The 57671-nt window shown below is 40.5% G+C and carries 34 protein-coding genes (1 of these 34 running past the window's edge); 22 read left to right on the forward strand and 12 right to left on the reverse strand.

Annotated features, from left to right (window positions below):
* Window positions 1-222 precede the first annotated feature (222 nt).
* From HDC90_RS20350 to HDC90_RS20360, 4 genes are all read right to left on the reverse strand, one after another.
* Window positions 223-756 carry a dihydrofolate reductase family protein gene (locus HDC90_RS20350; protein ID WP_184469655.1) on the reverse strand — a complete coding sequence of 178 codons (534 nt, stop codon included), beginning with the start codon at window positions 754-756 and terminating at the stop codon, window positions 223-225.
* Between the two features lie 72 nt (window positions 757-828).
* Window positions 829-1191: a helix-turn-helix domain-containing protein gene (locus tag HDC90_RS25785; protein ID WP_370576657.1), complete on the reverse strand. Its 363-nt coding sequence runs from the start codon at window positions 1189-1191 to the stop codon at window positions 829-831.
* Window positions 1109-1564 (reverse strand): DUF6597 domain-containing transcriptional factor, encoded by a 456-nt coding sequence (locus tag HDC90_RS25370; protein ID WP_221451906.1) that lies wholly within the window; start codon window positions 1562-1564, stop codon window positions 1109-1111. The genes HDC90_RS25785 and HDC90_RS25370 overlap by 83 nt, the downstream gene beginning before the upstream one ends.
* Window positions 1565-1753: 189 nt before the next feature.
* Entirely contained in the window at window positions 1754-3706 is a 1953-nt protein-coding gene (locus HDC90_RS20360) for a glycoside hydrolase family 97 protein (protein WP_221451907.1), read from the reverse strand.
* Between the two features lie 414 nt (window positions 3707-4120).
* Between HDC90_RS20360 and HDC90_RS20365 the strand changes: the two genes are divergently transcribed.
* The 5 genes from HDC90_RS20365 to HDC90_RS20385 all read left to right on the forward strand — a co-directional run bounded on the left by HDC90_RS20365 (window position 4121) and on the right by HDC90_RS20385 (window position 7918).
* Complete coding sequence (locus HDC90_RS20365) at window positions 4121-5032, forward strand: AraC family transcriptional regulator (RefSeq protein ID WP_184469657.1); 912 nt, start codon at window positions 4121-4123, stop codon at window positions 5030-5032.
* A gap of 72 nt (window positions 5033-5104) precedes the next feature.
* Window positions 5105-5512, forward strand: coding sequence for a VOC family protein (locus HDC90_RS20370; RefSeq protein ID WP_184469659.1), 408 nt, complete (start codon window positions 5105-5107; stop codon window positions 5510-5512).
* 10 nt (window positions 5513-5522) lie between these two features.
* Window positions 5523-6146: a YdeI family protein gene (locus HDC90_RS20375; RefSeq protein ID WP_184469661.1), complete on the forward strand. Its 624-nt coding sequence runs from the start codon at window positions 5523-5525 to the stop codon at window positions 6144-6146.
* A 314-nt stretch (window positions 6147-6460) separates the two neighbouring features.
* The gene (locus HDC90_RS20380) at window positions 6461-6925 is read left to right on the forward strand and encodes a Crp/Fnr family transcriptional regulator (RefSeq protein WP_255497782.1); all 465 of its coding nucleotides are present in this window, start codon (window positions 6461-6463) and stop codon (window positions 6923-6925) included.
* A gap of 72 nt (window positions 6926-6997) precedes the next feature.
* Window positions 6998-7918 carry a DUF4267 domain-containing protein gene (locus HDC90_RS20385; protein WP_184469663.1) on the forward strand — a complete coding sequence of 307 codons (921 nt, stop codon included), beginning with the start codon at window positions 6998-7000 and terminating at the stop codon, window positions 7916-7918.
* Window positions 7919-7941: 23 nt separating this feature from the next.
* On the opposite strand, the gene HDC90_RS20390 is transcribed toward HDC90_RS20385, so the two are convergent.
* From HDC90_RS20390 to HDC90_RS20400, 3 genes are all read right to left on the reverse strand, one after another.
* Window positions 7942-9894, reverse strand: coding sequence for a glycoside hydrolase family 97 protein (locus tag HDC90_RS20390; RefSeq protein WP_221451908.1), 1953 nt, complete (start codon window positions 9892-9894; stop codon window positions 7942-7944).
* A gap of 268 nt (window positions 9895-10162) precedes the next feature.
* Window positions 10163-11536 carry a glycoside hydrolase family 43 protein gene (locus tag HDC90_RS20395; protein ID WP_184469665.1) on the reverse strand — a complete coding sequence of 458 codons (1374 nt, stop codon included), beginning with the start codon at window positions 11534-11536 and terminating at the stop codon, window positions 10163-10165.
* 9 nt (window positions 11537-11545) lie between these two features.
* On the reverse strand, window positions 11546-12475 hold the full coding sequence (locus HDC90_RS20400; RefSeq protein WP_255497776.1) for a sialate O-acetylesterase: 930 nt from the start codon (window positions 12473-12475) through the stop codon (window positions 11546-11548).
* Window positions 12476-12908: 433 nt separating this feature from the next.
* Here HDC90_RS20400 and HDC90_RS20405 point away from each other — a divergent pair, with 433 nt between their 5' ends.
* Entirely contained in the window at window positions 12909-13997 is a 1089-nt protein-coding gene (locus tag HDC90_RS20405) for a glycoside hydrolase family 43 protein (RefSeq protein WP_184469667.1), read from the forward strand.
* A gap of 446 nt (window positions 13998-14443) precedes the next feature.
* Here the strand turns inward: HDC90_RS20405 and HDC90_RS20410 are convergent, their stop codons facing one another.
* Window positions 14444-16108 (reverse strand): glycoside hydrolase family 43 protein, encoded by a 1665-nt coding sequence (locus HDC90_RS20410; RefSeq protein WP_184469669.1) that lies wholly within the window; start codon window positions 16106-16108, stop codon window positions 14444-14446.
* 82 nt (window positions 16109-16190) lie between these two features.
* Complete coding sequence (uxuA, locus tag HDC90_RS20415; RefSeq protein WP_184469671.1) at window positions 16191-17375, reverse strand: mannonate dehydratase; 1185 nt, start codon at window positions 17373-17375, stop codon at window positions 16191-16193.
* A gap of 476 nt (window positions 17376-17851) precedes the next feature.
* Here uxuA and HDC90_RS20420 point away from each other — a divergent pair, with 476 nt between their 5' ends.
* Genes HDC90_RS20420 through HDC90_RS20430 form a run of 3 tightly spaced genes read left to right on the forward strand, consistent with a single transcriptional unit; the run spans window position 17852 to window position 23183 of the window.
* A complete protein-coding gene (locus HDC90_RS20420; RefSeq protein ID WP_184469673.1) occupies window positions 17852-18727 on the forward strand; it encodes an esterase family protein in 876 nt (291 codons plus the stop codon).
* A gap of 19 nt (window positions 18728-18746) precedes the next feature.
* Window positions 18747-21209 (forward strand): glycoside hydrolase N-terminal domain-containing protein, encoded by a 2463-nt coding sequence (locus tag HDC90_RS20425; protein ID WP_184469674.1) that lies wholly within the window; start codon window positions 18747-18749, stop codon window positions 21207-21209.
* A gap of 42 nt (window positions 21210-21251) precedes the next feature.
* Complete coding sequence (locus tag HDC90_RS20430; protein ID WP_184469676.1) at window positions 21252-23183, forward strand: glycoside hydrolase family 97 protein; 1932 nt, start codon at window positions 21252-21254, stop codon at window positions 23181-23183.
* Between the two features lie 364 nt (window positions 23184-23547).
* Here the strand turns inward: HDC90_RS20430 and HDC90_RS20435 are convergent, their stop codons facing one another.
* From HDC90_RS20435 to HDC90_RS20445, 3 genes are all read right to left on the reverse strand, one after another.
* Window positions 23548-25602, reverse strand: a complete 2055-nt coding sequence (locus tag HDC90_RS20435) for an alpha-glucuronidase (RefSeq protein WP_184469678.1) — start codon at window positions 25600-25602, stop codon at window positions 23548-23550.
* A 99-nt stretch (window positions 25603-25701) separates the two neighbouring features.
* The gene (locus HDC90_RS20440) at window positions 25702-27081 is read right to left on the reverse strand and encodes a glycoside hydrolase family 43 protein (RefSeq protein WP_184469680.1); all 1380 of its coding nucleotides are present in this window, start codon (window positions 27079-27081) and stop codon (window positions 25702-25704) included.
* A gap of 131 nt (window positions 27082-27212) precedes the next feature.
* A complete protein-coding gene (locus tag HDC90_RS20445; protein WP_184469682.1) occupies window positions 27213-28301 on the reverse strand; it encodes an endo-1,4-beta-xylanase in 1089 nt (362 codons plus the stop codon).
* A 296-nt stretch (window positions 28302-28597) separates the two neighbouring features.
* Between HDC90_RS20445 and HDC90_RS20450 the strand changes: the two genes are divergently transcribed.
* The 13 genes from HDC90_RS20450 to HDC90_RS20510 form a co-directional block, all read left to right on the forward strand.
* Window positions 28598-29698: an endo-1,4-beta-xylanase gene (locus HDC90_RS20450; RefSeq protein WP_184469684.1), complete on the forward strand. Its 1101-nt coding sequence runs from the start codon at window positions 28598-28600 to the stop codon at window positions 29696-29698.
* Between the two features lie 207 nt (window positions 29699-29905).
* Complete coding sequence (locus tag HDC90_RS20455) at window positions 29906-34081, forward strand: two-component regulator propeller domain-containing protein (protein WP_184469686.1); 4176 nt, start codon at window positions 29906-29908, stop codon at window positions 34079-34081.
* A 1052-nt stretch (window positions 34082-35133) separates the two neighbouring features.
* The gene (locus HDC90_RS20460) at window positions 35134-38208 is read left to right on the forward strand and encodes a TonB-dependent receptor (RefSeq protein WP_255497779.1); all 3075 of its coding nucleotides are present in this window, start codon (window positions 35134-35136) and stop codon (window positions 38206-38208) included.
* 10 nt (window positions 38209-38218) lie between these two features.
* Window positions 38219-40102, forward strand: coding sequence for a RagB/SusD family nutrient uptake outer membrane protein (locus HDC90_RS20465; RefSeq protein ID WP_184469688.1), 1884 nt, complete (start codon window positions 38219-38221; stop codon window positions 40100-40102).
* Window positions 40103-40129: 27 nt separating this feature from the next.
* Window positions 40130-43006 (forward strand): SusC/RagA family TonB-linked outer membrane protein, encoded by a 2877-nt coding sequence (locus tag HDC90_RS20470; RefSeq protein WP_184469690.1) that lies wholly within the window; start codon window positions 40130-40132, stop codon window positions 43004-43006.
* 22 nt (window positions 43007-43028) lie between these two features.
* Window positions 43029-44789 (forward strand): RagB/SusD family nutrient uptake outer membrane protein, encoded by a 1761-nt coding sequence (locus tag HDC90_RS20475; protein WP_184469692.1) that lies wholly within the window; start codon window positions 43029-43031, stop codon window positions 44787-44789.
* A 41-nt stretch (window positions 44790-44830) separates the two neighbouring features.
* Window positions 44831-45799: a DUF5627 domain-containing protein gene (locus HDC90_RS20480; protein ID WP_184469694.1), complete on the forward strand. Its 969-nt coding sequence runs from the start codon at window positions 44831-44833 to the stop codon at window positions 45797-45799.
* Window positions 45800-45812: 13 nt separating this feature from the next.
* A complete protein-coding gene (locus HDC90_RS20485) occupies window positions 45813-47495 on the forward strand; it encodes an endo-1,4-beta-xylanase (protein WP_184469696.1) in 1683 nt (560 codons plus the stop codon).
* Window positions 47496-47760: 265 nt separating this feature from the next.
* Window positions 47761-49317: a glycoside hydrolase 43 family protein gene (locus HDC90_RS20490; RefSeq protein WP_184469698.1), complete on the forward strand. Its 1557-nt coding sequence runs from the start codon at window positions 47761-47763 to the stop codon at window positions 49315-49317.
* A gap of 159 nt (window positions 49318-49476) precedes the next feature.
* Window positions 49477-51441, forward strand: coding sequence for a sialate O-acetylesterase (locus tag HDC90_RS20495; protein ID WP_184469700.1), 1965 nt, complete (start codon window positions 49477-49479; stop codon window positions 51439-51441).
* A gap of 672 nt (window positions 51442-52113) precedes the next feature.
* Complete coding sequence (locus HDC90_RS20500) at window positions 52114-55218, forward strand: TonB-dependent receptor (protein WP_184469702.1); 3105 nt, start codon at window positions 52114-52116, stop codon at window positions 55216-55218.
* Window positions 55219-55230: 12 nt separating this feature from the next.
* The gene (locus HDC90_RS20505; protein WP_184469704.1) at window positions 55231-57165 is read left to right on the forward strand and encodes a RagB/SusD family nutrient uptake outer membrane protein; all 1935 of its coding nucleotides are present in this window, start codon (window positions 55231-55233) and stop codon (window positions 57163-57165) included.
* A 279-nt stretch (window positions 57166-57444) separates the two neighbouring features.
* Window positions 57445-57671, forward strand: partial view of a glycosyl hydrolase 115 family protein gene (locus HDC90_RS20510; RefSeq protein ID WP_184469706.1) — the beginning only. Its footprint extends 2692 nt past the window's final position; the window shows 227 of its 2919 coding nt (coding positions 1-227); it begins with the start codon at window positions 57445-57447; the stop codon falls past the right edge of the window.

The raw sequence follows: 57671 nt of genomic DNA on the forward strand, positions 1-57671 counted from the left end.
TCATGATCTTAGTTCTCTTCTTTGTTTAAATTTAACAATTGTGGCTTGCTAAAGACCACTTGAACTAAGATCACTTTATTACATAGATACTGATGCAGCTTATCAATACTAAATGTGTAAACGAAAGACTACGCTATGAACCAAAATAGAATAAAAAAAGAAAATTATTTAATCATGTTAACCAGGGTTTCTATATCTACACATTTGTTGGTGCTCCGTTACCTACTTTTTGCGTTTGTAATGTAGTTGTGTTAATCCAGTTTCGAATGTTTTTACGGTTATAAATTCTAGGACTTGTTCAGGCCTTCTGTCTTTAAATAGGCTTGTTCCATTACCTAATAAAACTGGGATAACCGAAATGATAAATTCATCTATTAGGCTGTGCTTCAATAATTCATTTATTACCTCAGCACCACCATCACAATAGATATTTTTTCCGTCTTCTGACTTTAGCTGTTTGATCAATTCGGTTATGTTTCCTGTATAAAAAGTCGTTCTGCCTACTTTCGGTCTTTCAGTTCTTGTTATAACGTAAACATCTCGTTGTCCGTTATCATAATGAGATGCTCCAATTTCGTTAACTACATAGTCATAGGTTCTTCTACCAATAATTATGGTGTCAATTTTAGACGTAAATTCTGCATAGCCATAGTCTTCCCCTTCTTTTTCTACAAGCTTCAGGAAGCTTAGGTCGTCATTTGGTTTTGCAATGTAACCATCCAGGCTCATTGCAATGAAAAGTGATAATTTTCGCATCTGCTTTAAATTCTAATGTTTCAGCAAATTTACCTATAGACCAACAATCAGACTTTGTAAAAAAGCGACAAATTAAAGTAATGATGGTGAAAGTCCAGTATTTCGTTTGATTTCATTGCTAAGATGTGAATGATCATAATAACCACATTCAAATGCAATGTCTAATAAGCTCCGGTTTTTATCTGAATTTTTGATGATATTCAAAGCATTCTGAAAGCGGATGATATTTGAATATTCTTTTGGTGATAATCCAATGTATTTTTTAAAGCTTCGCTCGAGTTGCCTTATGGTTGTGAAATTTCTTTTTGATAGGTCGTAAATACTAGTTTGTCCGTTTGTAGAATGTATATCATTAATAACTGATTGTAGTTGGTTGTTTTTGCTTTTTATTCTTTGTGAAAAAAAAAAGATCAAAATAATTGAAAGGGTTGTCAACTATTTTATCAACATTAAATGAATTGGATTTTTCAAATTCAACAGTATCATTAGTCAACTCATTTTGTGAAGCATAGCTGTAGAAATTGGCAAAAGTTGCAGGTTTCAGGCACACTCCAAATAAATGCGTATCACTGCCAATAAAACTGTCTTTGAAAGAATTCATGGCACCAACTACATAGGTTTTTCCAAAGTCTATAGAAACCGATCCGTTATCTGTCAAACAGGTATTTCCCAAATTCATTAATACACCAGCACAGCCGTCTGGAAAAACCCGTTCCCATTGACTCTCAAGCTCGTTTCCTTTCAGTTCCCAATAGAAATGAATAAAGGGTTCTAATTCTTTATTTGGTTTAATTTTTTTGTACTTCATCGGTTCTGTGGTGTGACATAAATGCCAACCAATTTTATTAGATGTCAGTGTGCATGATGCCATTCCTTCGGTAGGATTATTTTTTCGAATTTACAAAATAAATTCCTTTGGAATGATTGCTCCAACGCTGAACGCTTCCTCGTAATAATAGCTTTTCACGAAACAACGGGTGTATCCGTTCTGATATTACTACTGCTTTAGCACAAGCTTAATACAAGCACCTCCACCTGCAGCCAGTTTAACATTTAATACATCATTTCTCCTGATATTCTTCTTTACTACCTTGTAAGTTTCCCGGTTTGTTAAATAGTCTGCATTGTCCCCATCTTCTATAACCTCAGCCACAAAAGTACCTTGAGGTAAAAAAGACATCGGAATCTGAAGTAACCTTCCCTTTTCGTTTGTTGCAGTACCTACCAGGTACACGCCGTTTGAAGCTTGCCGCATGGTTACAATATATTCCCCAATTTCACCTGCCAAAGTTTTACTTTCCTTCCAGGGCATTTTCTGGGCCGACAGAAAGTTGAGCAGTTCAGGATATTTTTCATAATACTCGGGAATATCGGGAATAACAGTTGCTCCGGAAAAGGTGATTAAGGTACGGGCGGCCTCTGAAACAACCGTTGAAGGAACTTCCATATTGTTATCTTTCCGGGTGGTTTTTCCTTGGCGTAGATCGAACATCCCATTGTTCATATCAACAGGCCCAGCAATCATATTCACAAAGGCCGAGGTTACAAACGTTTTGGGATAAAATATATCCCGACCATCAAGCTGTGCTTTACAGTATTCCCGGGTAACAGCATTTGGCCAGGTACGCATCTGTCCATACGGATGGACCGGCCCATCGTGGAAATCAACCAACAGTTTGTTTTTTGCACACAGTTCGGTGAGCATTTTTGTCCGGATATTTTTTTCTTCGGGACTACCTGCCATAAAACCATACTTTACCCCAGCAGCCCCCCACTGGTGATATTGTTCCAATGTTTTTTCTATAGGAGATCTTTTTCCACCCACATCATTTAAATAGAGCCATACACCCACTCCTTTTTGTTTCCCGTATCTGATAATATTTTGAACATCCTTTGCTTTATCACCTTTTAAAGGATCCGAATCTTTCGAAAATTCCGGTCCGTACCAGTTGGCATCGAGTACTAGGTGGGGAAAGCCTTGTTTGGCGGCAAAATCGATCATTTTAACCCAAGAGGTATAGTTCATTTCATAGTGGAAGCCCTCCCATACTGCACCATCTATCCTCCAATCCCAAAGTGCCACACCCGGCTTAACCCATGAAAAATCCATTTTAGGGTCGGGGTTTAACAATTCCAGTAAGTGCGAATCAACCAGTTTACCTGGTGTGTTTCCAAAAAAGATAACTCTCCAGGCAGAGTGGTAGCCCGGATGAAGTTTCTGCGGTTTCGAAGTAACGGAAAATAAAAGGTTGCCTTTTTTTGACCGTAATTTAAGCGGTTCGCCTTCGTCTAAGCAGGCCTCGTGGATAGCCATATATTGGTTACCGCTAGCTTTAATGGTCATTACCGGCATTCGTTCACCGTCAGCCTGCGAGAGTAATTCTGGTCCGATATTATGCCGCTCAAAATTATAGTACCAGGCCGTAAAATCACCAGCAAAATTAAACCCTGTAAATTCAGATAGAACCGTTTGTTCGACTTTACTTTCTTGCGGGATAAGGTATCGGAATGCGACACCATCATTGTATGCCCGCAACACTACGTTCATTTTATCTGAACTGTTGATCGCGGAAGACAGCTTAATTGTTAGTTCATTATAATGATCAGAAACTTGTTGCCTCTTGCCCCAAACGGGTTTCCAGGTACCGTTGACTGTTTTTCGGTCTTGGGCGGTAACTATCCATCCTGTAGAAGGGATCGTGCCATTTTTTACCGTCTCAAAGCCCATTGGTGATCTGTCTATTAATAATTTGTTGTTGGCAGAAAAGCTATAGCAATAATTGCCGTTAGACTGTTGATGTATCTTGATTTCCAGTTTTTTATCTGGAGAACTCAAGGTGTATTCCTTCTGAAGGGTCTGCGCATATCCCGCACAAACAGACCATTGGAGCATTAAAAATAGACCTAAAAATTTCATGTTTTTAAAAGACTTACCTGGTTTAAATTTCATTATATATACTGCTTTCAATACAGAGCCTAAAAATAAATAATATGCAATTAAGAATACCCTTATAGCATATTGTAAATTGAAATTGATTCATGATCAGTTAATAAATATAAAAAATAGACGAGGTTCTGCAACCTGTTTTTTATATAGATGTATTTAACATCAACAACCATACTCACTTGTGGAAAGAAATATTTTACCTTCAGAAAAAGACACTTGTTTAGTTAGTTTTATATTTCTTAAATTCATTTTCTTCCCATATTTGTGTTAAAGACTTATTTCTTCTTTCTTAATCTGTATAATGCCGCTTATACCAAGACGCTCCGGGTTGGGTTTTGTGTGTGGTAGTAGGATAATGTAAGATTGTATCGATTTCAAAAATCTTTATATTATTTTTGGCCAAATCTTTTTATAGCCATGAGGAAAACCACCGGCATACTTCCTTACTATACAGAAATCAATGATTTTTTAGCTTCCATTCCATGGCCTGAGCGGACAACAAACCCAGATTTTTATTGTCTGAGGTTGAAGCCGATAGAAGGTGGTCAGATGCCAGTTTACAGGCCTCCTTTTAAACGATCGTTTTACTTTTTCGCACTGCTTTTCAATTCTGGTGAAATTAAAGTGGAATACGGAGAGCAGACCATTCAGGATGCTGATTCCTATTTGGTATTCCATTCACCAAATCTGGTTTATAGCTTTACCCATAATAATGCACTGGAGGGATACGTGGTTTATTTTAAGCCCGATGCTTTTTCTTTTTTTAAGCCAGGGTTCCACCGTCAGTTCACGCTGTTCGATCCCCATCGCACCAACCTGTTTAAGTTTGATCACGGGATGTTTAGGCAGTTAGCCCCACATTTTGAGTCTGTTTTTGCCGCTTATGAACATTCTGAGAAAGATGCCCACCTGGAAGCACGATTGAAGTTACTGGGGCTGTTGTGTCATTTGCAGAGTTGTGTATTAGAAAGTAAACAAAATGAGGTGCCAACTGGTAGGCCGGAACTATTGTTGCGGGACTTTCTACAGTTGATTGAAAACAATTATATCCATAAACGAAGTATTAAAGAATATGCTGCCTTGCTTTCAGTGACTCCAAATTATCTTTCACGGTCTGTTAAGCAGGTTTCTGGGCGCAACGCATTGACTTTTATCACAGAACGTTTGGTTTCTGAGGCCAAATCGCTTGTTCGCTATACTGATATGGAGATTTCCACGATTGCCTACCAGTTAGATTTTTCTGACCCGGCTAATTTTGGTAAATTCTTTAAAAAGCACACCAAGTTTTCTCCATCAGCCTTCCGCAGTCAGCATAAGGGATTAAATTGACCTGTAAAACCAAGATTTAAACCTATCTTTTCAATCCGTTTCTGCCGTTATTTGCTGGAAAAATTTAAATTTATGCCAAGCAAAATATTTATCAATCTGCCGGTAAAAGACCTAGGCAGATCCATTGAGTTTTTTACAAACCTGGGTTTCTCCTTCAATGAGCAGTTTAGCAATGAGCAGGCCGGCTGTATGATCATCAGTGAGAGTATCTTTGTGATGCTGCTGACCGAAACCTATTTCAGCTCATTTATTGATACCGAAATCTGTGATGCCAAACGCCAAACCGAAATGCTCATTGCGCTCGATGCCAGCTCAGTAGATGAGGTAAAAGAATTTATCAGCAAAGCGGAATCCCTTGGCGCCAGGATTTATGCAGACCCCAAAGATCACGGATTTATGTACCAGCATAGTTTCGCTGATTTGGATGGACACAAGTGGGAGTTGGTATTTATGGACATGAACCAATTTGGACAATCTTAATAACACGGAAATGGAAAAAATAAAATACGACCCTGCTATTGATGCCTACATTGCCAACGCTGCAGATTTTGCCCGGCCCATTCTTGAACATTGGCGTAGGCTTGTGCACGAGAGCTGTCCGGATGTGGATGAGGCAATCAAATGGGGAATTCCCCACTTTGATTACAAGGGAGACCACATGTGTGTGATGGCCTCGCACAAGGCGCACTGTTCTTTCACCTTTATAAAGGGCGAACTGATGAGAGATGCAAGATTGAAAGCCGCAAAAAACCTAAAGGGCACTAGCCGGTTCCTTGGTAAAATAACAAAGGTTAACGAGCTGCCTTCCGATCAGGAATTTATCGATATGATAAAGGAAGCGGTGCAATTGAATGAGCAGGGGGTGAAGATAAAGCGCGAAAAAACAGAAGATAATAAACCTAAAGTACTTGATACGCCTGATTATTTCCAGGATGCATTGGACAATGAGCCAAAAGCCAAAGCGGTTTATGTGAGCAAATCAAATTCATTCCGTAAAGAATATATTGTATGGATCAGCAGCGCAAAGACCGATGAAACGCGGCAAAAACGGATACAGGAAGCAATAGCTTGGATAGGCGAAGGAAAAGGCAGATTTTGGAAGCACCAAAAGTAATGCTGCGGGAGCTCCGAACCAATCTGCTATGAAAAACTTGGGGAGACTGCGAGATTCGAAAATAATGCAATCTCTCTCCAATTCCACCGAAAAACAATACCATTTAGTCAGTGTAAAACTTAGTTGCGGAACATGTTAAAGGAGCGATTTAAGGCATAAAAAAAATTACGATCTTTAAAGAACCAATTTGAGGATATTATGATGGATATATTGTTGCAGACGATTGAAAAAGCGGTAAATGTAGACCAGAATGAAAAAGAACTCATTGTCAGGCTTTTCCGTGAAAAAAAAAGTATGCGAAGGGCGATTGTTTTCTGAAGGAAGGTGATGTATGTCGAAATGTTGGATTTATAATAAACGGCGTAATGCGATATTATATTAACGATGATGGAGAGGAAAAGACTTACGGATTTGCCAAAGAAGCTGATTTTGTCTGCAACAATGAAAGTTTTCTACCTCAGCAGCCATCCCGGCAAATTATCCAGGCGCTGGAGGATTGTACTTTATTGGTTATCGGATACAATGATCTTCAAAAATTTTATACTTCAATCAAAAGTGGTGAACGTTTCGGGCGGCTTGTTATCGAGCAGGTTTTTGTCAAGACCTTACAGGGACTCAATTCTTTCTACACGGATTCACCAGAGCTTCGTTATGAAAAATTTGTAAAAGAATATCCAGATCTGTTACAGCGGATCCCACAATATTATATTGCTTCCTATGTGGGCGTTAAACCACAATCGCTAAGCCGTATCCGGAGTAGAAATACGCGCAGAGAATGAATTGTTAACTCAGGTGCATGAAAGGTGAAAAGGATGCAGATAACTTTGTTGTCAACTTAAAAAATAAATATTATGACAACAAGAATTTGTTACAGCATTGCATTTTTGACCGGAATAGGTTTGCTATTTATAGGTCTAAGATTTTTGATTTCACCGGTTAAAGCTGAATTCGACTATGGTATCTTCACTAATACCAATCAGGATTATTCCTTTCACTATATCAAAGGCATCAGGGATCTATTTTCAGGTATTCTCCTATTGTTTTTAGTATGGACGAGGGAAAGAAGGGCTCTGGGTATAGTACTGCTCTCGGCAACTGTAGTGCCATTGGGAGATTTCATGATTGTAATGGGCAAAAACGGAAGCGATTGGCAGCATGCAATAGCTCATTTGATCGCCATAGCAATCTGCGTTATCACCGGCCCGGTACTTTTATTGCAAAAAACCAAAAAAAGTAGTTCCGACAAACAAATATCCTTTAATTTAATTCGCTCAGCGGCCGATGGTGGGCCTACAATAGCGGAGTGTGATCTGCTGCCTGGCGCAAAAACCCCTTGGCATTACCACACATTATTCTCTGAAAAATTTGAAGTCCTGGAAGGCGAACTGGAAGTTGGAAAGGCCGGTAAACGTTATCAACTCAAGTCTGGAGACGAGATCGTTATATTGGCTAATGAGACGCATCTTTTTTACAACAGATCTGAGAGCATGTGTCGGATACGGACAACCATAGAGCCTGGAAATATTCCATTTGAGCAGGCCTCGTTAATTCTATTGGGGCTCGCAAAGGATGGTTTTACTAACAGGAACGGGATACCAAAAAAGCTTTCAGACCTAGCTTTGTTTATTTATTTGAATAATTCCAAGATGACCGGAGCAATGAAAATCGCGGAGCTATTTTTAAGTTTTGTTGCGAAAATTGCTATAAATATGGGTCGATTGAAGGTTCTTGAGGATACCTATTGTAAACCTGCGCGCCGGATAATTTCATAAACTTCCCCTCCCGGGGAGCTATTTTATTTTGCCACGATTACATTTGCCCCGCCTGGTAAAAGTTTTACTTTCAATTGTTTTGCCTTGTTTAATTTCAGCTGTTTTATTTGAGGTGAACGATCGTCGGCATCTGAGTATAAGGTAACATCAGTACCCGATAACATTGGAAGCGAAATGTCGATTGTTTTCGCTGTAGTTTCAGCATTTATGGCTGCAATATACCAGGTATCGCCATGGCAACGTGCCAATACACAATATTTCCCGGGATATCCATCAACAAAAACAGTGTTGTCCCATGTGGTAGGCACATTTTTCATAAAATCGATCACGTGAGGTGCAACGTCGGTGAGGTTATTAGGGGTGATGCCAAAATTCTGCACTGGATTCTGGAAAAGGATGGCGGTTGCCAATTGGAAAGTTTCTGTTGTTTTTCTAATTGTTCCTCCGTCATTTTTCCTGTTATGGCGTTTATTTAAAAGAACTGGTCCGAAATCCATTGCGCCTACAGCATTCCGGATAAATGGATGAAGGCTGGCACTGATGGCCTCGTTATCATTTGCATGTTGGGTGAATATCAGGTTCTCTGATGCCAATACCGCCTCACTCCCAACATAGTTGGGGTACATTCTTTCCCAGCCTCTGGGTATTGTGCAGCCATGGAAGATTACCGTTAAGCCAAAGGTGTTGGCATCAGCTAAAATATCTTCATAGAGTTTCATGGTCTCCTGCTTGTCGCCACCAAAAAAATCTACCTTAATCCCTTTTATACCAATCTGCTGCATCCATGCCATTTCCTGTTTTCTAGCCGAAGCTGTATTCATTTTATATTTAGGCCCCTGCGGGGCATCGTTCCAAAAGCCATTGGAGTTATACCATAAGGAAATACCAACTTTTTTCGCTTTTCCATAGGCAACCAGTTCTTCGATTTTTTTCCGTCCAATTTTGCTGTCCCACCAGTTATCGATCAGTACAAACTCATAGCCCATAGCTGCAGAAAGATCGATGAACTTTTTCTGATCTTCGAAATTAATGCTTTCATCTTGCCATAACAGCCAGCTCCAGGTAGATCGGCCAAAGGTATAGTTTTTTGATGCGGTATATTGTGGCGTTACAACATCAAACGGCACAGTAGTTTCAACAATTGGTTTAAGTGTACGTCCAACGGTAATGATGCGCCAAGGGGTATTACCTGGTAATGATATAGTTGGATTTGCACTACCGATACCATTATTTTCACCCTTCTCCGGAAAAGCAATTTTGTAATAACCATCTTTAGTACCTTCGCTTAGCTTGGAACCACAGTAGAGGGAATTTACACCAGTTTCTGAAAGCAATACCCAGCCCTCATTCCCCAAATGGAAGAGGGCGGGAAAAGTATAGCCTAAGCCATATTTCGAAGGAACGCCCATGGCTTGATCGGGTGTATATTCTTCTTCGTAGCTTGGCTTGGTTTTCATCCAGCCAATCATGGGTGTAGCCTGCGGTGTCAAAAATGTAGTGGTATTTGCCGGGAATTTGTATCCGCTCAATTCTTCTTCAATGACAAAGGTTGCGGCCTCACCAGTTTGGGGAACCTGATATTTAAAGGCAATGTCGCTATTGCTTACGCGGAATACGACTTCCAGTTGATTCTTTTTGGCGTTTTCAAACTTGCAGATGAGTTCATTTGCCTGATAACTTACACTACTGATCTTGATTTTTGGTTCAGTGTAGTGCTCATCAATTTGTCGTAATTGCTTACCCGTTAGCTTGAGACCAGATGATAAATCTATCTGACTTCCACGAAGCCCCAGAGGAGACCGTTCAATCATTTCTTTTCCCTGTAACGTTACATTGTAATAAAGTTTACCCTCATTTAAATATAGTTTAACCATCAATTTCTGATCTGGGCTTGTAACGTTAAGGGCTTGGGCAAAAGATATAAAGTGGCTCGCAATCAGTACCATTGCCAGTAAAAGGCCTTTAAAATAATTCATAGTTAAAGATTTGAGGATATTCATCACAACGGAATAAGCTTATTTGGTTTAGATTTATCAGATCAGTTTTAAAAACTGAAAATTAGGAAATATTTTTAAATGTTATAATGACGTTTATTGTTTTTTCTATAGCACTAGTAGTTCAACAGCGCTAGCGTTATATTCCCAATCAAAACACTAGCGGTTTTATTGAAAAACTTAAGTGTGGAATAGATTGAAGCTGCTTTGGATATTGGGCGATGTTAAGGTGATAAAAACAACTTATCTATCAGCGGATAAAACGCCAGGAATCAAAATTAAAGAGGTTGTTACCCTCACCTTTAAATACCAAATACAGGTCGTGTATACCAGTGATCTGGTTTATTTTACAAAGCTGGGCTTTCCACTCTTGAGCATTTTTGATTGATTTTACTTCCAGGTTTCCAAGCAGCTTACCATTTAGGCTGTCTGCCCGAAGTTCTATATTCCCTTGTGAGGATAGTGAGGCAACAGTTGCTTCGAACTTGGTTGCGCCTTTGCCAAAATCTATACTGCGGATTTTGATATAATCTCCATTGTCAATATTGGATACATAAATAGCTCCTGTCAAGCTATCCTGATTGGTTTTTACACCTTCTGACCATGCGATGGTTTCGGCTTCAACACGGCTGAACGGATCCAAGTTCGACACACTTTTTAACACACCTGATTTGGTACGGTTAATCCTGGGGATCGATCCATCGGGGTTAAAACTGAATGGCTCGATACAAACCGAACGTTTGAAGCCTCCGCCTCCTGGCAAACTTCCATCATGATAAAATAAATAAGACTGGCCTTTGAAATCGATGTAGCCTGGGTGATTGGTAAATGCACCGCGATTTTCGATCACTTTCATGATCGTATCCCCATATATCCAAGGCCCTGTTGGTCCATTGCTGGTAGAATAAGCCAAATGTTCGGGAACGCCACCAGCAGGATAAAGCAGGTAATATTTGCTTTTTCGTTTAAAGAACCATGGCCCTTCCTCATATTCAGATGGCCTTTTTTCAGGATCTTTTTTCCTCGCACCAAATCCTTGCCTGGTTAGCGGCACTTTTACGATCCCTACTTTTTCGTCATAAGAAATCATATCCTTATTAAGTTTTACATAATACAATTGAGGATTGCCCCAATACAGATAAGCCTGCCCGTCATCATCAATAAAAACACTCGGGTCAATATATCCAAAACCCAAAAGTAAGGGCTTGCCTATTGCATCTTTAAAGCCTGCTGTCGGCCTGTCAGAGATTGCAACGCCAATAGCATTCCCGCCATTTTTTTGGTTTACAGGTAAGTAGTAGTAGAATTTTCCATTTCTGAAGATGCACTGGCCTGCCCATGCATCACCGCGCGACCAGCCAAAATCTTTATAGGATAAAATAGCACCGTGATCAGTCCAGTTAACCATATCCTTTGAAGAATAACAGCGCCAATCGTTCATGGTGAAAAAGTTTTTCACCGTAACATCTTCGTCATGAGAGGTGTATAGGTAAACGGTTCCATTGTGTACCATCGGCGCCGGATCAGCTGTATAATATGTTTGAACGATCGGATTCTGGGCGAAAGCTGCCAATACTGACAGTAGGCCAGTGAAAAGTGATATTCCAAATATTTTTTTCTGCATTTTTTGATATTATTTTAATAGGGAAAGCATCGTTTTGGCATAACGCTCACCAAGCATGCGATAGCCCTGCGCATTGAAATGTAGATGGTCTGCCGCAGCGGTACAGCCAGCTGAAGATATGATGTGTGCATTGGAAATTATTGTTGGCAAGGTGGCTATAATTTTATTCATTGATGCGCACGTTCCTCCCTGATCTGCGTGAACCACTTCACCGGCGAGAAGGGGCGTAGATGTCGGATTTAAGTTTAAATCCCTGATGAGATGCTCATAAACTACTTTTACTTTTTTTGGCCATTCCTGATCTCCGGTATTAGATTCGCCTTGATGTAACAGAATACCTTTTATAATTCCTGATTGCTGTGCAATCTTGGCTAACTCCACCAAACGGCCGTACGGATTTCCGCCATAGGCGTCTAAAGCCGACTTCATCCATTCTGGTGCAGTAGCCGTATAGGTCTGATAATTATCTTTATCAAATAATTCAATTTTGCAACCACCAATCGCTACATTAATAATTCCTATGCGTACATCTTTGGGAAGTGAATCCAGGAGTGTTCGTCCGAAATAGTCCATTGGAGTTAAACCAGTTTTGCATCGGCACAAAGGTGGTTTAGCAGTATACCAATTCCCTTTTTTTCTGCCTAACTCCACACAGTCAACTGCCTGAAGAACGCTGAATCTATTGTCTACTGTTGTATCCTGAGGTTCGAATGGCGCATTTCCTTCCATATTAGATTGACCGAAGCTCAGAAAAACATATAATTTAGGGCCCTGAGCATATGATTTTTCACTATTGCATAACAAAGATGCAAGCAACAGGGCAATTCCCAATAGTTTGTTGTAGGCTTTAGGTTTGATAAATTCTATAGCAGCATTATTTAGATCAGTGCCTATCATTTTTATCGAATATCGTACTCCGTTTGTGATGTTTTGTTTCATATTAATTTAATTTCTATCGTTTAACCCGGAGCTAAAGTATTAAACGCCTCAGATTTGAAGTAGCATTTTTCATCATAAAAAAGGCTTATATGATCAAAATTTATAGGCTGGCCTGATACCTTGAGGTAAACTGATTTAGCCAATTGAATAACAGATTATATTACGCAGCAAAAAAAAAAGCGAGTTCTATATAGATTTTTTAAGTTTATAATCAACATTTCTGCTATCATATTATTCAAAGTTTCCATACTAAATTCTTCTTTTAATATAGTTTTATCTTTTGCCTCGCCTATGGTTTTCGAATCCGTTTTATGCGAAAAATTGCGGCAAAATTTTAACCAAATAAATGAACAATAAAAATTATAGCGCCCAGCATGGGATAAATTTTTCTGTAATCGTATTTAACCAAAAATAAATAAAAATGAATCTAAAAATGAAGAGCCAATCTGCTTTGGCAATTGCCCTAATTGTTGCATTAGGGAGTTCTTGCCAAGAAAAAAACAAACGTTCAGCGGAAAACGAAACTACAAAGGCCGGAGAAAAACACTACCTTTCTGAGCCATTGGTGAAGGAAATTTATACTGCAGATCCTTCTGCACATGTTTTCAATGGTAAAATTTACATCTACCCATCGCATGATATAGAATCGGGCGTAAAGGAAAATGATAATGGAGATCATTTTGATATGAAGGATTATCGGATTCTTAGTATGGACAGCATAGGTGGCAAGGTTACCATTCATGAGCCTGGATTATCTGTGCGTGATATTCCATGGGCAGGCAGGCAATTATGGGCACCAGATGCGGCCTATAAAAATGGCATGTATTATCTTTATTTTCCTGTAAAAGATAAAAATGATGTTTTCAGGATAGGGGTGGCAACAGCTAAAGATCCGGTTGGCCCATTTAAAGCAGCTAAAGAGCCAATTGATGGAAGTTTTAGTATTGATCCTGCTGTTTTTACAGATACTGATGGTAGCAGCTACATGTATTTTGGTGGGATCTGGGGCGGACAGCTTCAGCGTTGGAAAGACGGAAAATATGATCCGAATGGTTCTAAAACCGATTCTGGAAAAGAAAACGAACCTGCATTAAGTGCAAAAGTTGTAAAACTAAGCAAGGATATGACAGCTTTTGATGGGAAAGTTAAAGATGTTGTAATTTTAGATCAGCAAGGCAAACCGCTTCTTACAAAAGATCACGATCGCAGGTTTTTTGAGGGTGCCTGGATGCACAAATATAATGGGAAGTATTATTTTACCTATTCAACTGGCGACACTCATTTTCTGGCGTCGGCAATATCGGATAGTCCTTGGGGGCCTTTTAAATATCAAGGTACTTTCATGACTCCTGTTGAGGGCTGGACTACGCATCATTCAATTGTTGAAATTAAAGGTAAGTGGTATATCTTTTATCATGATACCCAACTCTCTGGAAAAACACATTTAAGAAACGTGAAAGTAACTGAACTTCATCACCTTAAGGATGGCACAATTGAGCTTATAAAACCCAATAAAAATTAATTACTTACGATGGTAATTGTTCAGTGAGTAGGATTGGGTTAATCCTTTGTGAAAATAGGGAACTTGTTTCATAAAACAAGTTCCTATTAACTCATCCGTCATTCCCGCGTAGTCCACACGATAGTCCGTAGGCGAGAATCAAACAGTGCTCAGCAAAACTAATCTTAAAGCGCTTGAATAACGATTCTAAATCGAGCTCCGAATATTGAAGGTATTAGCAACTGTAGGTATTACGGAAAAGTGCTTCGACAGACTCAGGATGAAAATTCTATATTCAGTTTATACAGCCTAAAAATGTCGTCCTTGCTGAGGAGGTTTTTTCAGCCGACGAAGCAATCTTTATAGTAAGACCACTATCATGAAAGATTGCTTCGTTATTCCTTCTCGCAAGGACGATTTTTCTACAGGAACCTGTAATAATAAGCGCCGCTATAGATCAACATTCGTTATTTTGTATTATAGATTTTATCCTTCCCACTATAATCAATCCATTTAAAGCTGGCTTTATTGTCGCTTTGTTGACCAGATGATGTAGCATACAGCGCGAAAAGAGAACCGATAAATCCACCTGCCGCCTGTGTGCTTAAATATTTGCCATCAACATCCTTTTTTAAAGTAAGCCAGTCACTGTTTCCTTCTCGGTATTTAAAATCATAGCGGCCGCCTTTAGCTTCAATCTCCAACTGGAGATCGGCTGATGAATTTAACAGGGGTAATTCTGTAAGTAATGCCATTGTGCCTGTAGTCTTATCACCTTTAAAAAGCTGAATTACGTTTTTGTTTTCTTTAATGGATTTGCACATGAAGTAAAAATTAAACTCCCCCTGGAAAATCATTAACCCTGCTTTCTCATTTTCAGATTTCGGCAGGAAATGAAGTGCTGTACTTGCCGTACAGAACATATGTTGCTGTCTTTTCCCCAAAAAAGCAGGATTTGTTTTTTCCATACAGGTTTCGGGCTTAAGTTTCATCGTAAATCCATTTTTCTTATCCAGATTATACCATGAACTGTCGTTTTTTCTTAAAAATAAAAGAGAAGGATCTAAGCCCTTATCAAATGTAGTGCGATAAGAAAAGTTACCACTCTGTGGTGGAATACCCTTTTGTTTAACTTCTTTAAAATCCGCCTGATATTCATATTGTACTTCTTTGAAATCTGGATTGATTACTGGCCACCCGTTTGTCCATTTTACCGGAGCGATAAAGGTTTCTCGTCCTGTATTGTAAAAATTACCCTCGTACGGGCGTACAGCAAGGAAAATGGCATAAGTTTTTCCGTCAGGCCCTTCAACCAATTCTGCATGGCCGGTTGAGGTTATCGGATTCGCACGTTTTGGATCTAAATCCCGTTGCGTTAGAATTGGATTGTTTTCATAAGGAATATATGGGCCGGTAGCTGACCGACTTCTAAGGATAACCTGTGAATGATTTACACTCGTTCCACCTTCAGCAGCGCATATATAATACCAGTCTTCGCGTTTAAAAATGTGTGGCCCCTCAATCCATACTGGTTTTTTTGAAATATCCACTCCACCATTTACAAGCAAGTGTTCAGTACCAACAACTTTGAGTGTCGTAGGGTCGAATTCATATGTGCGAATGGTACGGTGGCCACTGTAAAGTGGCTTATTGTCAGGAGCATCACTATTATATACGATGTAGGCCTTATCCTGATCAAAAAATAAAGATGGATCTATTCCTCGTACTTCGCGAAGCCACACTGGGTCGCTCCATGGACCTGCAGGATTTTTAGCGGTCATAACAAAATTTCCGCCCTTATCTATATTGGTACAAGTGATATAAAAAGTTCCATTATGGTAATTAATGGAAGGTGCGAACAAACCACGCGAGGTACCATCGCCCAGAAAAGTCATCTGCGTATTTCGCTCAATTACATTTCCAATCTGTTTCCAGTTTTTTAAATCCTTACTGTGAAAAACAGGAATGCCCGGAAAATAAGAAAAGGTAGAATTAACCAGGTAATAGTCAGTACCTACTTTAGTGATACTTGGATCTGGATAAAAACCAGCAAGAATTGGATTTGTAAATTTTATTTGTGCAAATGCTTGTGTAGTAAAGCATAACAAGAATAAATAAAAGATTTTTTTCATAATTGTATATTTGGTTATTGAAGAAATATGCTCGTTTTTTTGTCGTTTTTTTTGCGCTTTATCTCAAAAAAAAGCTACTGTATTAATGATATAAGTTTTCTGTTTTTAAAGTTTGGCTGATGCCCAATTCGAGTCCGCGTAGTTCGGCAAGTCCTTTCAGCCTTCCTATGGCAGAATAACCAGGATAGGGGCTTTTATCCAGATCATCAAGCATTTGGTGCCCATGATCGGGGCGCATAGGGATGGAACGGTTTTGGGTATACATGAGTTTTAGGATAGCCGTGACCAAAACGCTCATATCAGCATTTCCTTCCAGGTGATTGGCCTCATAAAAATTGCCATTACCCTCTCGCTGAACGCTTCGCAGGTGTAAAAAATATATTTTGTCTCCCAACCGCTCAATCATTCCTTTTAAATCATTATCTGACCGGGCACCAAAAGAACCGCTACAAAAACAAATTCCATTAGATGGCGCAGGCACTGCTTTTAATATTTTGTGCGCATGTTCTTCTGTACTCATAATTCTTGGCAAACCTAAAATCGGGTAGGGAGGATCATCCGGATGAATGGCCAACTGTAGCCCGCTTTGATCAGCCGTTGGGGTGATTTCCTGCAAAAAACTGATTAAATTATCGCTCAGTATTTCTGCTGAAATGTTTTTATATCCTTCCAGTAAAGTAAGAACCTGATCTTTCGTAAAATGATCTTTGCTCCCTGGCAGGCCCTGCAAACAGTTGCTCATTAAAGTGTGCTGCTCTTGTGAATTGAGTTGAATAAAGAAGCTTTTGGCATCTTGCAATTCCTGTGGTGTATAGTCAGCATTTGCTCCAGGTCGGTTTAATAAATAAAGGTCAAAAGCAATGAATGCCGTTTTCTCAAATCTTAAGGCTAGTGCGCCCGTATTGGTCTTAAATTTTAAATCGGTCCGCATCCAGTCTAATACCGGCATGAAATTGTAAGTAATCACTTTAATACCGCAATTGGCCAGATTTTTCAGACTGGTTTTATAATTTTCAATCCATAGCTGATATTCGCCCTGCCTCTTTTTTATATCTTCATGTACCGGCAAACTTTCTACTACTTCCCAAACCAAGCCAGAAGATTCAATGAGTGATTTACGAGTCAATATTTCTTCCTCTGACCAGATTTCTCCAACGGCGATGTGATGTAAAGCTGTTACCACTCCGGTACAGCCTGCCTGCAGGATATGGGCTAGTGTAACAATATCATTAGGGCCGTACCAGCGCATTGTTTGGATCATTTTCATAGCAGGGCGGTGTTGTTTTGAAGGATATTTTGATCGCACATCATCATGTTATTAATTTGCTTTTTAATTTGAGCAGCAATATTTTCCAGCTCTTTAATGGCGTGTTTCATACTTGGTTTTTAGTCTGGGTTCTATAAAAATTATTTTGCTGCATCAATTTGGCTTTTTCATGCAATCGATTGCCAAAAAACGTTGTACAGCTTTAATTTTTTCTTAGCTTAGTGCTGTTTAAGGTCAATTATTTTTGAAATACCTTCTGGTTAGGTCCTTTTTCCGAAAAGTATCTATTACCGAAGTTCATTAAAGATTTTTAAATAAATAATGATTTGTTCTGCTCAAAGGCATTTTTGAACATTTTTGTCCTCAAAATAATCAATGGTTCCATCATCGTGCGGTGCGATGCACTTAAGTTTGTAGTAATAATTAATTTCTGGCGGGTAATCAATTATTCCTGCCAATCACCTCTAACCAAAAAAATGAAACGATTAATCTCCATCTTAGCAACACTGATTTTTATTCAAACCGTTGTTTTCGCGCAAAAGCAGATTCCTACGGCGCCTGCAAGTTTTGATGTTAACCAGGAAACCATCCCCCATGGAAAAATAGATACGATCCAGTATGTGTCAAAAACTGTTGGGGTAACCAGGAAAGCCACTATTTATTTTCCGCCGGGTTATTTAAAAACCAAAAAATATCCGGTTTTATATCTGCTCCATGGTATTGGTGGCGATGAAAAGGAATGGCTTAATGGTGGGAAACCTCAGGTAATCTTCGACAACCTGTATGCCGCCGGAAAGCTTGAACCTATGCTGGTGGTGATGCCAAACGGCAGGGCGATGAAAGATGATCGTGCCACGGGAAATATTATGGCCCCTGAAAAAGTTGCTGCCTTTGCAAACTTTGAAAAGGATTTGCTCCAGGACCTGATTCCATACGTGGAAAAAAATTACCCTGTTTTTAAAGACAGGAACCATCGTGCCCTTGCCGGATTGTCTATGGGTGGTGGACAGTCTTTAAATTTTGGATTAGGAAATCTAGATACATTTGCCTGGGTTGGTGGCTTTTCTTCTGCTCCGAATACCAAGGTACCTGCAGAATTATTGCCAGATCCGGCCAAAGGTAAAGCAATGCTTAAGTTGCTTTGGATTTCTTGCGGTGATAATGATAGGTTGCTTAACTTCTCTCAGCGTACCCACGAATATCTGGTAGAAAAAAATGTTCCACATATTTATTATGTTGAACCAGGTGTGCACGATTTTAAAGTATGGAAGAATGATCTGTACCTGTTTAGTCAATTGCTATTTAAACCTGTTGATCAGGCTTCCTTCCAAAAGTATAGTCTAAACCCTTAACAACTGATTATTCTTCTCCATGAAAAACTTTGTGATCCTGCTGCTATTCGTAAATGTTGTTTTCTCAGGTGCTGCTCAGCAAAAACCAAAATTAAAGCTATGGTATAATACGCCATCTGGCCAAATTTGGGAGAACGCATTACCTGTTGGCAACGGGCGGCTTGGCGCAATGGTTTACGGAAATGTTGTTAATGAAATTATTCAGTTAAACGAGCATACGCTTTGGAGCGGTAGCCCCAACAGAAATGATAATCCTTTGGCATTAGATTCACTGGCCCGCATTAGAACGCTTATTTTTCAGGGTAAACAAAAGCAGGCAGAATTGCTCTCCAATAAAGTTATTATAAGCAAAAAGTCTCAGGGACAGATTTTTCAACCCGTTGCAGATTTACACCTTGATTTTGCAGGTCATGAAGCCTACACAAACTTTTATCGCGAGCTAGACATCAGTAATGCGGTAAGCACCACCAGCTATCAGGTAAAAGATGTGGTTTACATCAGGCGTGTTCTGGCCTCACTGGCCGATGGTGTAATTGCAGTTGAGCTTCGCTCGAGTAAACCAGGTGCATTAAGCTTTACGGCTTCGTTATCTTCCCTTCAGCCCAGTGCGAAAATTAATACGCAAGTGCCGGGGCAAATTGAAATTACCGGAACTTCCACCGCGCATGAGGGCGTGCCGGGCCTTGTCCGCTTCAATGGGATCGCTGCATTTAAGCATATTGGCGGTAAAATCTCCAGTACTGACCGTGCAATTGTTGTAGAAAATGCCACCGCGGTAAGCATTTATTTATCTATTGCTACAAACTTTATCAATTACAGAGATATTAGCGGGAATGAAAAATTAAAGGCCAGGGAAATGCTAAACCGTGCGTTCCCGAAAAAATTTGAAACGATTTTAAAAGCACATCAATTACAATATCACAAATATTTTGATCGGGTAGATTTATCCTTGGGCGCTACAGATTTTGAACAGGTGCCTACTGATATCAGGCTCAAAAATTTCAATTCAGTTAATGATCCGCAATTTGCAGCCCTGTATTTTCAATATGGACGCTACTTACTCATTTCGAGCTCTCAGCCTGGTGGCCAGCCTGCTAACCTGCAGGGCATCTGGAATAATAAATTATATCCACCATGGGACAGCAAGTATACCATTAATATTAATGCGGAGATGAACTACTGGCCTGCGGAGAAAACAAATCTGGCCGAATTGCATGAGCCTTTCTTGAAAATGGTTCAGGAATTGGGAGAAACCGGAAAGCAGACCGCCCACGATATGTACGGTGCCAGGGGTTGGATGGCGCATCACAATACTGACATCTGGAGAACTACAGGGGCTGTTGATGGTGCATTCTGGGGAGCGTGGAGCCATGGTGGAGGTTGGGCCAGTCAGCATCTGTGGGAGCATTATCTTTACAGCGGAGATCGAGCATTTCTTAAATTGGCCTATCCTACTTTAAAAGGAGCGGCGATGTTTTATGTTGATTTCCTGGTTAAAGATCCTAAAAGAGGGTTTTTGGTCATTAATCCAGATATGTCTCCGGAAAATGCCCCTCCAGCGCATCAGGGCTCTTCACTCGATGCCGGAACAACAATGAGTAATCAAATTGTATATGATGTTTTTAGCACCGTCATCCGTGCGGGGGAAATTCTTGGTGAAGATAAAGCCTTAGTTGATACTTTGAAAAAGATGCGTAGCCAGCTCCCCCCAATGCAAGTTGGGCAATATGGCCAGTTGCAGGAGTGGATCGATGATATTGACGATCCAAATGATAACCATCGGCATGTATCTCATTTATATGGTTTATTTCCATCTGCTCAAATATCGCCATACCAAACACCAGAGTTGTATTTAGCGGCGAAAAAGACACTCATCCAGCGAGGCGATATTTCTACAGGATGGAGTATGGGATGGAAAGTGAACTGGTGGGCAAGACTATTGGATGGAAACCATGCATACAAACTTATTCAGAACCAGTTAACGCCTGTGGGAGGAAACCGGGCGGGTGGGGGCACTTACAATAATCTTTTTGATGCGCATCCGCCTTTTCAGATTGATGGTAATTTTGGATGCACTTCTGGTATTGCAGAAATGCTGATGCAATCAGATAATGGCGCTATTCAACTTCTGCCTGCACTTCCCGATGTTTGGAAACCAAATGGACATGTTAGTGGTTTAAGGGCAAAAGGTGGATTTGATATTGTTAAACTAGAATGGGTAAACGGTATGATCACTAAACTGGTGATTAAATCGCACCTGGGCGGAAATTTACGGATCAGGGTACCTAATCAATTAAATTTATCCAAACTTGAAGCCAAAAATGCCACTGGTGAGAATCAAAATCCTTTTTTCTTGATTACAAAAACGCCAAAACCGAGTATTTCCAAACTGGCGCCTGGCGGATCTATCGATTTGCCTGAAACTCAATTGTATGATATTAAAACTGAAGTGGGGAAAACCTACACCCTGTATAAAAAATAAAATAGTTTACCAATTACAATCATTCACTTATACAAGTAAACCATGAGAATATTAATTGGCCTCATCGGCCTGATGATGTGCTGTGAAATAGGCGTAGCACAAACCAACAACTATAAACTGTTTAGCCCCAATAAAAACCTGGAGCTGGTGTGTAGCCCGAAAAAATTAAATTATATGGTTTTATATAAGGGCAAGCTGGTACTTGCCGATTCGAAACTAGGCCTTGTGCGCGAGGATGAGGATTTCTCAAAGGGACTTGTATTAACCAAAGTATCTAAGCCCACTGCGGTGACCCAAAATTATACGATGGTAAATGCGAAAAAAAGTTCCATCACTTATAAAGCCATCGAAACAACGTTTGAATTTCGAACCAATAAAGGGAGCCGTATGAATCTTATTTTTAGGATGGCTGACGATGGGGTGGCCTTCAGATATGAGTTTCCTGAGCAAGATAAATCTGTAAAAAAGATTGTAAGCGAATCGACCAGTTTCCGCTTTTTAGCTGGAACAAAGGCTTGGTTGCAACCTAAAGCCGATGCGCAGACAGGTTTTGAGCATACCAATCCTTCTTACGAGGAGCATTACAATATGGATATCCCGGTGGGAACGCCTTCGGGCAGCTCAAATGGCTGGGTATATCCGGCTTTATTTAAATTAGATCAGGTTTGGATGCTCCTCACCGAAGCAGATCTGGGGCGGGGTTACTGCGGAACATCTTTGGCCCAAAACTCAGTTGATAATGAATATCGGGTTAATTTTCCTCAAGCAGCCGAAGGGATTCCGGGAGCTGCTATACTGCCTGAATCGGTTTTGCCCTGGAAAACGCCCTGGAGAATTATGGCCATTGGCGATTTAAAGACAATTTCTGAATCTACCCTGGGAACTGATCTTGCCCAGCCGGCAAAAGCAATGGACAAAGCATTTATTCAGCCTGGAAAGGCGGCATGGAGTTGGGTGCTGGAAAAAGATGCCGCAACAATCTATCCCGTGCAGAAAAAATATGTTGATTATGCTGCGGAGATGAATTGGCAGTATAGTTTAATCGATGCGAACTGGGATAAAACTATAGGTTACGATTCTGTTGCCGTGCTTGCCAAATATGCAAAGGAAAAGCGCGTTGGCCTGCTGCTTTGGTACAATTCTGCCGGAAACTGGAATACGGTAAAATTTACGCCCCGAGATAAATTGTTGACCCATCAAAGCAGAGTTGAGGAATTTGCCCGTTTAAAAGAAATGGGTATAAAGGGTATAAAAGTAGATTTTTTTGCCGGAGACGGACAGTCGATGATCAATTATTATCGGGATATTTTGGAAGACGCCGCTAATTATCAATTACTGGTCAATTTTCACGGTGCCACCCTGCCAAGAGGTTTGCAACGGACTTATCCTAATTTAATGACCGCTGAGGCGGTATTTGGATACGAGATGATTTCCTTCGACCAGAATGCTGCTAATAAAGCCCCTTCACATGCGGTGATGAGTGCGATGGTGCGTAATGCTTTTGATCCGATGGATTTTACGCCAATGGTATTGTATAAAATCCCAGGGATAAAAAGGGTGACTACTCCAGCTTTTGAACTGGCCACCGCTGTCGTTTTTCTTTCAGGCATACAGCATTTTGCAGAAACACCTTCCGGTATGTCTCATGTACCTGATTTTGTTAAAACCTTCCTCATGGAATTGCCAAAAAACTGGGATGATACACGGTTTATTGACGGTTACCCGGGGCAATTTGATGTTGTTGCCCGTAGAAGCGGAAAAAAATGGTACATAGCTGGTATTAATGGCGAGAACAAACGCAGAGATTTATCTCTTAATTTATCTTTTTTGGCCAATAAAAAGGCTCGGTTGATTTTCTCTGAAGGTACTGCTGAAGTTAATCTAAAATCGGAAGAAGTTAAAGTAGGACCGAATGGCAAATTAGATTTAAGTATGAAAGGGAATGATGGTTTTGTACTGGTTTTTGAAGAGTAAGTGAAGCCTGAAAGCTGTAGAGCGATATGGGGAGATGTTTTTTACGCTCCTCTTTTTTCTTTTTTAACCGCAAAGTACACAAAGTTTTTTGGGCAAAGGATGCAAAGCTGGGTTATATGTTAATTTGCACTATTAACCACATTGACAGATTACAATAGACTAGTCGTCCTCGACTGAAGCGCAACGAAACGGAGAGATCTTTGGACTAAGTTATTGAAACCAACCTTAAAAGATTTCTCCGCTCGGTCGAAATGACGATTCATCGAAGAGATCCAAACGTTAAATTCTCCTGATATCCACTATTAATGCAATAATTACCACTTAGGATAACAAATTCTATATTGCCGATACAGCCTCTTTTTTTCTACTGATAATCCCGGCTTTTAGTCAGTTCCTTCAGCGATTGAAGATCATGGATGGGGCGCTCAATTTCAAACGGAATTTCCCTTTTGCTAAACTGCTGGAAATAGAGTAAGCAAGCATCTTTCCAGATTTGAGCATCCCTGCATTGCGTTCGGAGTTTAGATTGCACTTCTGTGAAACGTTCACTGTCTATTGACCCTTTCATTTTGTCCCAGTCTTTTTGAAAAAATCTGATCGTCTGAACGCCATGGTCATAGCGAACGCATAGTTCTGTCCACAAATCCTTTCCATTTTTTAAACGGTAAGACCAAGGCACATGATGAAACCAAAGTAGATACATTTCCGGGCAACTGGATAGGTTATTGAAGGTTGAACTTAATGGTTCATGATATTGGTCAACCGCATCGCTTCCATTACGGGTTCTGTCAAAACCTATCCCTCCAGTGTCTGCCTTGTGGTAATAGACAGAGGTCCAATCTGGACGGATTTTATCGTTAGAAAACCATGGTGCAGGGCCATAATGATGACCTTCGGCGAAAATATGGTGAAGTCCCAGTGGCATCATATAATCAACTGCTGCATCCCTGCTTTCCAGCATAATATTTTGAGTGGTTTTGACAAAGTTAGCGTCGGTTATTTTTTCTTTATAATCGAGAAAAGTCTGTTTTATCCATTCTGTGGCTATCACTTTGCTCTCTAGTTTGTTATTCCAGGCCAGGCGTCCAAATGCATACCAATTTGCCTGTGCAAAAGTATGCCCGGTCCAGTTTACATCATTACCAATGTTAGCCACCCCTGCAATGGCGGTAAAATCAGTTTTACTTAATGAACCATCGGTGCAGGCGGCAACGGTACTGCCTTTCCCAATTTTATAAGTGTCGCTATTTAAACATTCTTCCCATAAAGTAGAGAGAAAAACAAGTTGTTTGGAAGCGCCCAGATACTCTTGGGTGATTTGAAATTCAGGCATAACCGGTGTCTTCGACATTGCCCCAAACAATGGGCTAAAGGGTTCTCTTGGCTGGAAATCGAGTGGGCCATTTTTTACCTGTAAAATTACATTTTTCCTGAAAGTGCCATCAAGTGGTAAAAATTCTTTGTAAGCCTGTTTGGTTCTGTCTTCGGGAGATGGATTATAAACAAAGGCACGCCACATCACTATTCCATCAAAAGGAGCCAAGGCATCAGCCAGCATATTTGCGCCATCAACGTGGGTTCTTCCGTAATCCTGCGGTCCGGGTTGTCCTTCGCTGTTTGCTTTAACCAAAAATCCTCCAAAGTCAGGGATGAGTTTATAAATTTCCGCTACTTTATCTTTCCACCATTGTTGAACCTGGGGATCTAAGGGATCTGCCTTTTTTAACTTGCCGATAAGCACAGGCGATGAAAAATTAACGGATAAATAGGTTTTTATTCCATAAGGACGCAGACTTTCTGCAATTGCCTTTACTTTTTCCAGGTAAGCTTCGGTAAGAACTTTTGCAGATGCATTTACATTATTTAAAACAGCACCGTTAATACCAATTGATGCATTTGCCCTGGCGTAAGCTTTCCATTTTTCTCGGTCCTGATTCGTAATATCCAATCCATTAGCGGTATTGCCCCAAAATATTGAGTTTCCGGCATAACCTCTTTCAATGCTGCCATCCAGGTTATCCCAATGGTTGAGGATTCTTCTGGAGTAGGAAGGGTTTGAAATAAAATTGCGCTGTGGGAGCTTAAGGTATTGAAGCCTCAATAATTCGTAAGTGCCATATAATAAACCCAATGCTGTGCGGGCATTGATTGCTGATTCTTCTAATTGGAATCCATCGCCTTTGATAGCGGGATTTTTGCTTAGATTAAGTTTTAAGGCCATGTTCTCCCTGCCCAACCAGCCTTTTTTGAGTTCATCTGTTGCAAGGTCTATAACAGGGGAGTGGACCGTACAGGAGATACTAACTTTTATTGCAGAATGGTTTCGGAGCCATAGTGCTTGGCCATCTTCAGCTTTTGATATTGTTGCGTGACTTAGCATCAGCAATGCAACGATAACCATCCTTTTAATACATGCCATTTTCTTTCTGTATAATGCTTTAAAGTATTTTATCCAATGTTCCGGACTGCTCGCTCCGAGCCTTCACGTTATTATATGCCGCTTAAAATGCCTGGACGTTTAACGTTGCTGAAAACGCCACCAGTCTATGTCAATTGCAGCAGAGGTATCACCGCCAGATACCAAAAGATACAAATCTTGTTTACCTTGGATTAGTTCGGCTTTTCCAGAACGTATTTGTAAGTCGGTTGCCTGATCACCAGTAGAAGCTAGTTTTGCAATTTGTTTTCCATCTAAACTGCCTACGCGTACTTCAAGGCTGGTGCCTGGTGAGAGACCGCTCACTCTTGCGCTAAAATCTTTTGGACCTTTTTTTCCAAAATCTACGCCTTGAATTTTGATCCAGTTGTTATTTTTCATGCTCGAAATCTGCATTCCACCGTCGTCCGTGTTTTTAGTCATAATCCCGTTTTGATCCTGCATGCTTTCTGCCTCATTTCGTTGATAAGGATTTACGGCGCCAATTTGTGTTACGCCATTTGCGGTATAACTGATCTGAACAATCGAACCATCTGGCTTGTAAGTCAACTCTTCAATGGCCAGGTTCCGTTTGTACACAGGCGGGATACCTTTTTTTATAGCCACAAGTCTGTTATGATAGGCATGGTACCATTTTCCTTTAAATTCAAATATCCCATGGTGATTATTGTTGTTATTATTTGGTGGTTGGGCGCCTATAACGCCTTTATAGACAAATCCAGTGGTTGGACTCTTACTCATCATATAGTCAATCCTCATTTCTGCCTTAGGATTAGAGGAATACGAAAAATAGTAATTGCCGTTTCGTTTATGCATCCATGAAGCTTCAAAAAAGGCAGGCACATGAAAAGAACTTGCCTGACCATTTACGCTGATCATATCTTCATTCAGTTTAATTACCCGCATATTATCTTCACCATTGCCCCCAAAATATAAATATGCCTGTCCATCATCATCCAAAAAAGCCATTGGATCGAATAACCACATGTTTTTTGCAGGTTGTACACCAGGGGTTTCATTATCAATTAGTTTTTTACCCAATGGATCTTTAAACGGGCCGATTGGAGAGGACGATGTAGCTACACCAATACCTGATCCACCATTACCAAAATAAAGATAAATTTTGCCATTTCTGGCGATAACTGAAGGCGCCCAGGTTCTATTTGCCCAACTTACATCACGGGGTGCCTCAAAAACGACACCGTGATCGGTCCAATTTTTCATATCACTACTAGAAATACAGACGATCGATTTCATTTTATAACCGCTATCCTTGTCATCTGTGTTGTCATCATCGTTAGATGCATATAAATAAACTCGTCCGTTATAGACCAATGTGGCAGGGTCTGCCAGGTGCCTGTGTGCAGCAATATGGTCATCAGCTTGCGCATGTTGAGTTAAAATTAGCAGTAAGGAAAATAGGATAGCGAGTTTAACTGGTATTTTACTTAGTTTTTTCATTTTGAGTTGGCTTATAAAGTTTCATCTATCAAAGGATTTTTTGCCTTCCTGCCGAAGTTAATGGCATTTGGGTAATAAACCGGATGATTTTGACAGCTAATTGATTTAGTTGATGGTTTCTTGCGTATTGGTTAAAATTTTGTGACCTCGAAATATGCCTTTTTTGGATTAAGTTCCTGATCAAACAGTAGCGGATAGTTTTTTCGGCCACGGTTATCCAGCCAGCTGTATTGGTCTGATAAGTTCCAGAAGGTTACACCGGTAATATGATCCTTATGTTTACGGAGAACATCGAAGATCATTTTATATTGTTGGAGCTGCTTTTCTTCCATTTCTGGAGTAAATACTGCAACTGCTTTTTGGGCACTGCCTTTAATCAATTGCCCGCCTTGATGACCATCATATACCGATACATCCAGCTCTGTAATCTGAATTTTAAGTCCCAGGGAAGAAAAAAGAGCAATAGATTTTTCCAGTTCAGAGCGGCTCGGATTATTGACAGACCAGTGCCCCTGAAGTCCGACTCCATGGATTGGAACACCCTTAGCCAGGAGGCCTTTAAGCATCCTGTAAATTTTTTCACGCTTTAATGGCTGTTCCGTATTATAGTCGTTGTAAAACAGTTGGGCATTGGGATCTGCCTGGTGCGCGTACCTAAAAGCCATCTCTACAAAATCCTCGCCTGCAATTTGGTATAACGGCGATTTCCGGAAATAGGCAGAATCGTCTGCAATGGCCTCGTTAACCACGTCCCATGCATATACATCTTTTTTATACCTGCTTACAACAGTGTTAATGTGCGCTTGAATTCTTTTTAGCAGGGTTTCTTTTGAGGCTACACTTCCATCTTCATTTTTAAATAACCAGCGAGGGGTTTGGTTATGCCATACCAGGCAATGTCCACGTAGTTTTAACCCATTTGCCCGGGCAAAGGAAGCTATAGAGTCTGCAACTTTCCAATTGTAGGTACTTTCCATGGGATGAATAGGACCCATTTTCATTGCATTTTCAGATGTAATGCTGTTAAACTGGCTAAGGATCAAGTTTCGCTTATCCCCACTCAGGTCCCATGGTGTAACGGCCACCCCTATAGGAAAATATTTTTGATAGTAGTCTTTCAGTCCTTTGGCATTAACCCTATTGCCTTTATATGCACTAAACACTATTCCGGAGATAAGGAGCAAAACGGCAAGGTAAGGGGTAATATTCGGTTTTCTCATATTTGATTAGGTAAGTCTAGAAGGTTGCAAAATCGTATGTTTTTTATACAGGCCAAGCTTCTTATCGTCAATTTTAGGAAACAAATGTCATGTAATGAATTTATGACATGATGGCCTGGGTACTTATCCGGTTATTAATTCGGCTAATTTTTGGCTATTTGGTGCTTTTTTGAACATCTGTTCTTATTGTTTTGACAAATATGACTGCTGGTGTATATACTTAGGTCTAAATTTACTGGATTTTTTCCTGCAACGTTAATAGGATGAAATCGACTTTGCTATTCAACCAAATATAAATGCGTACAACTAAATTTCACATTGTCCTATTTGCTATTGCTGTTTTCGCAGCTTTTTCCAGTTGTGGCAGTTACACTAGGACTAAAAAAAGTAACCTCGGACTGAAAGATTATTATCAGTCTTATTTCAATATTGGAGTTGCGGTTTCGGCCCAAACCATTAAAGGAGAGCAGGGGGCACTGCTTTTAAAGGAATTTAATAGCATAACACCCGAGAACGCGATGAAAATGCAACCCATTCATCCCCGTGAGGATGTTTATAATTGGACCGAGGCCGACGCACTGGTTAATTTTGCGCTTAGTAACCGACTCAAAATAAGGGGGCATACCTTGTGCTGGCATGAGCAGGTGCCAGCATGGATTTTTAAGAACAGTTCAGGAGGAAGGGCTGATAAGGCACTTTTGCTTAAACGGCTTAAAGATCACATCACAACCGTTGTGGGAAGGTACAAGGGAAAGGTGTATGCCTGGGATGTGGTTAATGAAGTGATCGGTGATGAAGACGACCAATATTTAAGGCCTTCTTTGTGGAGAGAAATCTGCGGAGAAGAGTTTATTGCCAAAGCTTTCGAATATGCACATGAGGCTGATCCTGATGCATTACTTTTTTATAATGATTATAACTCGGAACGACCTGCAAAGAGAGCAAAAATCTATAAAATGCTGAAAAAGTTGGTCGATGATAAAGTGCCTATTCATGGGGTAGGGTTGCAGGGGCACTGGTCTATTTTTGAGCCCAGCGACAGCGAGTTAAGGGAATCTTTAAAATTATATGCTTCTCTTGGCCTACAGATTCAGATTACAGAACTGGATATGTCTATCTATAAATGGGAGAAAAATTTAAGAGCCAAGAAACCTGGTGAGCAAGACAGCCTCACGGCGGTACTCGAAAAAAAGCAAAGTGATAGATACGCCAGGGTTTTTTCTATTTTCAGAGCCTTTAAAAAGGAGATTAGCGGTGTAACTTTCTGGAATCTTTCAGATCGCGCTACATGGCTCGATCAATATCCGGTACCCGGAAGGAAAAACTTTCCGCTACTTTTTGATAAAAATCTGCAAAGAAAAAAAGCTTATCGGGGTGTCGTTAACTTTAGTGAATAATTAGTTTTATCTGAAGCGTGCAGAAAATATGCCGTTCAGGCTGTAATGTTGCAATGAAGTAAATTAGTTTTTTTTATCTTACCATCACCAAACCAAATAGATCATGTATCCAAACAATTTCGAATCTTTTTTAGATTTTAGCTCGTTTTGTAGTCTTTTAGCGCCCTTGGAATTGAAATTTTATTAATACAGCAAAATCACTAAATTATGCTCAAAGGGTCTGCATATCTATCATTAATTCTATTTATTCATGTGCTTTTTGGCGCTGGGAATGCCGTATCACAACCGAAACTGCCGCAGCCTGAATTGCGTTTTACTTCTCTCACCTCTAAAAACGGGTTATCGTCTAATAATGTAACAGTAATTTTTAAAGACAGATACGGTTTAATGTGGTTTGGTACCGAAGATGGATTAAATAAATTTGATGGGACTAACTTTACAACCTATAAACACCAGGCAAACGATTCTGCAAGTATTCAGGCTAATGAGGTTAAGGCAATTCACGAAGATCGGAAGGGAAATCTTTGGTTTGGTACCAGTGGAGGTTCGCTTGCACTTTTCAATAGAAGAAAAAATTCTTTCATCAACTATCATGCTTCAAATACTCCAACAGGATTCAGTCACAGCCTGATCAGATATATCACCAGTGATTATTTGGGTAAAATATGGGTGGCAACTTTTACCGGGCTCGATGTTTTTGATCCAGACACTAAAAAGGTTTCCAAGTTTCCAATAGCAGCCGCACAGTTTGGCAAACTTCCGCCGACAATGATAAATATCATGATGGAAGACAGCAAGCATAGGATGTGGGTGGGAACAGACGATGGGTTATTTCTTTATAACCGAAAAAAATCTTCCTTTACTAGAATAGGATCTGCAGCAGATAAACCAGTCCAGTTGGCGGGAACTATGGTAAAGTCTTTAGCTGAAGATGATAACGGTAATATCTGGATCGGCACCACCTCTGGCCTGAGTATGCTTAAATCTGATGGTATGGGCTTTGAGAATTATCAACACATTCCAGGAGATCCCAGTTCACTGAGCGATAATATTGTTCAAAGTATAGCGGTAGCGCCCAACGGTCAATTATGGCTCGGCACCGAAGATGGCCTTAATGTTTTTGATCTCGGTACGAAAAAAGTAATGGTATACCGGCCAAATCCCCGAAACTCTTATAGCCTGCGGGGAACCAGTGTAAAATATGTGTATATAGATAAGGAGGGAATATATTGGCTGGGTTTATACCGCGAGGGGATTAATAAGTTTGATAGCAACCTCAACCTGTTTAACCTGATTAAAAGCAATGTTTTTGATGTATATGGTTTAAATGCACCCGTGGTAACTTCATTTGCAGAAAAAAACAACAATAATATATATGTAGCTACAGAAGGGGGCGGACTGAGTATCTTCAATAGAAATACGTCCTTGTTCCACAAAGTAGAGCTGGAAAAACGGGGTTTGCCCTCAAGGATAACCCTCATGTCTCTATTTGTTAGTTCGGCTAAGAAAGTCTATCTGGGTACCTTTGGCTATGGCCTTATCGTTTTGGATTCAACTTTAACCAAAGCTACATCCTTTAGAAAAACAAATAAAGATTTTGGCCTTAATTCAGACGACGTGTTTTGCATCACCCAGGATAAAAGTGGCCTAGTGTGGGTGGGCACCAATGGAGGCGGAATCAATGTTATGGATTCAAACCACAAGGTTGTTTTTAGGTATATGAGCAAAGCTCAGTCGCCCATAGATCGCAATTTTCCGCTTAATAATTATATACGTTTTATTAAAGAAGACCGGTTCGCAAACATATGGGTAGGTTCTCATGGTTCTGGAGTGGCTATGATTAGTGCTGATAAGACCATTATTAAACATTATAACGAGCTTAATTCGGGCCTTCAGGGCGATGTTGCGCAGGCTTTTCTTGAAGATTCCAAAGGACGGATCTGGATCGGTACTGCAGGAGGTGGCTTGAATTTACTTGATCAAAAATCAAATAAATTCATAAATTATACTGAGCGTGACGGTTTGGCAAGTGCTGTTGTCGACGCCATCATAGAAGATGACAATCATAATATTTGGTTAAGTACCAGCAAGGGGATTAGCCTTTTCGATCCGAAAACACAAAAATTCAGTAACTACGGCATATACAATGGGGTTCAGAACAATAACTTTATCAGGGGAGCTGTACTGAAATGTAAAGATGGTGAAATATTCTTTGGCGGAGCAGAAGGCATGAACTACTTCAATCCGGCTGGATTTAGAAAAAATAAAAATGTTCCATCAGTGCTTTTTACCGAGCTAAAGATTTCCAATAATCTAATCGAGGCGAGCGAAGACGGACCCATAACCGACCATATATCTGTTGCAAAAAGAATTGACCTGGATTACAAGCAAAATTTTTCACTGAGTTTTGTAAGTGTAAACTATACCGCACCAGAACAAAACCGTTATAGTTATAAGCTCGAAGGTTTTAATAAAGAATGGATTGATGCAGGTACAGCTAAAACCGTTTCTTACACCAATCTCGATCCCGGGGAATATACTTTTCATGTGCGGGCGAGTAACAATGATGGCGTTTGGAATACAACGGAGTCTTCGATAAAAATAATAGTACATCCACCGCTCTGGAGAACAATATATGCTTATGCCTTTTACCTGCTCGCTATAGCCGGTACTTTGCTTTACATTCGCCACCGGGGGATTAAAAACCTGGAAAGAAAGTTTGCGCTGGTTCAGGAGAAAACAAAAATTGAGCAGCAGATTTTACAGGATAGAAAAGAGGCAGAACGGCTGCATGAACTGGATTCTCTAAAAATTAAATTTCTCACCAACCTCAGTCATGAGTTTCGTACGCCGCTTTCACTCATCCTGGGGCCAGTTGAAAAACTTCTTTCACAACAGGGAGACGATACCAAAAACGCCTCTCTTAAAATAGTGAAGCGAAATGCCCGCCGTTTGCTTAACCTGGTGAACCAAATTCTTGATTTTCGTAAAATTGAAGAAAATGAGCTCAAGATAAATAATACGTCTGGTGAGCTGGTTTCCTTTATAGCTGATGTAATAGAATCTTTCAATGATTTAAGTGAACGTAAATCTATAAGTCTTTCCTTTCAAACCCAGTTCGATAGCTATCCAACTGAATTTGATCATGACAAATTGGAACGTATTTTATTTAATTTGCTCTCTAATGCGTTTAAATTTACACCATCAGGTGGTACTATCACCGTTGATTTGAAAAGGACACAACGCGATGGGCAGAAAGAGGCTGTTTTGATAACCGTTAGCGATACCGGCATTGGCATTAGCGAGGAAGAACAGCAGAAAGTATTCGAAAGGTTTTTCCAGGCAGATACAGAAGTTTCCATTCTTAACCAGGGAAGTGGGATCGGGCTCTCCATCATTAAAGAATTTGTCAAAATCCAGGGAGGTAGTATTGATTTACAAAGTGAAGTTGGAAAAGGTACCCGTTTCATTATTACCCTGCCTTTACCGTTACTAGACCATATCGAAAAGCTTAATCTGGATTTTTCTAGTCCGGAAACTCTATCACAAATTCATGAAGAGGCTTCAGATAAAGCAGTAAGCGAAACAGATGCAGAAATCCATACCATTCTTCTGGTAGAAGATAATCAAGATCTCCGAGAATATCTCCGAGATAATTTGAAGTCCAACTACCGCATTGTAGAAGCAGCTGATGGTAAGGAGGGTTGGCAAAAAACACTTGCAAACCATCCGGAACTTATTGTTAGCGATATTAGCATGCCAAATATGACAGGTATTGAGCTGTGCAAAAAAATAAAAGAAGATAAAAGGACAAAACATATTCCGGTTATTCTACTAACCGCGCTCACTGGCGAACAGGAACAGTTGACGGGCTTGGAAATCGGGGCCAATGACTACCTCACCAAGCCATTTAATATCGATATCCTGAATATTAAAATCAAAAACCTTTTGGTACTCAACCGGACCCTGAAAAATACTTATACCAAACAGATAAAAATGGAGACGGCCGAAATTTTAGTTGAATCACATGGTGATAAGTTACTCAAGAATATTCTGAAATACATTGAAGATAATATCAATAATTCGCAATTGTCCGTTGAGGATTTAAGTAAAAATGTAGGGATGAGCCGGGGCTCGCTCTACCACAAAGTGCTGGAATTAACAGGGCTTTCGCCTGTGGAGTATATACGCTCGGTAAAGCTCGATAAAGCTGCTGGTTTATTAATTAAAAGTGATCTGAACATTTCTCAGATTGCCTATCTGGTAGGCTTTGCAACGCCAAATTATTTTGCGAAATCATTTAAGTTAAAATTCGGTATGCAGCCTTCAGAATATTTAAATCTGTACCGTAAGCCAGACAATTCTGCCGGTTTGGAAAATTAGGTGGAATTAGCCTTTGTGCAATCGATTGTTTTAGGTAGCCAAAAACGTTTTACTATATGTAATATCCTGATAATTAATGCATTTGTTCGTTTTTATTTTTCATAACATATTGTTTTTCAGATGTTTATGATGATAGAACATTTGTAGCTGATTTATGAACAAATATTCTAACCTTCAGATTCGTTTTTGAGCTATGTTTGGATTTAACCAAATAAACTCTTAAACAATGACTAACCAATTAATCAACTTCTATGAGGAAGGCCGATGCAATCTTGCTCCCGCTAAATGGGATCAAACCTGCATAAGCTGTTCTATCCAGATCAACCCACCAATCCGGTTTTTTTATTTTTCAAGTTTGTGGAGTGCTGTGTAACTAACCGCTCTGTAATAGCTTGCTGTATAAAATAAAAAATAAGGCTTTTGGGTAAAGCCCTCAACCAGGAAGTACATGTCCATTTTATTAAACCCTTTCCATTTACCGGGAAGCATTGGTGTATAACAGATCAACCTGAAATTCATTAACTCAGGAATTGTGCAATGCTTTGGTTAAAACTAGTTGGTAAGGAGGTTTAAATACCGATGGGCATACACCGATAAAATAACAAACTATGGAAGTAAAATTACCCGGACCGGAAATACTGATTATAAAAATATTGACCCTAAAACGCAATTGGATGAAACCACCAACATAATAGCATCATTTAATTGAAGGGGTGACAGTTACTATATCGTGTAGCTAATCGTTATTGAAGAAAAATCAGCACATCAGACTTTTCTTCTTATTTACAAAAAACACTAACCAAATAAATAATGCTAAGAGAATTACTTAAAATTCCATTTAGGAGAACTGCTTTCTTTCAAAACGTTTCATCGGAAATGAAATATTTCAGAAAGCTATATCGAAACAGATGTTATCAATCTTACCCAACATTCTCAATAAATGATCTCGAAAAATGAAAAGAATTATACTATTGCATTTTGCTGGGGATAACCTGGTTTCGAAGAGGCAACTCTTTAAAAGATGTTGTTTAACAATGCTAACCTTGATGCTGATGATTGAAATAACATTTGCACAGCAGACAAAGGTAACCGGAACAATCTTTGATAATAAGCAAACCCCATTAATGGGTGCCACAGTTACTGTTAAGGGCACAAATATCCGTACGCAAACAGATATTGATGGCCGGTTTGTGATTAATGTACCCGATGATCGGTCAATTCTAGTAATTGGCTATGTGGGTATGCTAAGTAAGGAAGTTTCTACAAAAGGGAAAAATAACCTTAAAATTGTTCTTTCCGAAGATCAATCAAACCTTAACGATGTTGTAGTTATTGGTTACGGTACACAGAAAAAAGCCAGTGTGGTAGCCGCCATTGCACAAACTACAGGTAAGGTACTGGAACGTGCCGGAGGTGTATCGAGCATAGGTGCTGCATTAACCGGTAATGTCCCGGGTGTGATAACCACTGCCAGTACAGGAATGCCCGGCGAGGAAGATCCTCAAATACTTATCCGCGGCCGCAGTACCTGGAACAATACTGGTCCGCTCATTTTAGTGGATGGAATTGAACGCCAGATGAGCAGTGTGGATATCGGTTCAGTAGAAACTGTATCCGTATTGAAAGATGCTTCTGCAACTGCTGTATTTGGGGTAAGAGGAGCTAATGGCGTAATCCTGATCACCACCAAACGTGGTCGTGAGGGGCAGGCGTCTATTAGGGGTACCATCAATAATGTAATTAAATCTCCATCGCGCTTACCGGGAAAATATGATTCTTATGATGCCCTGACCATTAAGAACCAGGCTATTGAAAATGAACTTTCCCTAAAACCAGAAAGTTGGGCCGATTATCTGCCACAGGCTACGATTAATAAATACCGTTACCCGGCAAATTTAGCGGAATCTGAACGCTATCCGAATGTAAACTGGGACGAGGTATTGTTTAAAGATTATGCCATGTCGAACAATGTAAACCTTAACATTTCGGGTGGAACCTCCAAAGTGAAATATTTTGCCAATGCCGATTACCTGTACGAGGGTGATTTGTTCCGCACCTTTAAAAACGATCGCGGCTACGAGCCGGGTTACGGTTTCAATAGGTTAAATGTGAGAAGCAACCTCGATTTTCAGCTGAGTAAATCCACGCTGTTTAAAGTAAATCTATCGGGTTCGAGAGGTGTGAAGAAAAGTCCATGGGGCAATTCCAACAGCGATTATTCTTACTGGATATCCGCATATTCCACTGCTCCGGATGTATTTATGCCGCAATATTCTGATGGTACATGGGGCTATTATGCACCAAATGTGCAAAAAGGTTTAAACTCTGCCCGAAACCTGGCCATTAGCGGTGTAGGCTATACCACCACCAGCAGGATTACCACCGATTTTACACTTGACCAGGACCTGGGATCTTTGGTAAAGGGTTTGAACTTCAAAGGTACCATAGCCTTGGATAATACTTTTATCGAAGGAAACAGGGGGATTAATGATTTATATAATGGTATGCAAAGCAAATGGATAGATCCGAAAACCGGATTGACCACTTATGAGCAGGCATTTGACGGAACCAACCGTTTCGATTTTCAGAATGGAATTAACTGGACCACGAGCGGTGGTGCTGTGCAGGATTGGTCAACCCAACGCAGATTATTCTACCAGGGCCAATTAAATTACGCTGTAAAATTGGGTACCAACCACAACATTACGGCTATGGGACTTTTTAACCGGAATGAAGTAGCCACAGGAAGTGAGATTCCAAACTACCGCGAAGACTGGGTGTTCCGTACTACCTACAATTTTGCCAATAAATACATGATCGAATATAACGGTGCGTACAATGGTTCTGAAAAATTCAGTACGAAAAATCGTTTTGCATTCTTTTCATCCGGAGGATTGGGCTGGATGCTGAGTGAAGAGAAATTTATGAAAGGCATCAAATTTTTAGATATGCTTAAGTTGCGTGCTTCATACGGAGCCATTGGCGATGATAATGTAAGCGGTCGCTGGCTTTATCTTACGCAGTGGGCCTATGGCAGTCAAACCAAACTCGGTGTAACTGGTGAGGGTTCTGAATTAAGTCCGTACACCTGGTATAAAATATCGGCGCTTGGTAATCCGGATGTGCACTGGGAAAAAGTAAAGAAAACTAATTTTGGTGTAGATTACAGTTTTTTAAAAGGTATGTTCACCGGAAAGGTTGACTTTTTCCGAGACCGTCGTACAGATATCCTGATTCTCGGCGCTAACCGTGCCATTCCTTCTTATTTCGGTGTTGATGCACCGGTGGCCAACCTGGGTATTGTACAAAACAAAGGTTATGAGCTCGAGCTGGCATTCAATAAAAGATTAGGGCAGAACTGGCGACTTTGGGCTAACATAAACTATACCCATGCAAAGGATAAGGTGCTCGAAGCTGATGATGCAGAATTGTTGCCTGAATACCAGAAAAGGGCTAACAAACAAATTAGCCAAAGTTATTCCTATGTGAGTGCAGGAAATTACAATACCTGGGATGAACTTTATGGCAGTACCATTCACGATAATAACGATGGGCAAAAATTACCAGGCAATTATTATATCATAGATTATAACGGAGATGGTGTTATCGATTCAAAAGATAATATTCCTTATGGTTTTCCATCAAACCCTCAAAATACCTACAATGCTACATTCGGCGTAGACTGGAAAGGTTTCAGTCTGTTTGTTCAGCTTTATGGCGTAAACAATGTAACCCGCCAGGTGGTGTTCAGCAGTTTAGCCGGCCAGAACCATCTGGTGTACAATGAGGGTTCTTACTGGACCAAAGATAATCCTAATGCTGATGTACCACTACCCAGGTGGCTATCTACCGCCAGTGGTTATACTTCAGGTAACCGCTACATGTACGATGGATCTTACATCCGGTTAAAAAATGCAGAATTGGCTTATACCTTCGAAAAAAGCAAAAGCTTCATCAAACATATCGGTATGGAATCGCTGCGGGTATATGTAAACGGAAACAACCTGTATGTATGGACCAAAATGCCTGATGACCGGGAATCCAATTTTGCCGGAACCGGCTGGGCATCGCAAGGTGCTTATCCAACTGTAAAGCGATTTAATATTGGGGCCAACATTACTTTTTAATGCTACAATCATGAAAAAATATATCAAAACGTTAGTATGTTGTACCATTATCTGGTCAACAGTATCCCTTTCTTCGTGTGAAAAATACCTGGATAAAGCCGATGAAACCGTGATTTCGGAAAAAGAGGCTTTTAAGAATTTTGTTAATTTCCAGGGCTATACCGAAGAACTCTACAACTGTATTGTAAATTTTAGCACAAACTACTGGACCAATTCCTGGAATTGGGGTGAGGATGAGATCACTTCAACCGCCGGAAACTTTCATTTCATCCATAAAATAGACGATGGAAATTTCTGGGGCTGGCAAGCTGAATTTGATGGCTGGGGATCTGGATGGATGAACCACAATAATTTTAGCACGAATAACGACCGCTTTAACAAGGATCTTTGGAAAGCGGCCTGGTATGGGATCAGTAAAGTAAATATGGGGCTGGCCAATATGGATAAGATGACAGATGCTACGGAGGAGGAAAGAAATCTCATTAAGGGGCAACTGCTGTTTTTCCGCGGTTGGTTTCACCACAGACTGATGGAATATTTTGGTGGATTACCTTATATAGATACCGTTTTGCCTACCGATTCAAAGCTAAATCTTCCACGCTTAAGCTATAAAGCGTGTGCAGACAAAGCAGCTGCAGATTTTAGGGCTGCTGCCGATATTTTACCGGTTAACTGGGACAATACCACAGCTGGTAAACGTACGCTGGGTAAAAACCAATTGCGGATCAATAAAATCATGGCTTTGGGTTACCTAGGTAAAAATTACCTGTGGGCAGGAAGTCCACTGATGAATTTTGAATCAACCGGCAGCAAAACCTATAACTCGGAATACTGTAAAAAAGCAGCAGCTGCATTTGCTGAACTGCTTACCCTTACTGAAAGTGGTAGCACCCAATATGCACTGGTAGATTTCAAAAATTATTACCGTAATTTTTACACCAGTGGGCAAAACTGGGATTTACCCGGAAGTACAGAAGCCATATTCCGTGGTCCGTTTTTTAGTGCTAATAACTCCAACTGGGGAACGAGTAAGCAATACACACCAGTAGTTATTTCAGAGGGCGATCTAAAGTTTACGCCTACGGCCAATTATGTAGATTATTATGGCATGGCCAATGGCTTGCCGATCCCGGATATTACAAAGGCCGACAGTGATTCAGGTTACAATCCCGAATATCCCTGGAAAGGAAGGGATCCGAGGTTTTACAATGATATCGTTTTTGACGGCGTAAAATTTGTACAAGGTGCAATGGGTGCCAGTGATGAGAAAAACAGGTATGCCAATTTATACACAAGCGGAAGTTATAGGGATGTAAGTACCGGAAGTAGAACTGGTTACGTCTTACGTAAATTTATTCCTATCACTGCTAATAAATATGATAATGGTTATTCATATGGCAATAGCCTTCACATTTATGTTCCTTATATGCGTTTGGCCGATGTATACCTGATGTATGCTGAAGCTGCACTGATGGGATACAATTCGCCTACAGGTAAAGACCCGGGTTTTTCTAAAACAGCTGTAGATGCCATCAACGTGATCCGCGCCAGAGCCGGAGTAGCTAATGTAGCCGATAAATTCCTGACTTCGGTAGATGGATTTTTGGGTGAAGTAAGAAGAGAGCGTGCCGTAGAATTATCATTTGAGGGCCACCGCTTTAACGATCTACGCCGCTGGTTACTATTGATTGAGAAACCATATACCTTAAAAACATCACTTGAGTTTGACCGTAGCGGAACTTTCAATACTACTGATCCTACCGCTAACCGGGTGGTCAACATTAAAGAAGTGGTTATTCTGGAGCGGAAATTTAGTCAGAAACATTATTGGCTACCACTCAAAAATGCCGACGTGAACATGTATGCAGATTTTAAACAAAATCCAGGCTGGTAACGGTGTAAACTAATTCAAACGAATGAAATGAAACAGATCAAGATAATATCAGCCTTTTGCCTTGCCGTTGCCTTTTTACTGCCGGCAGCAGGATTCGCGCAAACCAATAGGCAGATCAGAAAAAACAATAAATCCGTTATTAAAAACGAAAAAGGCCTGCCAAAAGATACCGCATTTGTAATGCCTCAGGTAGATTCTGTACAGGTTGCATTCCGTAAGGTGCCTAAACGAGACCTTTTAGGTGATGTTTCTGTATTAGACCTTTCTCAATTGATGGAAAAAAACTATTCCACCTCCAGTCTTGAAAACCTGGATGCCCTTTTGCCTGGTTTTAACGGTAACATTTGGGGAATGGGTGGCTACCTCGTGCTGGTAGATGGAATTCCGAGAGATATCAATAACATTATGCCAACAGAAATCGATCAGGTTACTGTACTCAAAGGTGTTAATGCTGTAGCGCTGTATGGTAGCCGCGCAGCCAAGGGCGTGCTGTACATTACCACTAAAAGAGGAGGTAATTATGAACAGAAGGTAAATGTAAGGGCCAATATTGGTTTGAATGTTCCTAAAAGCTATCCACAATTTCTGGGATCTGCTGAATATATGACCTTATATAATGAAGCGCGCAGGAATGACGGATTGCCAGACCTTTACAGTCAGCAAACCATATACAACTATGCCTCCGGAACGAATCCTTACCGTTATCCTAATGTAGATTACTATTCTTCAGATTATCTGAGAAACAGCTATGGACGAAACGACCTGACCGCAGAAATTTCAGGCGGAAACAACCGCACGCATTATTACACCAACATCGGCTATTGGTCAGTCGGTTCACTACTGAATTTTGGCGAAGCCGTAAAAAACAGCGGCGCCAACCGTTTTAATGTGCGTGGAAATATCGATGTAAAACTGAATAAGATCATTTCCCTAAATGTAGATGCTACGGCCAGTTTTTATACAGGCAAAGGGGTAAATACCGATTATTGGGGCAGCGCAGCAGTGGTTAGACCGTACCGCTTTGCACCACTTATTCCTATCAGTATGATCGAACCTGGTGATGCAGCATCGCTGGCACAAGCCAATAACAGCAACAACATCATTAATGGCAGCTACCTGTTGGGCGGAAGTCAGCTGGATCAGACGAATAGCTTCGCCAGCATTTATGCAGGAGGCTACAACCGGAATGTATCCCGTCAGTTCCAGTTTAATACCGGGATAAATTTTGACCTCAACAGCTTAATGCAGGGACTGAGCTTTAAAACCTTGCTTGCCGTTGATTATTCCAGCACTTTTAATCAATCGTATAACAATACCTATTCGGTTTACGAAGCAGCATGGAACAATTATGCCGGCTTTGATCAGATTTCGAGTTTAACGAAGTATGGTATTGATGCCAGATCAGGCGTACAGAACGTGAGCGGAAGTGCCTACCGCCAAACCATTTCTTTTTCCGGTCAGTTTAATTATGCGCGTACTTTTAAACAAAAGCATAACGTTACCGGATCATTGCTGGGCTATGGTTTTAACATTAGCGAATCTTCGGTTTATCATGCTACCAACAATGCCAATCTTGGCTTACAGCTGGGCTACAACTATGATCATCGCTACTATGCCGATTTCAGTGGTGCGTACGTATATTCAGCAAAATTACCTTTGGCAAACAGAGGTGCTTTCTCCCCAACACTATCTCTTGGATGGCGCTTAAGTGAGGAGCCTTTCTTAAAAGGTTCTAATGTAATTGATAACCTAAAAATAACTGCATCAGCAGGGATATTAAATACCGATTTAGATATTAATAATTATAATCTATACCAAGGGTATTATACCTATAATGATGCCGCCTGGTATAGTTGGAGAGATGGTGGTTTGGTTCATACTTTTGATAAAAGGAGAGGAGATAATCCTAATTTAAAGTTTCCTCAGAGAAGAGAAATTAATATCGGCCTTGAAGGATCATTCTATAAGAACCTGATCAACTTTACTGCATCTGCATTTTTCGATCAAATGCGTGGCAATGTGGTACAACCAGGTGTACTTTATCCTTCTTATTTAACAACAGGTTTCCCGGTTTATTCTGATATTCCTTACGTAAATTATGATAACGATCAGCGCAGAGGATTCGACTTTGGCATCAGGATGAATAAAAAAATAGGCAGTATAGATTGGAGCCTTGGTGTAACCGGTACCTATTACGATACCAAAGCTACCAAACGTGCCGAGTCTTACGAGTTTGCTTACCAGAACAGAACAGGTAAACCATTAGATGCCATTTGGGGGCTTGAAAACTTGGGCTTTTTTAATAGTAATGCAGATATTGCCAATTCTCCAAGTCAATCTTTTGGGCAAGTTAAACCTGGAGATATTAAGTATAAAGATCAGAATGGCGATGGTATTATCGATACCCGGGATGAAATTTATCTTGGCAAGGGAGGATGGTTAGGTGCACCGTTTACTTTGGGGGTTAACTTAACAGCTAAATGGAAAAATTTGACCCTTTTTGTACTTGGTACAGGCAGATATGGTGCTAAAGCTATGAAGAATAGCAACTATTTCTGGGTAGATGGAGAAGATAAATACTCAATAGTAGTAAGAGATCGCTGGACTCCGGAAACGCAGGCGAGTGCAACCTATCCAAGGCTAACTACGGCCACCAGCGATAACAATTTTAGGGCTTCTGATTTTTGGCTCTATAGTACAAATCAGTTCAACCTGTCTAAAATACAATTATCCTACCAGTTTCCTGTAAGTATGTTTCAAAAAGGTTTCATCAAAGAACTTGGCGTATATGCAAGCGGTATGAATTTATTAACGCTTGCTCCTGAACGAGAAATTCTTGAACTAAATGTGACTTCTTCCCCTCAAACCAGGTTTTATAACCTGGGGTTAAAGGCACAATTTTAATCATCCATAAAATTATCTTGAAATGAAAAGATTAAAACTTCTTTGGTGTGTAGTTGCCCTGCTCTTTTGCACCAGTTGTAAAGACATGCTAGAGCCTGAAATAGAGAACAATCTTGATCTGGAAAGCACCACCAACAATGCATCTTACGCGCAAGGTCTGCTATTAAACGGCTATAACCGCATTCCAACCAACAGTTGGTCGTTTAATGATGTAAGCACCGATGATGCGGTAACTAATGATAAAAACAACGCTTACCTTAAAATTGCGACCGGGCAGTGGACAGCAATTAATAATCCGTTATCGCAATGGACCAATTCTAGAGCTGCAATACAATATCTTAACTTGTTTTTTTCGGTAACCGACCAGGTAAAATGGGCTGTAGACCAAAACATAAACAAAATGTTTAATGATAGGATGAAAGGAGAAGGGTACGCGCTCCGGGCTTTGTTTAATTTTTATCTGTTGCAGGCACACGGTGGAAAAGGCGCCAATGGACAACTTTTAGGTATACCAATAGTGCTTCAGCCTGAAGGCCTTGATGCCGATTTCAATAAGCCAAGAGCCACGTTCGATGATTGTATGGCACAAATTTACCGGGATCTTGATATGGCCGAACAATTACTTCCGATTGATTTTGAGGATATTGCAACAGATGCCCAAGTACCAGCAAAATATGCAGGTGTAGGCAAGGATAATTATAACCGTGTTTTCGGATATTATTTTAGAGGACGTATAACTGCACGTATTGCCAAGGCTATCAGAGCCAAAGCATCACTATTGGCCGCAAGTCCAGCCTTTAATCCTTCTGCAATTGCCAAATGGGAAAAAGCAGCAAATGATGCTGCGGCGGTAATTGATCTTAGAGGAGGATTGGTAAATCTTAATTTAAACGATATCAAGTGGTACGACAAAGATGCTGGTATTGATGGTTTAGCCTCTGGTGTAAATCCATCAGAGATTTTATGGCGTAGCGATGTTGGTAGCGGTAATGATTTAGAAAGAAGTAATTTTCCGCCAACACTTTTTGGTAGCGGCAGAATAAACCCTACTCAAAATCTGGTAAATGCATTCCCTATGGCTAATGGCTATCCCATTTTGGAAAATAATAGTGGTTTTGTAGCAGCTAGCCCTTACGATAACAGAGACCCCCGATTAAAGCTTTATATTCTTGTTAATGGTGGTACTTCCGGAACTTCAGGTAGTGTGATAAATACCTCGGCCAACGGAACAACTAACGATGCGCTTAATAAAGTAGAAACTTCTACCCGAACAGGGTATTATATGCGTAAACTACTTAGACAGGATGTTAATCTTAATCCCTCATCAACAACAAGTCAAAAGCATTACAATCCTCGAATACGCTATACCGAAATTTATCTGGCCTATGCTGAGGCCGCCAATGAGGCTTGGGGGCCGCTAAGTAATGGTACACACGCATATTCTGCTTACGATGTAATTAAAGCCATACGCAAGCGGGCAGGTGTGGGCGTATCTAATAACGATGCTTATCTCGAGTCCATAAAATCAGATCAGGTAAAGATGAGGGCGTTAATCAGAAATGAGCGTAGATTGGAACTTTGTTTCGAAGGATTTAGGTTTTGGGATTTGCGCAGATGGAATGCAAACCTGAACGAAGTGGCTCAGGGTATAAGCATAATAGCACCAGCATATAATTCAATTAATGTAGAGAACAGAGCCTACCAAAATTATATGGTTTATGGTCCGCTGCCTTATAGTGAAATTTTGAAGTACAACAACCTTGTTCAAAACGCAGGGTGGTAGCTTTTACCACCAATGTAAATGATGAATTAAACTCAAAAATGATGAAAAGAAGAATAATGTTTTTATTAGCGGTTTCCGTACTCTTATGCTCGTGTAAGAACCAAGACTGGGAATTCCCTGATTATGGAACCCAAACCGTATATTTTGCATACCAGAGCCCTGTTCGTACCATTACCCTTGGCGAGGATATATATGATACCTCACTAGACAACCTGCACCGTTGCGAAATCATGGCTACAACAGGTGGTGTATATGAAGTTAAAAATGATATTAGTATTGGTGTAACGGTAGATAATACCCTGGCCAGCAATCTGAGTTTTGGCGGTGCCGCAAATGTGGTAGCTATGCCGGCAAACTACTACAATCTATTGGGCAGCTCTATCACTATACCTAAAGGCAAAATAGCTGGAGGTGTACAGGTACAGCTAACCGATGCATTTTTTGCTGACCCGCTCGCACTGAAAAATACCTATGTAATTCCGCTCCGGATGACTTCGGTACAAAATGCCGATAAGATTCTGGAAGCCAAGAATTATACGCTGTACGCCATTAAATATATTAACCCCTGGCATGGCTATTACCTGCGCCGGGGTAAAGATATCATCACCGGTAAAAACGGCAATACAAGTTTAAATAAAACCGTTAGCAGGCACATGACCTATGTTGAAAGTGATGAGGTTAATCAGGTTATTACCACCTCTCTAAAATCCAATACATTTGATGCGGTATTTAAAGATAAAGACAACCGCAATATCACCTGCAAATTGCTGCTTACTTTCGATAATTCAGGAAACTGTACGGTATCTGCTGCTGATAATACGTTTACGGCTAGCGGAAATGGCAAGTTTATCAAGCGGGGGGAAAAGAACAGTTGGGGAAATACCGATAGAGATGCCCTTTATCTGAATTACAACATCGATCTTACCGACATGTCTGTAAACACTACTGATACACTCGTAATGCGCAACCGTGGCGTAACGATGGAAACCTTTAATCCGGTTAAAAAATAAAATGTTAATCAAGATGAAAAATATTTATAAAATTGCCTTAATCATCGGTCTTCCGGTTTTATCGGTATCCTGCAAAAAGCAGGAAGCACTTGATTTTTCTGTTGAAAAACCTACATCAATAGCTGCACAGGAACAGATTGATGCTTACAATGCATTGAAATCTTATTTCAACTGGTCGGCCAATCCTAATTTTAAACTGGGAGTAGCCACATCACTTACCGAATACAATAACAAAGGGGTATTATATCGCCTGGCGAACAGCAATTTTAACCAGATTGTAATTGGTTATGAAATGAAACACGGCGCCATTGTTAAAGATGATGGCAGTATGGATTTTGATAATGTGAAGAAATTACTGGAGAATGCTAAAAATTCCGGAATGGAAGTGTACGGACATACCCTTTGCTGGCATGCCAATCAAAATGCCAAGTACCTCAATAGTTTAATTGCACCTACTGTAATTAAAGGTACCAGCGGGCCGGCGCTTGAGGATAACCTCATTAACAATGGTGATTTTGAATCAGGAAATATTTCAGGCTGGTTTGGCTGGGGAAATAGTTCTGTTAGGGACGTTTCGGCAAAGGGTGATGGATATGGTGGTACAGGCTATGCGCTTACCATGTCTAATCCTAAAGCGGTTAATTCGTGGGAAGCACAGACTGCCATGGATTTTACAACTCCATTTCAAAACGCTTCAAAATATAAACTAAGCTTTTATGTTAAGGGAAGTGTAGCTGGATCTGCCTCTGTAGCGGCACAAGAAACCAAAAGCTACGGCGCAGATGATTTCGGTTCTTTTGATGTTTCAACCGATTGGAAGCTGGTACAACTGGAAAAAACCATCACTGCCGGTGATAGAACACGCCTGGTTTTTAGTTTTGGAGCGTATGCCGGTAAAATTTATATAGATAAAATATCACTTAACCGTGTAAATCCAAATGGTGGTGATAAAATAATTGAAAAAACGGCCGACGAGAAAAAAACTATTTTAACAAGTGCACTCGATAAGTGGATTGCTGGAATGCTTGCTGCCAGCAAAGCCAATGTAAAAGCATGGGATGTGGTAAATGAACCAATGTCTGACTGGCCAGATCCATCACAGTTGAAGACCGGAGTAGGTAAAACGAATATAGCTGCCGATGAATTTTATTGGCAGGATTATTTAGGTAAAGATTATGCTGTGGTTGCCTTTAAACTTGCACGCCAGTATGGTAATGCTTCTGACATTCATTTTATAAACGATTATGGATTAGAAAGTAGTCTTGATAAATGCAAAGGACTGATTGATTATGTAAAATATATTGAAAGCAAAGGCGCCAAGGTTGATGGCATCGGTACACAAATGCACATCGGTACAGAAAATGATAAAGCAAAAATAGCCGAAATGTTCAAATTGTTGGCCGCCACAGGCAAATTGATAAAGGTATCAGAACTGGATCTCGGCGTTTCGAATAAGAAGACAGCTGCTGTAACACAAGAAGAATACAAAGCACAGGCAGAAATGTACCGTTATGTGATTGATAAATATTTTGAGCTTATACCGCCTGCTCAACGTTATGGAATTACGATCTGGAGTCCGTTAGATAGTCCAGCCAGTTCTTTTTGGAGACCCGATGAACCAATTGGACTTTGGACAGGAGGCTTTGTGCGTAAACCCGCTTACGTAGGTGTTGCAGAAGCACTCAAGGGCAGGTAACTTTTTTTATTCGTCATTGTGAGAAGGCTTTATCAGCCGACGAAGCAATCTTTATAGCGAGAAGCGCCAGCAGGAAAGATTGCTTCGTTGTTCCTTCTCGCAATGACGATGTTTTTGGGTAACCTGTCTTCGGTAGCTTGCCGAAAGGTTGATTTAGATATACTTTTATATGTTTAAATGTTTGATCAGGTTCTGCTCAACGAGGCACTTTAGAGAAACTTGTTTTATGTTACAGCCTCTTTAATAAATCAAATTTACCCCAATTATGAAAAATCTGGTATTTTACCTGTACATTGTACTTTTAAATGGGCTGTTTCATTTTACCGCCCATAGTCAGCTCGCTACAAATCCTATCATCGCTGCTGATGTACCCGATCCATCGATCATTCGGGTAGGAAAAACCTATTACATGAGCAGTACAACCATGCATATGAGCCCTGGTCTTCCTATTATGAAGTCTACTGATCTCGTAAACTGGAAGATAGTAACTTATGTTTACGACACACTGGCAAATACTGATCAGCTAAATTTAAATAATGGTAAAAATGATTACGGGAGGGGATCATGGGCCAGTAGTTTACGCTACCATGAAGGTCGGTTTTATGTAAGTACTTTTTCTGGTACAACCAACAAAACATACATATATTCTACTACAAACATTGAAAAAGGCCCGTGGAAAAGGTCTGCCTTTAGTCCTGCGCTTCATGATCATTCCTTGTTTTTTGAAAATAACAGGGTATTTATGGTTTATGGGGCAGGTAAAATTATGCTTACGGAGTTAAATGCAGATTTTTCAGGGATAAAAACAGGTACAAGTCCTAAGGTATTAATAGAAAATGCTACCCAGATTGCTGGCAATAACCCCGGCTTACCTGCTGAAGGTTCGCAACTTTTTAAGGTAAAAGGAAAATATTATCTTTTCAATATTACCTGGCCAAGAAACAGTATGCGTACGGTAATTATTCATAAAGCCGATAGTCTATTGGGGCCATATACCGGAAGAATCGGTCTTCAGGATAAAGGGGTAGCACAGGGAGGATTAATTAGTACCTCTGAAGGGCAGTGGTTTTCCTACCTTTTCCGCGATTATGGAGCAGTTGGTCGAATTCCTTATCTCGTTCCCGTTAAATGGGAGCAGGGCTGGCCTGTTCTTGGTGTAAATTCTAAAGTGCCAGATTCACTTCACCTGGCTAAAAACTTAAGTCCTATTCCAGGTATTGTAGATTCTGACAACTTCGATGGCACAGGCGAGGGAAGCGGTCTTAAAAAAGTCTGGCAATGGAATCATAATCCAGATCACGCTAACTGGTCGCTCTCCAGAAGAAAAGGCTATCTGGTGATACAAACCTCCAGGATTGATACCTCGGTGCTTTGGGCTAGAAATACGCTTACCCAAAGAACGGTAGCGCCGGCAAGTTCTGCCGAAACCAGTATAGACTTGGAAAATATGAAAGTAGGAGACTGCGCCGGAATGTTACTGCTTCAGAAAAAATATGGCTGGATTGGCGTTAAATCTTTAAAAGAGGGTCTAGTCATTGTGGTTACTACAATGAACGATAATCAGCCTGTAGAAAGCATTAAAATTCCACTAAAACAGCAGAAAATTTATTTAAAGTTGAGCTGTGATTTTAAAGATCGCCAGGATCTGGCTTCCTTCGCTTATAGCTTAGATGGTAAATCATGGAATACAGTTGGTGAAAAACTAAAAATGTCGTACACCATACCGCACTTTATGGGGTATCGGTTCGGTCTTTTCAATTATGCAACGCAGCAAATTGGGGGACATGCTGATTTTGATTATTTCAATATCAAAGTTAACTAGTCTGGGCGCTTATAGGATAATACAAATCTACTCCTAAAGGGAACTGGAGTAAGATTTTACATATTAGTAAAATCAATTTTGAACATTAATTGCAGTATTATACTCAAATGGCAAAAAAAAGTTCTGTGCCGTTGGATAGTTTTGGAAATTGATAAGAATATGAAAACAAAATTAATTTTATGCTGCTTAGCCTGGCTACTGGTTTTCAGTTTTTCAGCCTCGGCCAAGGTAACCTTACCTCAGTTGGTATCCAGCCACATGGTGCTCCAGCGGGAAACTCCCCTCACCATATGGGGATGGGCAGCAGCAAAAGAAAAAATAACGATCAGTTTTAACGGAAAAACATATAGGACCACCACCAATGCACAAGGCTCATGGTTTGTGAAAATGAGCAAGATAAAAGCTGGTGGTCCTTTTAAAATGATTATTAAAGGTGAAAATATAATTACCCTGGATGATATCCTAGTGGGAGATGTATGGTTTTGTTCAGGGCAATCTAATATGGCCCTGCCAATGGAACGGTTAAAAGAAGCTTATCCGCAGGTGATTGAAAAAGATCATTTCCCTTTGATCAGGAACTTTTTCGTTCCAACTAAAGCAAACCTGTCTGGAGAATCGATCGATCTTCCTCCAGGAAAATGGGTTCCTGCCACTGGTACGGGTATATTAAGTTTCGGAGGAACAAGTTATTTTTTCGCAAAAACGCTCTTCCAAAAATATAACATTCCGATAGGCATCATCAATTCGAGTGTTGGGGGCACCCCTATTGAGGCCTGGATGAGTCGCGATGCGTTTTTGATGAATCCCACGCAGATGAAAAAAATAGACAATTTCAGGGATTCGGTATTTATGGCCAATTACCAAAAAAATATTAAAGAGAAGAACCTGGCAAGGCCGGCATTGGCTCCCATAGTTGATGAGGGACTTTCTGGCCCGGTAAAATGGATCGATCCGGATTTTAATGCCAGCGGCTGGCGAAAATTTTGGATGCCGGGCTACTGGGCTGATCAGGGAATCAAGAATTTGAACGGGATTTTTTACTTTAGAAAAGAACTGCAAATTCCTGAAGAAATGAGCGGACAGCAGGTTAAGCTCTATCTGGGGCGCATTATAGATGCTGATTCAGTGTTTCTTAACGGTAAATTTATCGGTAACACTACTTATCAATATCCTCCCCGCAGATATGTTATCCCTGCAGGTTTGTTAAAAAGCGGGAAAAATATCCTTATTGTTAAAGTTGTAAGTAGCAGCGGTAAAGGAGGCTTTGTACCGGATAAAAACTATTCCCTGCAGACTTCAGAGAAAAAGATAGACTTACGCGGTGAATGGAGTTTCGAAGTGGGCTATGCTCAGCCAAAGCAAAACCGGGGTTTTAATGGTGAGGCCGAAATGCCCTTAGTGGCACAGAATGAACCAACCGGATTATTCAATACCATGGTTGCACCAGCTGTAAGATTTGCAATAAAAGGTTTTCTCTGGTATCAGGGCGAAGCGAATACCGGTGATCCGAAAGCATACGGGCAATTGTTGCCTGCGCTTATAAAAGACTGGCGTAATAAATGGAAGCAGGGAGATTTGCCTTTTATCTATGCACAGTTGCCTAATTTTATGGAAGCCAGCTATTTGCCCGAAGAAAGTAGTTGGGCACAATTTAGGCAAAGCCAGCTGCAGACACTTTCAGTACCGAATACAGGGATGGCTGTGGCCATTGATGCTGGTGAATGGAATGATATCCATCCGCTGGATAAAAAAGACGTAGGTGAGCGTTTGGCACTATGGGCCTCACATTTAGCCTATCAAGATCAACAGATTACGTATTCTGGACCTATTTATAAATCAAACCATGCAAATGGATCGGAATTGATTATAAATTTTGATCATAGTTTGCCTGGGTTGATGATTAAAGGATCTGATAAATTGAACGGTTTCGCCCTTGCGGGTGAGGACAAGGTTTTCTATTGGGCCCAGGCCAGGATAGTGGGGGATACAGTTGTGCTCACAAGTCCCATGGTCTCAAAGCCGGCATTTGTCCGCTATGCATGGGCAGATAATCCCGATCGTGCTAATTTATACAACAAGGCTAATTTACCAGCTTCTCCTTTTGAAGCGGAAGTTAATAAATAGAGATAGCTGATGTGTACTTGGAAACTTCTGCATAGCGCTGTGGGTAAGATTAGGTTTGGTCATAAAATGTACTTTTTTTAACCATCATAGAACAATAAAAATCGAGAAATCTTCTTCACTTTTTGCGTAGTTAGTCTTTAATCTGGGCGGACTGAATTCAAAAAAAATAAAAAAATTCAACCGATTGCATAAAGTGGATTTTTCATCTTTTTTGAATATTATACCCGCTTATAAGTCAATTCTATACGTCTTATTTAAACAATTGGTTGGTTAAGTTTATTGTTGAGGTAAATATATGATGCCGATTTTCTATTAAAAAACTGCCTTAATTTATGTGTTTAGGCGGTTTTTGGTTTGCGCTTTAGATATTTAAACCCACGGATTTTCATTTTTACCACATCATTTGTTGTACCAGTGGCTTGCTTTTTCAGCTGATTTTTTTGCCACCCCAAGGGCAATAGCTCATTTTCGATTTGAACATTTATTCTATTAATATGCACAATCAAATCATGAGCGGATGGGCAATCTAAATATCTTTATCAGAGAATAAATCTGAATTGAACCAGCAAAGGATAATTAATTTTTGGTGTGTGATTTAAGCATGCACTTGCTGATTTTCCAATTAATACAGCTGGTCTTTTCTTATTCTTTAACCATTATAAACCATTTATTATGAGAAGTGAAATTTTACAATTTTCTGTAACATCACGTTGGAAATTTTTCAGGTATCTCCCCAAAGTGATGTTATTGGCAGCACTGATATTTTCAGCTTTTATTGCACAGGCACAAACTGTGGTAAAAGGTAAAGTTGTTGATGAACAAGGTATACCATTGCCAGGTGTGGGTATCGTTTTAAAAGGAACCGGTACAAGTACATCATCTCAGGATAACGGAAGTTTTTCTATTACCACAACGGGGGCTAATCCGGTTTTGGTATTCTCCTATGTGGGTTATACCAGCAAAGAAGTCCCGGTGAAAAATCAAACTTTAATAAATGTCACCCTTCAACCAAGCGCGGCAGAACTTGGTCAGGTTGTGGTTGTAGGTTACGGTACCCAGCGCAAAGAAGCTGTTACAGGTTCTGTAGCCTCTATTGCTGGAGAAAAAATCCGTGAAGTGCCTGCGCCTAATATTGCTCAGGCCATCCAGGGACGTTTAGCAGGTGTTAATATTTCTCAAACTTCAACCAAACCAGGTGCCACCATGCAGATCCTGATCCGTGGCCAGCGTTCGCTTTCGGCAAGTAACGATCCGCTTGTGGTATTGGATGGAATTCCGTTCCCTGGCTCCATTGGTGATATTAACCCCAACGATATTAAAAGTATTGATATCTTAAAGGATGCATCTGCAACCGCTATTTACGGCTCAAGAGGTGCCAACGGGGTAATCCTGCTAACTACCAACAGGGGACAGACTGGAGCGCCCGCTAAAATCTCTTACAATACCTATACAGGTTTACAAACCTTATTTGCAAAATATCCGATGATGAACGGACCTGAATTTACTGCACTGAGGAAAGCGGCAGGGCTATTTACAACACTTGGTGTTGATGAATCGAATGATGTGAATACAGATTGGCAGGATTTATTTTATAATAAGAATGCTATTGTAACCAGTCATGATCTGGGTGTAACCGGTGGTTCGGCAACCAGTAACTATAGTTTTGGCGGAGGGTATTATAAAAACCAAAGTTTAATTCCTACGCAGCAGTATACCAGGTATTCGATGAAAGCATCGCTGGATCAGCAAATTGGTAAACTTTTTCGTGTCGGATTTACTACCAATAATAATTACAATATAAGTGAGGGTAACCAGGTTGGTATTTATGGCAACTTGAGTAATACCCCTATTGCAAACCCCTACAATGCTGATGGAAGTTTAAAGCGTACCATCAGAATGCCACAGGATGAATCTTTTATTTACACCAATGGCATTGTAAAGAATCTGCATGACCAGTGGTTGAACGAAACCCGTGGTTTTGCAACTTATAATTCATTTTACGGTGAGGTTAAAATTCCGGGGGTTGAAGGTTTAAAATACCGTGCCAACCTTGGTCTGGATTTTATCCAAAGCAATAACGGCAACTTCACCGGTGTTGGGGTGGGCAGTACTACAGCAACTACAGTTTCTACAGCTGGGGTAAGTAACTCGCAGACCTATCACTGGACTTTGGAGAATTTAATCACTTACGACCGCAGTTTTGGAAAACATAGTTTCAATGCCGTTGCTTTATATTCAGCAGAACAAAATAAATTCAATTCTTCTTCCATGACGGCCAGGGATATCCCTTCTGATGCTTTCCAGTTTTATAATCTTGGGCAGGCAAATGGTGAGATCACAATTGGCAGTGGTACCCCTCAAAATCCACTCTATACCCTAAGTGGGCTGGTTTCCTACATGGGAAGGATTATGTACTCGTATGATAACAGGTATTTATTGAGTGCCACACTCCGGTCTGATGCATCATCGCGTTTGGCGCCAGGCCATAAGTGGCATACCTATCCAGCAGTTTCTGTGGGTTGGAATATGATGAATGAGTCTTTTATGAAAGGCATTACTGCAATTGATAAATTAAAAATACGGGTAGGTTACGGACAAACTTCCAATCAAGCTGTTGCCCCATATCAAACACTGGGTGTGCTTAGTACCCGCCCATATAATTTCGGTGATAATACTTATGCAACTGGTTATTATGTATCTCAGCTTCCAAGTCCGGGCTTAGGATGGGAATATTCTGAAACGTGGAATTATGGTTTAGATTTTTCAATCTTAAAAAACCGCATCTCGGGTACTTTTGAATACTATGACACCAAAACCAAAGATATATTACTTAGTGTGGCATTACCTTCTACAGCAGGTGTGGGTAGCTATACGGCAAATATAGGCCAAACTCAGAATAAGGGTTGGGAATTGAGCATTAATGGTGTTATCCTGGAAAATCAGGGAGGATGGACCTGGGATTTAGGGTTCAACATTTCTGCAAACAGAAACAAGCTAACCGCACTGGCTTCCGGACAAACCCGCGATGAAGGAAATGCGTGGTTTGTCGGTCATAATATCAATGCGATTTATGACTATGAAAAAATCGGATTATGGCAGGCAGGAGATCCTTATTTAAATGTGCTTGAACCAGGTGGCAATGTGGGGATGATCAAAGTTAAATATACCGGAGATTACAATGCAAGCGGCGTTCCAACAAGGGCCATAGGTGCTGCAGATAGGCAGATTATTGATATTGATCCAAAGTTTACAGGAGGATTTAATACCAGGGTTGCCTACAAGGGATTTGATCTGAACGTGGTGGGGCTTTTCAAAAGTGGCGGAACATTGGTAAGTACGCTATATGGTTCGGCAGGATACCTGAACTTATTAACAGGCCGTAGAAATAATGTTAAGGTAGATTATTGGACCCCTGAAAATACAGACGCAAAATACCCTAAACCAGGTGGCATTGCAAGTGGCGATAACCCCAAATATGGAAGTACGCTTGGCTATTTCGATGCTTCATTCTTAAAAATCAGGACCATTTCTCTTGGTTATGATTTTAACAGAGATCTGATCAAAAAATCCAATGTAAAGCTGCGCATGTATCTAACGGTACAAAATCCTTTTGTCATGTTCTCCCCTTATCACAGGGAGTCTGGTATGGATCCTGAAACTAACTCTTTTGGTGATGAAAATCAGGCTGTTAACTCTTATCAGCGAAGAATTTTGACTATTGGTACCAATACACCTTCAACCCGAAATTATGTTGCAGGTCTTAATTTAACATTTTAGAATAAATAGGATATGAAAAATATACAATTAAAAACCGCCGCAGGTATTTGGTTACTAATGGTCATCTTTTCTGGTTGTTCCAAAATTCTGGAAGAAGAACCGCGCAGCATTTTTACGCCAGACTATTTTAAAACTGTTACCGGTGTAAATGGTGGGTTAACTTCTATGTATGCGCACTTGCGAAACATGTATGGTCAGTCGTATTTCTATAATTCTTTGATAACCGGTACCGATGAGGCTACCTGGGGCAAAGATGCCGATGGAAACTTTAAAGATATGGATTGCTCTGGAGTGGGGTCTATTTTATCAACAAGTTATCCGAGCAGTGTATTGTGGAGTGAGGCATTTCCAAACATTAACAATGCCAGTGGAATAATCGAAAACGCCAGTGCAGCAGGTATATCAAGTGCACTTGTGGCCGAGGCTAGGTTTTTCCGTGCTTTCGATTATTTTCTTTTGGTGCAAACTTTCGGTGGGGTTCCGCTCGATTTAGGCGCCGGAGAATTAAAATTTAATACCAATCCGTCAAGAACTTCTATGAGAAATACTGTACCTGTGGTTTATACCAAAGCTGTGTTTCCTGATCTTATAAAAGCCGCGGCAGATCTGCCTACAACGGGAAGGGTTACAGGCGGTGTAACCAAGGTTGCTGCACAGCTTTTTTTATCAAAAGCATATTTAACCTATGCATGGTGGTTGCAAAATCCCAATAATATTCCAACCTATCCCGAAACGGCAAGAACTGACCCTGATGGACATGATGCGAACTGGTATTTCCAGCAGGCTTACGATGTGGCTACTGCTGCAATCGAAAACCCAGGTACATTTGGGCTGATGGATACCTATTACGATGTGAACTGGGCGGTGAATGACCGTAATAAAGAAATGTTATTGTACGCCGATCATACCCAAACGAGCGAGAAATTTAATGGCGGTAGTTTAACCTTTGGAAGCGGGGGTGCGCCAGATAATTTTGCAGGCTGGATGATGACCTGGAACTATCCGAATATCCGTAGTGGAGGCATCAGTTCTGTTCAGCGTGAAGCCGAGCAGCATTTAGGCCGCCCATGGAACCGTATGGCACCAACAATTGAGGTATTGAAAAATACCTTTGCCGATAAAACACTGGATTCGAGATATGATGGTACTTTCACCACCGTTTACCGAGGTAATTGGCCTAAAGGCTACAATCCGCCATCAAGTGCGCCTGCGTCATTGGTTAACGCAAATGGATTATCGGTAGTGCCGGGAGATGCAATACTCACTTTTCTAAATACAGATAACCCTGCTATCGTTTACCCAGCGGGTGCGGGTATCAGTAATGTAGGGGCAGGTATTCTGCCTGGAAGGGCTGATTACGTGGTGGCTCCAGGCGGAATCAGCAGAATTGTTTATCCAGGACTTTGGAAATTGGGCCCTTATCGCACCGATAATGGCACAGGACTAGGGCAACCAAACGCGGGCAGTACACGCCCTTTTCCAGTAGCTAAATTTTCTGAACTTTACTTTGTTGCAGCAGAAGCAGCAGTAAAAGGAGCTACAACCAAAGCTGGCAAAAGTGCCCGCGAACTCATTAATGTGATTCGTGCAAGAGCAGGTAAATGGCGCTTTGATAACAATGGAAATGTGGCTAAAGTTGAAGATAACAGTGCGGCAATGGTTGCGGCTACGCCAGCTACAATAGATATTAATTATATTTTGGCAGAACGTTCAAGAGAATATTATGCTGAAGGCTACCGCAGGTACGACTTGATCCGTACCCAAAAATGGGCTGAGCTTTCTGCCACATATACCATTGCAGGAATTGCCTATGGCGATCACACGCCACAGACAGTAACTCGTACAATTACGCCAGCATTATATCTACGTCCTATACCTCAGGCGCAAATAGACGGAATGCAGATGAGCGCAGATGAAAAAAAGGCTTACCAGAATCCTGGTTATTAAAAAATACTTTGGTTTAGTTTGGTGGGCGGCGTCAATCGATGTCGCTCATTCGTTTTTATAAAGGAGCCTGCCTTTTCCTGCCGCCAGAATATTTTGGGTAAATAAAAACCCGAAAATTTGATTTTCAAACTTAATTGAGTTTTCTGTTAAACATTTAGGCAATTGGTTTGCGCTATCCTGAAATAGAAAATTCCAACTGCTACAACGTTGCTTCCATATCTAACATATCTTTCGTTTCTAACAAATAACCATAAATCAAGAACCTAATGTATTCCCCTAATGCAAGTAAATTCTTTTAAAAAAAACCGTGTTTTCTTCGCGCTTCTTATCCTTTTCACTTTTTGGGTTGATTACACGAAAGCCCAGACAAGTTTGGGCTTGGAAAAACAATTTATTCATGAAACCAGAAGTAATAAAGAAGATTTTGTACTGATAGAAAATGGAAAAACGGCGAATATTTTTTATGATGCAAATGATTATAAGGGCGTTACGAGGGCGATTGGTGA

The organism is Pedobacter sp. AK013, assembly GCF_014205835.1.
In the GTDB taxonomy this organism is placed as follows: Bacteria; Bacteroidota; Bacteroidia; order Sphingobacteriales; family Sphingobacteriaceae; genus Pedobacter.

Coding starts and splice junctions, on each gene's coding strand:
- HDC90_RS20350 (WP_184469655.1), bottom strand. CDS start 756: ATGCGAAAATTATCACTTTTCATTGCAATGAGCCTGGATGGTTACATT.
- HDC90_RS25370 (WP_221451906.1), bottom strand. CDS start 1,564: ATGAAGTACAAAAAAATTAAACCAAATAAAGAATTAGAACCCTTTATT.
- HDC90_RS20360 (WP_221451907.1), bottom strand. CDS start 3,706: ATGAAATTTAAACCAGGTAAGTCTTTTAAAAACATGAAATTTTTAGGT.
- HDC90_RS20365 (WP_184469657.1), top strand. CDS start 4,121: ATGAGGAAAACCACCGGCATACTTCCTTACTATACAGAAATCAATGAT.
- HDC90_RS20370 (WP_184469659.1), top strand. CDS start 5,105: ATGCCAAGCAAAATATTTATCAATCTGCCGGTAAAAGACCTAGGCAGA.
- HDC90_RS20375 (WP_184469661.1), top strand. CDS start 5,523: ATGGAAAAAATAAAATACGACCCTGCTATTGATGCCTACATTGCCAAC.
- HDC90_RS20385 (WP_184469663.1), top strand. CDS start 6,998: ATGACAACAAGAATTTGTTACAGCATTGCATTTTTGACCGGAATAGGT.
- HDC90_RS20390 (WP_221451908.1), bottom strand. CDS start 9,894: ATGAATTATTTTAAAGGCCTTTTACTGGCAATGGTACTGATTGCGAGC.
- HDC90_RS20395 (WP_184469665.1), bottom strand. CDS start 11,536: ATGCAGAAAAAAATATTTGGAATATCACTTTTCACTGGCCTACTGTCA.
- HDC90_RS20400 (WP_255497776.1), bottom strand. CDS start 12,475: ATGAAACAAAACATCACAAACGGAGTACGATATTCGATAAAAATGATA.
- HDC90_RS20405 (WP_184469667.1), top strand. CDS start 12,909: ATGAAGAGCCAATCTGCTTTGGCAATTGCCCTAATTGTTGCATTAGGG.
- HDC90_RS20410 (WP_184469669.1), bottom strand. CDS start 16,108: ATGAAAAAAATCTTTTATTTATTCTTGTTATGCTTTACTACACAAGCA.
- uxuA (WP_184469671.1), bottom strand. CDS start 17,375: ATGAAAATGATCCAAACAATGCGCTGGTACGGCCCTAATGATATTGTT.
- HDC90_RS20420 (WP_184469673.1), top strand. CDS start 17,852: ATGAAACGATTAATCTCCATCTTAGCAACACTGATTTTTATTCAAACC.
- HDC90_RS20425 (WP_184469674.1), top strand. CDS start 18,747: ATGAAAAACTTTGTGATCCTGCTGCTATTCGTAAATGTTGTTTTCTCA.
- HDC90_RS20430 (WP_184469676.1), top strand. CDS start 21,252: ATGAGAATATTAATTGGCCTCATCGGCCTGATGATGTGCTGTGAAATA.
- HDC90_RS20435 (WP_184469678.1), bottom strand. CDS start 25,602: ATGGCATGTATTAAAAGGATGGTTATCGTTGCATTGCTGATGCTAAGT.
- HDC90_RS20440 (WP_184469680.1), bottom strand. CDS start 27,081: ATGAAAAAACTAAGTAAAATACCAGTTAAACTCGCTATCCTATTTTCC.
- HDC90_RS20445 (WP_184469682.1), bottom strand. CDS start 28,301: ATGAGAAAACCGAATATTACCCCTTACCTTGCCGTTTTGCTCCTTATC.
- HDC90_RS20450 (WP_184469684.1), top strand. CDS start 28,598: ATGCGTACAACTAAATTTCACATTGTCCTATTTGCTATTGCTGTTTTC.
- HDC90_RS20455 (WP_184469686.1), top strand. CDS start 29,906: ATGCTCAAAGGGTCTGCATATCTATCATTAATTCTATTTATTCATGTG.
- HDC90_RS20460 (WP_255497779.1), top strand. CDS start 35,134: ATGATTGAAATAACATTTGCACAGCAGACAAAGGTAACCGGAACAATC.
- HDC90_RS20465 (WP_184469688.1), top strand. CDS start 38,219: ATGAAAAAATATATCAAAACGTTAGTATGTTGTACCATTATCTGGTCA.
- HDC90_RS20470 (WP_184469690.1), top strand. CDS start 40,130: ATGAAACAGATCAAGATAATATCAGCCTTTTGCCTTGCCGTTGCCTTT.
- HDC90_RS20475 (WP_184469692.1), top strand. CDS start 43,029: ATGAAAAGATTAAAACTTCTTTGGTGTGTAGTTGCCCTGCTCTTTTGC.
- HDC90_RS20480 (WP_184469694.1), top strand. CDS start 44,831: ATGAAAAGAAGAATAATGTTTTTATTAGCGGTTTCCGTACTCTTATGC.
- HDC90_RS20485 (WP_184469696.1), top strand. CDS start 45,813: ATGAAAAATATTTATAAAATTGCCTTAATCATCGGTCTTCCGGTTTTA.
- HDC90_RS20490 (WP_184469698.1), top strand. CDS start 47,761: ATGAAAAATCTGGTATTTTACCTGTACATTGTACTTTTAAATGGGCTG.
- HDC90_RS20495 (WP_184469700.1), top strand. CDS start 49,477: ATGAAAACAAAATTAATTTTATGCTGCTTAGCCTGGCTACTGGTTTTC.
- HDC90_RS20500 (WP_184469702.1), top strand. CDS start 52,114: ATGAGAAGTGAAATTTTACAATTTTCTGTAACATCACGTTGGAAATTT.
- HDC90_RS20505 (WP_184469704.1), top strand. CDS start 55,231: ATGAAAAATATACAATTAAAAACCGCCGCAGGTATTTGGTTACTAATG.